A 45,729-nucleotide genomic window follows, 5' to 3' on the forward strand; every position below is an offset into this window, starting at 1 on the left:
TGGCGCGCACGATCCGCGCCTGCCCGTGCCACCGTGCGCGGTCTCGCATGTCCGGTATGTCGACGCTGCCATCGCACTTCACCCGCATTGCCGGTACACTCGTTCGCAATTTCCATCGTCCGTTCGCCGCCTGCCGGACGGCCCACTTCCCGGAGAATCATCATGCGAACCAGCGCCCGTAATCAGTTCGTCGGCCAGATCGGCACCGTCACGCCCGGCGCCGTCAACGATGAAATCACGCTGCGCACGCAGGACGGCCTCGACATCGTCGCCATCATCACGCACGGCAGCGCCGCGGCGCTCGGCCTCGCGGCCGGCACGAAGGCATTCGCGCTCGTCAAGGCATCGTCCGTGATCGTGATGGTCGACGTCGACAGCAGCAAGGTGTCGGCCCGCAATTGCGTGACGGGCACCGTGTCGTCGATCGCGAAGGGCGCGGTCAATTCGGAAGTCGTCATCAAGGCCGCGAGCGGCGCCGAGATCGTCGCGATCGTCACCAACGACAGCGTCGACCGTCTCGGTCTCGCGAGCGGCAAGGCCGCGTCCGCGATCTTCAAGGCATCGAGCGTAATCGTCGGCGTCGAGTGATCGGCCGGTCGATTGCAATGACATCCGGTCGTTCGGCGCGGTCGCATCAAGGTATCGAGCGTGACCGTCCGCGTCGAGTGATCGGCCAGTCGCCTGCAATGACACCCGGTCGTCCGGCGCGGCCGCATCAAGGCATCGAGCGTGATCGTCCGCGTCGAGTGATCGGCCGGTCGCCTGCAATGACACCCGATCGTTCGGCGCGCCCGCAAACAGCGCTCGGCGCTCGACTGGAATGCGGACGTACACGATGACGCCTGCGATCGAGCGCACGCAAGAACGCGTATCGCAAATGCTGCTATCGGCAGCGGCGGATGCCGCGTCCGCGGATGCGCGCCTGCTCGGCACACTCGTCGCGGCCCGTGCCTGCCGCGGCGAACTCGCACTGCTCGGCCTGCCTCCCGCCCGATTGCGCGCGCTCCTTGCCCGCCACTTTCCGCATCTGCGCTCCGTCGATGCGGGCACGCTCGTGCTACCTGCGGCGACCGCGCCGCCAGCATCTGCACACGCGCATTTCGTCGCGACGCTGCGCGCGCTGCTGATGCACGATGCGCATCCGGCCGTCGACCGCGACGATGCCGACTGCGTCGCCACGATCATCGCGCATGCGTGTCTACGCCCCGATCACCTGTGGCGCGATCTCGGCCTCGACGGACGCGACACGGTCACCGCGATGCTCGATCGCTATTTTCCCGCGCTCGCAGCGCGTAATGTCGCGCAGTTGCGCTGGAAGAAATTCCTCGCGCAGGAAGTGGCGATCTCGGGCGGCCTGCCGCCGGAGCCTGCGCCCGGATGTCCGGGTTGCGAGGATTTCGGGTTGTGCTTTCCGCCCGAACGATAATCCCGGCGGAGCCTGTACGGCTTGGCTGTACGTCGCATCTCACCGACCATCCGCGACATGCGGCGCGCCCTTTTCGCGGATTCGTCCGATTGCATTGCCCAACGGAGACCGCCTTGACCGACCTCGCGCGCCCGAATCTGCCGTCGCGCGATTTCGAAGTCACGTCACGTTTCTACGCGAAGCTCGGCTTCGTCGAAACGTGGCGCGATGACAGCTGGATGATCCTGCGACGACGCGACCTGCTGCTGGAGTTCTTCCCGCATCCGGCGCTCGACCCCGCCTCGAGCTGGTTCAGCTGCTGCTTCCGGCTCGCCGACGTCGGCACCTTTTTTGACGAGGTGCTCGCGGCCGGCATCCCCGAACAATCGACCGGCCGGCCGCGCGCACATCGACCAAAACGCGAAGCATGGGGCGGCCTCGCCGGCGCACTGATCGACCCGGACGGTTCGTTGATCCGGTTGATCCAGACGAATGACTGAACGCGTGACCGATCGCCGGCAACGATCGACGCCGGCGCGGCGACGGTCACGAAACGACATCCCATAAACGGTTACCCTGGGCAACGCAATGCGCACGGTGCATGGCACTCGCATTGCGCCGCGGGATCAGTGTCGATGACGGTGGTGAATATCGGGGAAATGCGCGTGACTGTGCGTGATCGGCAGATGCACGTGCGGATGCGTGTGCGGTTCATCGCCGTCGTACGGGAAGTCGTGCGTGTGCTGATGATGCGCGTCGTGCCGATGCCGGTGCGTATGCGCGAGCTGCTCGTGCGTGTGCTCGTGTTCGTGCCGTTCGCGTACATGGAGCCAGATACCGAGCGCCATCAGCGCGGCAGCGATCCAGAACGTGACGGAAGGCAGCGCCGGCCAGATCAGCAGCGACAGCACGACGCCGAACAACGGCGCCACCGAAAAATAGGCGCCCGTGCGCGCGCTGCCCAGATGACGCAGCGCGACGACGAACAACACGAGGCTGATGCCGTAGCCGCCGAGGCCCGTCAGCATCGCGGCGGCCGTGACGGGAACCGCGGGCATCGCCGCGCCGGTCGCGAGCGCGATGCCGATATTGACGGGCCCGGCGACCAGGCCTTTCACGCACGCGATCACCATCGCATCGTTCGCGGCGACCTTGCGGGTCAGGTTGTTGTCGATCGCCCAGCACAGGCATGCGCCCGCGATCAGCAGCGCGCCGGCCGGCACGCCCGCGTGCCCCGGCACCCACGACAGCAGCGTGCCGCCGGCGACGATCGCCACCATGCCGAGAAACACCTGGAGATCCACGTTCTCGCGGAACACGACCCACGCGATGACCGCGGTCAGCACGCCTTCGAGATTGAGCAGCAACGCGCTCGTCGCAGCGGGCGTGCTGGACAGGCCCAGCATCAGCAGCGCCGGTCCCGCGACGCCGCCGGCCGCGATCGCGCCCGCGAGCCACGGCAAGTCCGCGCGTTGCAGCGGTGCGGCGTCGTCGGCCACGGCGCCGCGGTTGCGCAAGCGGCGCAGCAGGATCCCGATTCCCAGGCCGATGCCGCTGCCGAAATAGAACAACCCGGCCACCATGAACGGGGACATCGCACCGACCAGGGCCTTGGCGAGCGGCGTCGCGGCGCCGAACAGCGCAGCGGCGGTAAGGGCGACCAGAATCGCGGACTGTCTCGGGTTCATGATGCTGATTTTTTCCGTGGGTGTTCGGACGATCGATCGGCGAGCTTCGCGCGATGGCATCGCCCGTATGGTTTGCCGCTGCGGTTCAATTTCGCGGAGTGTGCAGGTCGCGACGGCTTTCAACTGTCTGTTGCATCGTGGACTTCGGCAACGTGTGCCGCTGCGGCGATCCCGATTGGGAGATTATCGCGTGCGCGTGGCGGCTCGCCAACTGACAGCCCGCGCGTTTCTTCCGCAGTCCATCAAGATGGCCAGTGTCTCGATCGTCCACTCATCAGGACCGCCAATCATTCGATCGCCCGCGAGTGACTTCGTCGTGAACACTACGCCTGTTCGCTATCGCGTCGCCATGCTTGTGCGACACGACCGATGCGTTGCGCATGCCGCGTCCGCCGACGAGCTTTCATCATCGGGTCGACGGAGTGATTCGATGCTGAACGATCGATGGCCGAGCGGCGGTGCCGCCAGGTGAGGAAGGCCCGGCCCGCCCCGAGCGGAGCAGGCCGGTCTGTCAGGGTGATGCTGCATCCATGATGCAGGCCGTCGCCGCGCGGTCGCACGGCGACGCATCGCGCGTTACTCGCTCGCGGTCGTTTGCTGCTCGGCCTGCGGTACTGCGTCGGCCGATGCTTCCGCGGTCGCCGGCTGCGGCGCGGTGGCGTCTGCCTGCGCGTCGGTCTTCGGCTGCTGCGGTGCGCCCTTTGCCGCCTGGGCGCCGCCCTTGTTGCCCGGACGGCGCGACTTCAGCCGGCGCGCACGTGCCGCGTCGTCGTGCGTCACACGCCCGGCTTCATTACCTTGCAGATCGACCCGTACCGCGTCTTCGACGAGACACGACCAGTAACGATTGCCGCGGCACCACGTGGACATCGCGTCACGCAGTTCGGCTTCGCTGAGGCCGACGGCCTGCGCTTCGCGCGCGAGATCGTCCCAGATCCCGACCTTCAGCGGCACCTTCGGCGCCGGATTCTTCGGGAACGCGCGGGGAAACCGGCGCTGCAGCTTGCCGATCGCGACGATGACCGGATCGACCGGTGTCGACGGCTTCGCCGAAGCGGGCTTGGCGCCTGACGACGCTTTGGCCGCGGCACCCGATTTGGCCCCGCGAGCGGGCCGGTCGCCCGAGAGCCGGTCGCCCGACTTCGGCTTTGCGCCGGCGTCCGGTTGCGTAGCCGGTCGCTTCGCGTTGCGCTCCTGCTTGGCCTTGGCTGCGAGCTGCGCCCGCAATTCGGCAAGTTGTTCAAAACCCATAAATTCAATCCACCAGGAATATAAGGTGTGGTTCGTGCAGTCATTCCGCACATCGGCGTTTCGCCGCATCGCCTGCGGCTGGTCTGCCGCCGATGCGGAATATTGCGGGGCCGCATCGCTACCACCACTGTTTCGGGCACCCGGCCACGATGCCGGACAAAGGCAGGAGTGGAAGTATACCGGTACGCGCGGCTGTCGGCTGACTCACCGGTTCGGATTTGTCGGAACCGGAAGGCGGCTAATGCGTCCGCGCGGTCGTGTTGCGGATTATGGCGGCGTTTTGGGCCGGCATCGACCACCGCGTTACGTAGTGCCGGTGGCGCCGCTTTCGTGCTTCGGTGCCAGGGTCCGCTGCCCGGCGCGCGCCATCGCGATGAACTGCGCGCTTGCGCGGCCGCGCCGACGGACCGCGCGGCACTGCCTGTTCCATGGTACGAAATGACGAACGCAATATGGCGCGGGGACCATCGCCACTTGCGGATCCGTGTTCTGCGCCGGTGGCAGGCTTTCGTATTTGAAGCGTGCGGCGTGACGATGGATACCCGTCGCTGCCGCCGCCAGATTAGTTGCGTCCGCATCGATCTTCGATCGTACGACGACTCGCGAAAGTGCGTAGTATGGCCGGATCGGCGTCGGCAACATGCCGCTGTGCGCGGTTTCACGACGCGCCGGCCAGCCAGCGTGATCGCCGTCGAATGCATAAAGACCCCGGTTGCACCAACGGAGCGGAAACATGAATCCCCGACACGCCCTCGCGCACGACGGCATTACGCGCGAAGAGATCCATCATCGGCAGATCGACATGCGCGGCTACCGGCGCAGCGACGGCCTGTTCGAAGTCACGGCCTGCCTCGCCGACCGCAAGACGCGCGACTTCACACCACCGGGCGGCACGCGCACGATCGCGGCACTGGACCCGATTCACGACCTCGGCGTGACGCTGGTCTTCGACGCCGACATGATCGTGCGCGCGGTATCCACGTTCATCCGGTCGCATCCTTATGCGCAGTGTCCTGGCGGCGGCGACACGCTGCAGGCGCTCGTGGGACTGCGTATCGGCGCCGGCTGGAATAGCGAGGTCCGCAAGCGCCTGCCGTCCTGCGACACGTGCACGCATCTGAAGGAAATCCTGGCCCCGATCGCGACCGCGGCCTATCAGACGATGGTCGGCATTCGTCCGTCGTCGCTGAACGAGCGCGACGGCGACGGAAAACCGCGCAAGATCGACAGTTGCCACGCGTATGGCGCTTCGCGCGACCTCGTGAAAGCGCTGTGGCCGGAATACCATCGGCCGGCCGTGCCTGCAAAGGACGCGTAGGGTATCGGCATACGAGCGGCCGGCTTGCGCGGCGGCGGCTACGGTCGCGCGGCGGATGTCGGCGTCGCTGCGGCCCGGCTTGAACGCCCGGAATCAGAACACGCCGAGCGCAAGGCCCGCGGCAAGACCGGCGCCGATTTCCGCGCAGCGCGCGAGATCCTCGCTGTCGATCGTCTTTGGCGCGAGGATACGGTCCGGTGTCTGCGCATGCGTGCAGACGATCAGTCCCGGCGCCACGTTCCTGAGCCGCCATCCGGTCGCGATCCGGTCGATCTGGCGCAACGCGTTCTGCCCGTCGCTGCCCGCGCAGATCATCGCCGCATACGGCCTGCCGTTCACGCGATCGAGCGCCGCGTAGTAACAGCGATCGAAGAAATCCTTCATCAATCCCGACATCGCGGCGAGATTCTCCGGCGTCGCGAACAGATACGCGTCGGCGGCAAGCACGTCATCGGCGCTCGTTGCATCCGCACGCTGCAATCTGACGTCGACGCCGGGTTGCTCGCGGGCAGCATCCGCGGCTGCTTCGGCCATCTGCCGCGTACCGCCGGTCATCGTGTGATAGACGATCAACAGCGTCTTCATCGGTGTTCGCTCGCTTTCCGTTTCATGGTCGGCTGCCGCCCGCGCCCGTTCGGCGCGGACGCGCTATACCGACAATGTACGCGTGACGCGGATTCGCCGATCGTCGAATGGCGCTTTCTTCGATGTGACGGATGGAGCGCGGATATCGAATTGAATCGGCGCGGGCTCGCTCCGCTGCGCGCTCTGGCCCACGCACGATCAGTTGCGCTCCGTAACCGACGCACCCGCATCGTCGCGACGCGCGTAATACGCAAGAAACATGTCGGCGGCCGTTTCCGCGACCTTCTGCTGTTCCTGGGCGCCGAGCGGCGGCTGCCCCATCGTCACCTGCGGCCAGAACGCGAAGGCTTTCACCATCCCATGCAGTTGATGCGCTGCGAAAACGGGATCCGGGGCAGACAGCCGGCCAGCCGCTGCGGCCGCACGAATCCAGACCGTCACGTCTTCTTCGCGCTCGCCCATGCGCTCGACCATGTCGCGCGCGCGTTCCGGCGAATGGATGGCCGCGCCGATCGCGACGCGTGCGAGTGCAAGAAACGCTTCATCGTTCAGCAGCCGCAATTTGCGGCCTAGCAATGCCAGCAATTGATCGCGCAGCGGCACGTCGGCACGGTAGGCCGGTGCGCCGGCCGTGAGCGTCGCGTCCCACAGCTGATGCAGAATCGCCGCGAACAAGGCTTCCTTGCCCGGGAAGTGGTTATAGACCGTGCGTTTCGACACGTCCGCGCGCGCGGCGATGCGATCCATGCTGGTCGCGTCGTAGCCGGCTGCGAGAAATTCCTCGATCGCTGCCTCGATGATTGCTGCGCGCTTTCGATCGGTCAAACGCTGCGGAGTCGTGCTCGTCTTCATTCAAAAAATTTTACACCGCCGAGTTTACTTTTCCCAGGGATAAACTACACTGATCGGTGTACTTTTATTTCCGGATGATTCGACATGGGTTCGCCTCTCGTTTTTCTTCACCGCATGCTGGGGTTCGCTGCTGCCAGACGCGGTCGCGCGTTGTCTGCCGGCTCGCCGCAACACAACGGCGAACGCTTCAGCAACGTTGCACCGCGGCCGGCCGAAGGCCTCGGCAAAACGCTCGGCATTGCGTGGAACATACTCTTCAACAAGCCGCGCAATACGGTTCCGACGGGCCGGCTGCCCGTCGATTCGCTGACCCGCGAGCAACTCGACGAGGCGCCCGATCGCAGTCTTTACCGCCTTGGGCATTCGACGCTGCTGATGAAGCTGCGCGGCGAGTTCTGGCTAACCGATCCCGTATTTGCCGAACGCGCGTCGCCGTTCCGGCGCATTGGCCCCAAACGCTTCCATGCTCCGCCGATTTCGCTCGAGAATCTGCCGCCGTTGCGCGCGGTGATCCTGTCGCACGATCATTACGATCACCTCGATCGCGACACGCTGGTCGCATTGGCCGCCACCACGAGCCTGTTCATCACGCCGCTCGGTGTCGGCGACCGCCTGATCGAATGGGGCATCGACGCGAAAAAGGTTCGCCAGCTCGACTGGTGGCAGAGCATCGACGTCGACGGGCTCGCGCTGACCGCAACTCCCGCGCAGCATTTCTCGGGGCGCAGCTTGTTTGACGGCAACAGCACGTTATGGGCATCGTGGGTGATCGCCGATGACGCGCTGCGCGTTTTCTTCAGCGGCGACACGGGCTACTTCGACGGCTTCCGGACAATCGGCGAGCGTCTTGGGCCGTTCGACGTGACGCTGATCGAGACCGGCGCATACGACCCGCAATGGCCGTACGTGCACATGCAGCCGGACGAAACGGTGCAGGCACATATCGACCTTCGCGGCCGCACACTGATACCGATTCACAACGGCACGTTCGATCTCGCGATGCATCGTTGGCAAGAACCGTTCGAGCGCGTCACCGCGTTGGCAATGGCACGCGGCGTCGGATTGTCGACGCCCAGAATGGGAGAGCGGCTCGATTTGAATGCGCCGCACCGAGGTGAGCGGTGGTGGCGAGCAGTGGATGAGCAGGCAAAGGCGCCGGGGGCGCAGACGCGACGGTGGCGGCCGTGTGCGACTCAAGCCAACCGGTAACCCGCGCTATGTTCGGTTTGCAAGCGCCGCGATTTCCGAGCGGGAGGACGCGGCGCTGCTGATTTGGTTTTTCGTCGCGATGCGTTGCCGCGCGGCGGATACGCTGGTTGGTGATCAGCTGAAACTCCGTCGCCGCTGGACATTAGGCGTTAACAGCGGCAGTGCGCTTCATTCTCTCCTACTCGGATTCCGCAAATTCCCGATTTCTCAGTGAGACGCTGAGCCAGGATTTCAGCAGCGGTCCCTCTGGATCCGCCGCGGAATCATCTTCGTTTAATACCGCCGGAAGTACCCTTCCATCTCGGCAAAACGCGGTTCTCCCGTTCGAGGCCCCGTTGGGGCTTATCTTGCTGCCCGGGTGTTGCGCTCGTTGTCACGTGACAACTGCGATCGACGGGGCAACTATTGAGGACTGGTCGGTTAAGTTAGCGCATTGCTACGCCGGCCACTGTCGATTTGGGCGCGACAGTATCAAATACTACGAAATACGTTTATATCGATACGGATTGACGGCGGCAAGCATTGTCCCGATGCGATTGCGCGTGGAAAGTCCATGCGCCCCTATTTTCTCGGATCGCGACGTCGATTTTGCGTGAAACAACATGAAGAAAACCGCGCAACCCTTTGCCGCACAAGGGTTTACGGAGAAGCTCGGTTTTTCTGGATTGTTTCACGACCCTTCGTATTCACGGCGCTTTGAGGTGAGCCACGATGCGACGCGCCACCAGATGTCGCCGCTTGGGCCGAGTTACATCGCGGAATGCCGTCGCGGAAGACTGTTGAGCGACTGCCGTGCCGGGAACGCGCTCACAATCTTGCCCTTCCCTTCCCACTGACATTAGCGTACGGCACCCAACCGCCACATTTTATTGGGGTCGCATCACTGTTTCTGACGGATTTCCCCGTATGCCGCCTCGCTTAGAGAAGCGCATACCCCTGCGGAACGAATGGGGTCGTACGCGCGCACTCGCATCCGAAAGCCGCATTATCCAATGGGGCCGCGTCTGCCCCTCAATTTCCAATCCGCATACCCTATGTAGCCGGTCACTCCGGCCTGAACCTGAGCGGTTGTCACGTGACAACCGTTCGAGCTGCGGAAGCAACCGCCAATGCAACGCGTTCGAGCGTTTTGGACGTGTGCCTTCGGCCCCCCCTGTAGTAGCCAGGCTACGGAGAAGACGATTCAGCAGCGGTTCTGCGACAGGTTGTTACGTGACAACTGACCGGTCTCCGTCGCGCGAACGCGACTATGTCGCTACGTGACTTCGAGAAATAGTGTGCGTTGTCCGCCCCGATCGTGACCATGACGTGGAGGCGACTATGAACGCGCGGCGCGACCTTTAGAGGCAAGCGGTCTGTTGTGTGCCAGAGACAGTCGCGACCATTCGCGCGGAGCGCGCCTCATCCCGAGCACGAGCACGAGCACCAGCACCAGCACCAGCACCAGCGTACCGTCATACAAGCACGAGGTTACTGTACCCGCGACTCCAGCGATGAGGATATAAAAATCCCTGCAATCCGGGGTCCCGTCGAATCGGAGTGGTTTCGCAGTGCGCACGGCCGTACCTCGCCCGAGTCACTCCAATTTGTCACGTGACAACAGCGCATGCGATCGTCGTCCGACTCCCAGGTCGCGATCAAGTCATCAGGAATTTCGAGCGCAGTAAGAAACCATATTTGGCAGAAACGCTGTACGCGTCAGTTGGCGACACGGTATCGGCCCTCAATGCAAAACCGCCCCGCGAACACGATTTTTGCCGTTCGATTTTATTTCTCGTTCTGTTTCAGGGCCGGGATTACCTGCCCGCCATTTGGCCGACTTGTCACGTGACAACAAGATCGAGCAAAAGATCGACAGCTTCATAACACTTTTCTGGACTTTCTCGCAATAACTACTTATATTACGCAAAACTCCTTGGAGAAATTAATGGCTTTCAAGATCGCCGTCAGCAATCAAAAAGGTGGTACTGGAAAGACGACCATCTCCGTCAATATCGCCGCGGCCTTTGAGGCGGGCGGCAACAAGGTCGCGTTGATCGATGCCGACCCTCAAGGCACTTCAGTGAGATGGGTCACGAGCGGCGAAAATACGCTCCCGATGACGGTGCTGTCGCTCGCCCCCGCAGGGCGCGGTATCGGCGGCGAAATCAAGAAACAGGATGCGAATTTCGATGTGATCGTCGTCGACTGCCCGGGCAACCTCGAAGACCCGCGCATCGCGTCCGTGCTCGAAGTCGCCGATTTCTGCCTCGTGCCGCTGTCGCCGTCTCCGGCCGATCTGTACAGCACCGTCGCGATGATTCGCATGATCGAATCGATGCGCGCAGTCCGTAACCCTAATTTGTCTTCCGCGCTGATGCTGAATAGCGTCAATGGAAAAACTAAAATGCGAGAAGAAATTTTAAAAATTTTAAAGGCTGAAGAAATAGGGGAGCATCTGCTGGACAGCCAGATCGCGCAGCGCGAGGTCTATCGACAGACCTTCGCCCTCGGCACCACGATCCATCATCACAACCGGTACCTGAAGGGGCTGAAGGAAGCCCGTGCGGAAATCGAGAGACTGGTTACCGAAATGGCCCAATACATCGCGTCGACGCGCGCCACCGGAGCAGCCGCACATGGCTAAGGACACATCGAAAGAGAAGAAGCCCACCGGCAACCTCCATCTCGCTGCCGGCCTGCTGCGCGGGCTCGCGCAGGAAAACGCGGCGCTGGAAACACGCTTGCCCGACCCGACGCCGGTGTCGAACCCGGCGGTCGACGCCGCAGCGCCCATTGCCACTGCCGCGCCTGCGGACGCGCCCGATCTCGGCGCACCGCAAAAGGTCGCGGTGAAGGACTGCATCCCGAACCCGTTCAACCCGCGCGTGTTCTACTCGGAATCGAGCCTGCACGAGCTCGCGCTGACGTTGAAGCGGGAAGGGCAGATCGAGCCGATCAAGGTTACGCGGCTCCCGGAATTCCCCGGCAAGCTCGTGGTGATCGACGGGCAGCGCCGCTTGCGCGCGACGAGCATCAACGGCGACGAGACGATCAACGCGACGTTCCGCACGGACCATACGCCCGAGCAACTCTATACGATCGCGTATCGTGCGAACCACGACCACGAACGCCAGACCATCTTCGACGATGCCGTCGCATGGAAGCGCCTGCTCGACGAAAAGGTGTTTCCGGATCAGAACACGCTCGCGGAAAAGATCGGCAAGGACAAGGCATCGATCAGCAAGACGCTGTCGCTGAACGCGTTGCCGAACACGCTGCTCGAACGGATGGCCGGCGCGAACGACGTGGTCGGCCTGCAGGCGGCGTACTTCCTGAAGCTGATCTTCGAGCGCCTGGGCGAACCGGCTGCCGACCGTCTGCTCACGGCAGTGATCGACCGGAAAAAGTCGGTGCGCGACCTCGAAAATTTCCTGCGCGCGCAGAGCGACGGCAACAAGAAGTCGGGGCGCACGCGTTACAGCGTCCGCCACGATTTTGCGCTGGAATCGCGCGCGATCGGTCAACTGAAGACCTATCCGGACGGGCGTCTGGATCTGCAACTGAAGGGGGTCGACGCCTCGCAGCAGGAAGCGCTCGCCGACCGGCTCAAGACGGTGATCGACGCGTACGTCGCGGAACTGGCGGCCTGCGCGCAAAAGTAGCGGCCGAAGCAAAGGCCTCGCACCGGCATGGCACCGGGACAGCCGGAAGAATCCCGGTGCACGGTTCATGCGAAGCTGCGAGGCCTTCGTTCAGTTCTTCAGTTCGTCGCGAGACTGCTTTTCAGCAGGAATTCCAGCAAGTCGTCCGAAGTCGGCTCGCCCCAGGTGTCGAGCGCCAGCCACCGGAAGAAACTGGTTTGCGCGAGCTTGCTCGCCTTCTTCTTCGGCGACAGCGTCAGATCCTTCGATCCCGCCACCGTCTCGTTGTAGCGCTCGATCAGCTTGGTCTGATCGTCGATCTCGAGCTCGCGGAAATACGCACCGGCTTCGTCGACCTTCGCGGCCAGGTATTTGTCGCGAATCTGTTCCTGCTTGCTCTGCGCAGATTCTTTCGCCGGCGCAGCCGTTTCGGTCCCCTGCCCATCGGCCAGCGTGTAGCCGTGCGTGAGCGCCTTGCGGAAATACGCGGCCACGTTGTCGACGGGTGCCGCGTTCTTCTTCGTAGTCCGATTGAGCGTATAGGCGATCGCGGCCTTGATCCGCTGGACACCATACTGCGTGATCAAACGGCGCGCTTCCGAACGCGGGATCCCGAACTTGGCGACCTCGTCGATCAGCGCCTCGTTCTTGACGTCCCCTTCCTCGACGGTATCGGCGCTCTGCTTGCGCGTCACCTTGAACTGGACGGCCTCGACGCTGCGACCTGACTTGTGTTCGATCAGCTCGAGCGTATGGTCGGAAACTTCGTTCACCTCCTGAATGCACGGCACCAGGACCTTGCTCTTGAAGAGCTTGTATTCCTTGTACGACTGCGATGCCTTGTCCTGGCCGAGAATCAGATCCCGGAATTTCGGCAGCGGAATCTTCGCGGTGATGCCGATCCCCTCGTAGCGCACCGTGTTTTCCCACAAGGCCAGCGAGTGCGAACGGCGAAACTCGCGCGCAATCCGCATATCGATCAACGCATAGATCTCCGGATTGAGCAGCTCGCTGCGAATCTGGTCGGAGAAGCTGTACTTCAGCACCGATTGCTCGAGCTCGGCGCCCGCGAGCAGGCCGGACGCCTTCCACACCGTCGAGCGGTCGGCGGCCAGGTAGTCCCAGTTGACGACGGTACTGATCAGCGAGTTGACCGTGTCTTTCACGTACTTGGTGTTGTTGCTGTTCAACCCGCTCTCGTGCGACAGCGCAGCGATCGAGATCGAGAAGCTCGTGCGGCCGGGTTCGAACGCTTCCTGACGAAGGGCGTTCTTGATCAGCGAGCTGAACATCTTGCGCTGCTGCAGGCCGATCTTTCCGGACTTCGGAGCGATATGAATTGCCTGGACCGCCTTGCGCAGCAGATCGGGAGGCTCGGGCGTCTGAAATAGCGAAACCTGCTTGTCGGAGCCTTTGATTGCGGGCTTGCGCGGCATCGTGTTGTCCGGTGAAGGTGACCTTATTGATGGCGGACTTTATACCTTTTCGGGCCGCTGAGCAACGTGTGTTTCTCCAGCATTACTTTCACTGTCTTCGATAAAGCCTTGTAATGAAACGGAAATTGGCCGTTTCATCGGCACGATGACATCCCATATCCATATACCTTTCCGCCAAAAACGCTCCCAAATCCTGCTACCTGTGCGATGCAGCTGCGGAATCCGGCACGAGACTTGCCTAGTTTTAGGTACCCGTCCATGGGACAGAATTCGGTGGAACAGGATCTGCCCGCCCCGTTCTTGGTGCCGTGCAACACGATCCGCATTGCTCCCATAACGCGGTACCTTTGACGCTTCCCATGGACGGGTACCTGTGGAAATTCGCGGGCCGCCTGATTTGTCGACATGTCGGACCCGGCCGGCGAAATTGCTCCCATGGATGACTACCTACAGATCTCCCCATAGAAGGTAACCTTTCACCCACAACGATCCTGTTTGTGGGATACCTCGTCCCCCAAGCCCGGCAAAGTCAGACCGGCCGCGCAGGTAGAGCCCCATAAACGGCTACCTTAAAATCCGCCCCATAAAAGGTAACCTCACACAAACCGCGAGGCGGCAAAGCGGTAAAAGACCCAGCGACGAAGCCCCATAACCGGCTACCCATACAGTGCCCCACAAACGGCTACCTGAAGCGTTTTTGACCCGGATTCCCATAACAGGCTACGCGTGCCCCATATCCACAACCCCTGTTTCCCACAACGCGGTACCCGATTCCCCAAATCCACAGACCTGAAGCCCCATACTCGTCCGCCTGTGCTCCCATAAATGGGTACCGAACACCCGTCAAACCCTTGCCAGACAAGGCTGTGAGCCTGCTAAAAGTAGTTAAAGAAGTAAACGTGGTTTACCAAAGATGTAAACACACGTGTGCCTGTGCAGAAAAGCAACCCCCATAAACCGCTACCCAAGCCATCCTCCTGCGAGTCGCATGCGCAATCGTCCAGGCTTCAGCCCTATAGGTGACCGCGCATGTGAGCTGCAGCGGTGGGCGCTTCAAGCGTGGCAAGGCTTTCCAGAGGAGGTAAGTACCCACTCACAACACGTCAAACGTAGAAACTTATGGGAAGAAATCGGCGTTTTGGATTGTTAGGTTCCCGGCTATGGGAACGGAAAACAGGCAAAGCAGCCGGCATCGGTCGACGCGACCCGCGCAAAACGATCTCCGGAGGCGACGTTCGATCGCCGCCGGTTTCTGCCACGACAGCAAGAAATCTCCGGAATCAAACCGCAAGCGGATTTTTTCGTGCCCGCTGCCGGTTTTCCCGAGAGAAGTCTTCGACTACCGTGACAGAGCCCTCCCGGCATTTCCCGATCCGTATGCTGTGCCGGCACGAGACTGGCCGACAGCGACCTGCTCCGTTCGCCCACACATTCTTCTACCTTTGGAATTGCCGCAACTGCGTTGCGATCTGTCGGCTGTGCCAGCGACGACGGATCCGCGGCGGCTGAATCGCGCCACTTTCGGCATCGCCGCGAACGTAAGCCGGGTGTCGTAGCGAGACTCACCCTCATCGGATGCTTGCTCAAGTCCCGAACATTCTCACCGTTGACCGTCAACGCATCCTGTAAAAGCTCACCGACGAAGGGTGCCGCAGCGGTGGCAGGTCATCGCGGGTTCTGCGCGCCGGACGCGGAAAACCGCGAGCCGGGCGCGCAGCGGCGAACGAATCGACGCGTCTGCCGCACTGCAAGACGCCGCACGACGCCGAATGGCGCCGCGCGACGCGCGCTCGCCATACACGGCATCGGGAATCCTCGAGCGCATCCGTGAACGCATGCCGCTCGAAGCCTTCACCATTCCGCAAAGTCGTCTCTGCACGTAAACGTCCCATCCCACAACCGGTGACGAAAGACACCGGACAGGTAACCGTTCGTGCAGCGACCGGTTACCCGATCATTCACGCATGAGGTTGCGACGAACGCGCCGCACCTGGCACGGAAGCAATCGTGGTCGTTTATGGGAGACGCCGCGGTTCCAGTGGACGCAATACACAGCGTCGCACACAGGTCCGCGCTTCCACCGGTGCGCCGGCTCGCCGAACGACGATCACGTTGCGCGAGCGCCGATTCCGGGACGAAACCATTAGCGCGATGCCGGCACACGAAGCACAGAAACGAACTTCGTCTTCATGGACGACTCGCGTCGGACCGATGGAACGATCCGGTTCGTCACACGGTTGCCGCGATCGACATGTCGGACCGCCGCAGGCGCGATGCATCGACGCGTTATCGTGCAAGAGACGAGGCTCATGCGCGTGCGGCGGACGACGACGCGTGGCGATTCGCATATGCGTATTCCCATGAATCTTTGCACGATGGCGCCACATTTTTCGTAACGCGGTTATGATGCAAAGGCCCTGATCGCGACATGAAGACCGATCGGGAGCAGGGGCGGTATCTCGATGTACTTTCATTCCGTGATCAATCAGAAAAGAGAGTTCAGCGATGCGAATCCAGATCAGAAAACTCACGCTGGCTGCTACGGCAGCCGCTTTCCTCTTCGGCTCGGCAGCTCCGGTGTTTGCGCAGACCGACGCCAGCGCACCGGCTGCCCAGGACGCGAAAGCCGCGAAGCGTGAGGCACGCAAGGCAGCACGGGCAAAACGCAAAGCCGAACACAAGGCAGCGCGCGCGAAGAACACCGCCGAACTGAAGAAGCTCGAAGACGCTGGTTACAAGCCGGCGGCCAACGATCCGAACTATCCGCAGAACCTGCAGAACGCTCAGAAGAAGGCGGGTGAAGCCGCTGGCGCAAGCCAGTAAGCGTCCCGTCGTACGGCAAACCCCGGCCTCGCGCCGGGGTTTGTCGTTTGTGCCGTGAAAACACGATGCGTGTGCGCGTCTGATGCAGCGCCACATTCGCATTATTTGATTCGGAATCCTCTGTTCGGTGACGAGGTGCCGGTCTCTGCGACGATTGCCGATTATCTGATCGTCATGCGTTCGCTCGCGCCGTTGGCGCGGCACGTGCGACATGCGCTGAAACCTGTCCATGCTGCATGAGCAAACACAGCGCACGGCATATCCCGGTCTTCTCATGTATTTATACGGAATGCGAACGATATCGGTGAAATGCCTGCGTCGACAATCGATGAGCATGCGAACCGTGGCGCGAACGAGGCCGGGCACACACTCAAGCGACGTTCCCGCCGTCGCCGGCATGGTCAACGCCGCGCGTTCGCGGCCACTGCATTCCCCGTCGCTTTCAGCCAGTCCTTGAATGCCCGCACGGCTTCATCCTGCGCACGCGCGGCTGCCACATAAGTGAAATAGCGCCACGGCGGCAGCGCCGGTTCGCTGAACGGCTGCACCAGGCGGCCCTCGGCGATGTCGTCCGCGACGAGCGCGATCGGCCCCATCGCGACGCCGAGGCCATCGAGCGCGCCTTGCAGCGTCAGGTAGAAGTGCTCGAGCGTGAGCGAGTTTCGCGGCACCAGGTTCGCGTGCCCGGCCGCCGCAAGCCATTCGGGCCACATGCCGGGATAGGTCGCCGCATGCAGCAGCGTGAAGTCGGCAAGGTCGGCCGGCGTGCGCAACGGCCGGCCCTCGAGGAGTTTCGGCGCGCATACGGGCAACCGCACTTCGGACAGGAATTCCTCGGCAACATATCCGTCGATGGCTTGCGGGCCGCCACGCACGATCAGGTCGACCTTGTCGCGCAACTTCTCGATCGGCTCGTTCGACGTCGACAGCCGGACCTCGATCGCGGGATGGGCGACCTGGAACGACGACAGCTTCGGCACGAGCCAGCGCAGCGAAAACGTCGCGGGTGCGCTCACGCGCAGCACGCGCTGCTGCCCCTGACCGAAATGCTGCACGGTGGCGAGCGCGATACGGTCGAACGATGCGCCGACCTCGGCGAGGTACGCGCGGCCGGCATCGGTCAGCTCGACGCGCCGGTTGTGCCGTTCGAACAGCGGCCGGTCAAGCCACGTCTCGAGTTGCTGCACATGCCGGCTGATCGCGCCATGCGTGACGCACAGCTCGTCGGCGGCGAGCGTGAAGCTGCCGAGCCGGGCGGCCGCTTCGAACGCGCGCAGCGAGTTCAACGGGGGAAGTCGTCGGGCCATTCGTTATTCGCGTGAATTTTACTCACGTGATTGCTCAGATTTAATCGTTTGATCGGGCGATCCTGCTCAGCCAATATGGCACACAAACGGCCATCGCGGCCGATATATCTGTCTGAAATTCTCACACGGAGTATGGAGCATGTCGAACGTGGTCGTAGTGGGCGCGCAATGGGGCGACGAAGGCAAGGGGCGCGTCGTGGACTGGCTGGCGGCGCAGGCCGATCTCGTCGCGCGCTACAACGGCGGCCACAACGCGGGCCATACGCTGGTGGTCGGCAACAAGACGTACAAGCTCGCGCTGCTGCCGAGCGGCATCGTGCGCGGCAAACGCGGCGTGATCGGCAACGGCGTGGCGCTCGATCCCGAGGCGCTGCTGGCCGAGATCGGCCGGATGGCGGACCTCGGGCTGTCGGTCACGCCCGACAATCTGTCGATTGCGGAGAATGCGACGCTCGTGCTGCCGATTCACCGTGCGATCGACGAGGCGCAGGAGCGTCTGCGTCGCGAACCCATCGGCACCACGCTGCGCGGGATCGGGCCGGCCTATGAGGACAAGGTCGGTCGCCGCGGGCTGCGCGTCGCCGATTTGGCCGAACCGGGCCGGCTCGCCGACAAGCTCGACGTGCTGGTCGATCACCACAATGCGTGGTTTCTCGGCCTGGGGCTCGAGCCGTGCGCGCGCGACGCGATGCTCGCGATGCTCGTCGACATCGCGCCGCAGATTCTGCCGTTCGTGCGTCCCGTGTGGGCCGACCTGAACGACGCGACCGACCGCGGCGAGCGGATCCTGTTCGAGGGCTCGCAGGCCGTGATGCTCGACATCGACTGGGGCACTTATCCGTTCGTGACGTCGTCGGGCACCGTTGCATCGGCCGCCGCCGCCGGCACGGGCCTGGGTGCCGCGAAGCTCGGTCACGTGCTGGGCGTGACGAAGGCGTATGCGACGCGCGTCGGCGGCGGCCCGTTCCTCACCGAGCTGACCGACGCCACGGGCGAAACGCTGCGCGCGCGCGGGCAGGAGTTCGGCGTCAACACGGGGCGGCCGCGCCGCTGCGGATGGCTCGATGCCGCGCAGTTGCGGCAGGCCGTGCGAATCTCGGGCATCGATTCGCTCGCACTCACCAAGCTCGACGTGCTCGACGGCTTCACGTCGATCGAGCTGTGCGTCGGCTACGAACTCGACGGCGCCCGCGTCGACCATTTGCCCGCGAGCGTCGATGCGCAGGCACGTGCGAAGCCGGTCTACGAGCGATTCCCCGGGTGGGATGGCACGGTGAAGGGCGTGCGCGACCGTGCGGCGCTGCCGCGCGCCGCGCAGGATTTCATCGCGCGGGTCGAGGCGGTCGCCGGCGTGCCCGTATCGATGATCACGACCGGCGCCGAGCGCGACGACACGATCGTGCTGAGCAACCCGTTCGGCGCGGCCTGAACGCGCCGCTGCGCGCGCCATGCCGGCTCGGCGGGCCGCCGCGATGCGGGCTGGACCGGTCGGCTGACGGTCGCCGCGGGACATCGGTTGGCGCGCACGACGACGGTGCGCCGCCCGCGCACACGGCAAACTGGACACGCCTGCACCGCTGCGGTACTGTTCCGCACAATTCGCGCCAGACCGGCTAGTGCCGGGGCGGGCGCCGCTGCGAAGCGATTTCAATCCCGGGGACATGTCGATGGACACGTTACAGATGATGCGCATTTTCGTCCGGGTGGCGGAGGAGGGCAGCTTCACGAGCGCGGCCCAGCGCCTGGACATCACCACCGCCTACGCATCGCGTTCGGTCGCGCAACTCGAAACCCACCTGCGCACGCGCCTGCTCAACCGGAGCACGCGCCGCATTGCATTGACCGATGCCGGGCAGCGCTATCTCGACCGGTGCCAGCGCATTCTCGGCTATATCGACGAAGCGGAAGCCGAGGCCGCCGACGCGCAGGCGAAGCCGTCGGGCCGCCTGCATGTGCATGCGACGACGAGTTTCGGGCAGGCCTACCTGGTGCCCGCGGTCGTGCGATACCGGCAGCGTTACCCGTCGGTGGCGGTCGAGCTCACGCTGTCGCAGCACGTGCCGGACATCATCGACGAAGGCTACGACGTGTCGCTGCAACTGAGCACGACGGAGCTGCCCGATTCCGGACTGGTATCGCAGCGTCTCGGTGACGTGCACAGCGTGCTGTGCGCGTCGCCCGCCTATCTGAACGAGCGCGGCACGCCACGCACCGTGCGCGATCTCGAAGCGCATTCGTGCCTGCAGATCGTCACGCCGATATTTCCGCGCGACCGCTGGCATCTCGACGGTCCCAACGGTCGCGAGACATTCGAACTGCCGCTGCCCGATTTTCAGGTCAACATCGCCGATGCACTCGGCGCCGCGCTGCGCGCCGGCCTCGGAATCGGCTCGTTGCCGATGTCGAGCGCGGTGCCCGCACTCGCGAGCGGTGCACTGGTTCGCGTATTGCCCGAGTATCGTTTGCAGAAGCTGACGGTCTACACGCTGTACGCGTCGCGCCAGTATCTCGATGCGAAGATCCGTACGTTCGTCGATTTCCTGCGGGAATGCGTGCCCGAAATGCTGTCCGCCGATGAAGCCGCGCTGCGCGGTTCCTGCACGTCCTGAGCGAAGACGGGCGCGTGTGCCGGGCCGAATGGCGCGACGCACGTCCTGTCGTTGACGAACCGGCGTGGCCGCGTGCCGAATGCTTCGTATTGCGAAGTTGATGGGGGGCCGCGTCGACGCGACGTCTCCGATCGTTTGCATCGCCCGATGCATGCGTTATGAAAACCCCTGCTTTCGATATCGGACATCGTTGGTTCGGTGCGAAGCGTCGACGCCCTAGAATCGGTTCGACACGCGCCACCGTGCTCGTCGGCGCGCTTCCCATCGAATACAGGACACCATGTCAGACCGACTATCCCGATCCCGCCGCCGGCTTCTTCAGGCCGGTCTGGCGCTCGCGGCGGGCGCTGCCCAGCCGCGCTTCGCGCTTGCCGATACGGCAGGTGCGCGCACGCTGCGCATCGGCTACCAGAAGGGGCCGCTCAGCCTGCTGAAAGCGAGAGGCACGCTGCAGACGAGGCTCGCGACCCTGGGCGTGAACGTCACGTGGACGGAGTTCCCGTCGGGGCCGCCGCAGCTCGAGGCGCTCAACGCCGGGTCGATCGACTTCGGCGATGTCGGCGAGGCACCGCCGATCTTCGCGCTGGCGGCAGGCGCGCCGCTCGTCTATTACGCGCAGACGCCGGCCGGACCCGCGACCGAGGCGGTGGTCGTCGCGAAGGATTCGCCGGTCAAGACGTTCGCGGATCTGCGCGGCAAGCGCATCGCATTGGTGAAGGGATCGAACACGCACTTCCTGCTGGTGCGTTTGCTGCAGGCGGCGAAGCTCGACTATGCGGACGTCAGGCCGGTCTGGCTGGCGCCGTCCGACGCGCGTGCGGCATTCGAGAATCGCTCGGTCGATGCATGGATCATCTGGGATCCGTATCTTGCGGTCGTCCAGCAGACCTTGGGCGCTCGCATCGTCGCGGACGGCACCGGGCTCGTCGAGAATCGCAGCTACTACTTCGCATCGCGCACCTATGCGCAGCACAATGCCGACGTGCTGGGCGCGACCGTGTCCGAACTGGCGACGATCCAGCGATGGCTCGACGCGAACCGCGCGCAAGGCGCGGCCGAGTTCTCGAAGCTGTGGGGCATTCCGGAGCCGGCCGTGGCGCTCGCATTCCGTCGTGCGCGCTTCGGTGTCGAACCCGTGACGCGCGAGACGCTCGCGTACCAGCAGCGCATCGCCGACGTGTTCTATCGGGCCGGCATCCTGCCCAAACGCGTCGACGTCAGCCAGGCAGCGCCGCCGGCGCTCGCGTAGCGGACCATTCGCTACCGGTAAACGACAAAACGCCACGGATGCATGTCCGTGGCGTTTCGATTGCCGTGCGACATCGCACGGCAACCGTGATTGCGCGGCGGTGTTACTGCTGCTTGTTCCAGAGCGTACGCCCGAAGAACGTGAGCGTGCGATCCCACGCGATCTGCGACCACACCGGATCGAACTGCGTGCCGGCGATGCGGCCCGCGCCGACAGCCGTTTCGTTCGCGAACGCATGATGCGCGAGATAGCGGTGGAACTCGATGCCGACCTTCGCGTCGGTCAGCTTCTTCTCCAGCGCATCGACCTGATCGATCGCGAAGAACGCATCCTGCGTACCCCAGTGCCCCATCAGCGGCACCTTGATCTTCGACGGATCGAGGTAGTCGAGCGGAGGGAAGCCGTACCACGTGACGCCGGCATCCGCGTCGGCGAACTGCAGCGACAGCAGCGTGAGTGCGCCGCCCATGCAGAAGCCGGTGACCGCGACGCGCGATGCGCGTGTCTTCAGATATTGCACGGCGCCGGGAATGTCCTGCGATGCGGCATCGCCGAAATCGAGGCCGGTCATCAGATGGTGTGCCTCTTCCTCCTCGACCGTCGACTTGCCGCGATACAGATCGGGCACGAGCGCGAAGTAGCCGCAGCGCGCGAGGCGATCGGCGACGCCGCGAATCTGGTCATTCAGGCCCCACCATTCCTGGATGACGACGACCGCGGGCGCGCCTTCGGTCTTTTCTGGCGTCGCGAGGTAGCCCTGCAGTTCCTGCCCGTCGGGGCGGCGAAACGTGATCATGGAACCGGATGTTTGAGACATGAAACCGCTCCTTTTCGAAAAATGCGATGAGTGCGGCATCGGGTCGGCCAGCGAGTGCGGTATGCCCGGTGACTCGAGGTTTCTCTCGCGTTCGCTTCGGCCGGCGCCGACCACGCGGCCATTCTATGCGCAAACGCCGGCGCGCTGCGCGAACGGCGCCGGGCCGCGCCGATCGCGTGTTGCACGACCGTGCGCCGCGCATCGTTCGGCGCGCATGTCACCGGCGCCGCAAACGAAACACCCCGCCCCGATGACCGGGAGCGGGGTGTTTCGTCGGCGACAGCGGGCGTATCGAGGTACGCGCCGTGGGGCGTCGTCTTACTGGCCGAAATAGACCGAGTCGCGTGCGTTCTGCTTGACCGCGATCGCGCGGCCGCCACGCACGCCGGCGGCGGCCTGGACGCCGTAACCCGTTGCGTCGTTGTTCGTGACGCGCGCCTGCGCGGTCTGCAGTGCATTCGGGTAGTGCGCGTCCGACACTTCCGGCTTGTAACCGGCCTGTTCCAGCTGAACGAGTTCTGCGCGGACCTGGGCACGCGTGAGCTGGCCCGACGGGTTCGACTGGGCGAATGCGCCGGCGGATGCGGTGAGCGCGGTGGCAGCGGCGACTGCGTAGATGAACGACTTCATGGTGACCTCCGGTTTTCGTAGACTTCGCGCTTCGCTTGTCGCGTCGAGCGGTTGATTGCATCGTAGCGATCGCGATACCGGCCGGAAATACGCGTTCCGACGAATAATTGTTGCAACTGAGTAAACGATTCGAGCCGAAGCGCCATTTCGTCCGATGATTCCAGGTGCGGCGGGCGGGTGTCGCGGATACCGCCGATTCGCGCGGCATACCGGCGCCGATTCGACGATCGGGAGTTGACGATCAATCGCGCGAGAAAAGTGCGCGAGAGAAGTGCGCGCGTATCCGGCGCATGCCGATTCGAATCGCGGCAGAACCCGATTGAATCGAATAACGAAGCATTTTGGGGCGAACTTGAAACGCGCTCGCTCCATGGCTTTTGAACTTCATGGCGACCGTCTCGTCCACGCATCGACGGGAATTTTTGCGCCGCGTCGCCGCGCGCATCGCATCACTCGCCGACGACTGCCTGCCGTTTCCGGTATTCGGCTGGCGTGATCCCGACATGTCTCGCAAACGACCTTCTGAGCGTATCGACGTTCGCGAAGCCGCATTTCGCGGCGACCTGCTTCGGCGTGTGATGTCCGCTTTCGAGCAGCTGCCGGGCCGCCGAGATGCGTGTCGCCTCGACCCATGCGGCCGGCGTCATGCCGACCTCCGCACGGAAGAGTCGCGCGAAGTGGCGTGGGCTCATGCCCGCGTGCTTCGCCAGTCCCGCTACCGAGTGCTCGAGTTCGGGATGGTTCGCGACCCAGCGCTGGACTTCCTGCAGCACCGAGCGCCCGGCCGGCCGTGCTTCGCCGCTGCGGCTGAACTGGAGCTGTCCGCCCGGACGCTTGAAGAACATGACGAGCTGCGCGGCGACGCGCCGCGCGATTTCGCGGCCGAGATCTTCCTCGACCAGCGCGAGCGCGAGATCGAGGCCGGCCGTAACACCGGCCCCGGTGCGCAGCTTGCCGTCGCGCACGTACAGCGCGTCGGCCTCGACCGTGAGCGACGGATACGCTTGGGCGAGTGTGTCGGCGGCGGCCCAGTGCGTGGTCAGGCGTCGTCCTTTCAGCAGGCCGGTCGCCGCGAGGATGAATGCGCCGGTGCAGATCGAGCCATACCGCTTGCTTTGCACGGCCGCCGATCGCAGCCATGCGAGAACGTCGGTTCGCAGTGCGATCCGGCTCGCACCCGGCGCACCGGCGACGAGCAGCGTATCGATGCGTTCGGGTATGTCGGGCGCGATCCAGTCGGCCAGCAACTGCGCACCGGACGATGTGCGGATCGGGCCCGACTCGCTCGCAATGATTCGCAACGTATAGAACGGCTTCCCGCATTCGGCGTTCGCCTGTGCGAATACGTCGAGCGGCGCGGAGACGTCGAGCAGTTGTACGCCCGGCACCGCAAAAATTCCCACGACCTTCGGCATGTTCGGTTGCGTGTTGTGACGCTGTGTCCAGTATGACCGGTAGCAGTATAGGCGCGCAGCGGGATGAGGCGAGCGGCCAGCGGCGCATTTCGCGCGTGTGTTCGTAGTGTCTGCGTCGATGGCTGTCGATCGCGCGAAATGGCAGGATTTGTCGTAATACGTCGATTGATGACATATCCCGGGCTTCGGAGAATGGATGCTGTCTTCAATGGAGGTCGATCATGACTGTGAACGTTGCCGGCATCACCCTTCCCGACAGCCAGATGGCTCGCGAGATTACCGAACTCGTGCGGGATACCGAGTCCGAACTGCTGTTTCATCACTCGAGCCGCGTCTACTACTTCGCCGCGCTGGCCGGCCAGCGCCGCGGGCTCGTCTACGATCCCGAGCTGCTTTATTGCGGCTGCATGTTCCACGACATGGGGCTCACGCATCGGCACAGCAGCACGTGCGAGCGATTCGAAGTGGACGGCGCGAACGCTGCCCGCGATTTCCTGAAGAGCAAGGGGATTTCGCAACAGGACATCGACATCGTATGGACCGCTATCGCGCTGCACACGACGCCCGGGATTCCGCAGCACATGCATCCGGTCGTGGCGCTCGTGACGGCCGGCGTCGAGATGGACGTGCTGGGCCTCGCGTATCCCGAATACAGCGACGTCGAGCGCGAGGCCATCGTCCGCGCGCATCCGCGCACGCCGCATTTCAAGGAGGACATCATCCAGGCCTTCTACGACGGTATCCGGCACAAGCCGGACACGACGTTCGGCAACGTGAAGGCCGATGTGCTGGCCGACAAGGATCCGCATTTCCGTGCGGGCAATTTCTGCAGCGTGATTCGCTCATCGGCGTGGGGTGGTTGACCGGTGCCGGCTGGAGGACGGCGGTTCGGAACGGCCGGTGCGATACGCGTCGTGCTCCGGGCCACGGCCTGGATGCGCGCCGGTTTCGGCAAGGATCGTTTGCAGGAACAGTGGGTTGTTACGTGACAATCGTGTGACGTGAACCGCTGACTTTATATACTGAGCGCCCGCCCGGGCGCCTCCGAGGCGAATCTGCGATTCGCGGCCGCCGGAGAACGCGTCTGGGCACGGCGCGACGTACCGCGAACGGCTTTCGCGGCGTCGGCGACGGAGCCTCCTTGGGGGCTCGGCGACCCGAATCCGCATGCTTGCGGCAAAACGCCTATAATGAATGGGCAAATTGCCGGAGAAGAGTCATGAGCACGATCGCATTCCATCCTTCGGGCGTCGCGCATCCGCGCCAGGCCGAATTCACGATCCTCGAGCAGCTGCTCGCGATCCGGGTGCGCTCGGGTGCCGATCTCGCCGAGCTGGCGAGTGCGCGTGTCGACGTCGCGGTGATCGACCGGCTGTCGGAGCGCGGACTCAAGTCGGACGAGCTCGCCTTCATCATCCCGCGCCGCACGTTGAGTCATCGCCGTCAGGCGCACGAGCGCCTGTCGCCGGAGGAATCCGACAAGGCGATCCGGCTCGCACGCATCGTTGCGCAAGCGACGGCCACGTTCGGCGACCAGGACAAGGCGATGGCATGGCTGCGCAACGGGCTCCAGCGTTTCGGCGGGCGCACGTCGCTCGACATGTCGAGCACGGAGCACGGCGCGCGACTGGTCGAAGAGGCGCTCACGCAGATCGACGAGGGGTACTTCGCTTGACGACGCTGTGGCGGATCAGCAATTACGCGGACCTGAAAGGCGTTGGCGGATTGCGGGCCGGCGGGCGCTGGCATTTTGCCGGGCAGCCGGTCGTCTATCTCGCCGAGCATCCGGCGCTCGCACTGCTCGAAACGCTGGTGCATTTCGAAATCGCCACCGTCGCGCAATTGCCTACCGGATACCAGTTGCTTCGTATCGAAGTGCCCGAATCGGTGGACGTTGCCGAGATCGCGGAAGGCGATGCGCCGGCCGACTGGCGCGATGACGTCGACTGGACCCGCAGCGCCGGCACGGAATGGTTGCACACGCAACCAAGTGCATTGTTGCGCGTGCCGAGCGTCGTCGTGCCGCACGCACACAACTTCCTGTTGAATCCGCTGCATCCCGCGGCGGCCGAAATCCGGATTGCGGAAGTCATGCAATCGCCGTACGACAGCCGGATTCTGCGGCTGGTCCACTCGGACAAGGGAGCGTAACGCCGGTTGTGCGGCGTCGCATGCGCGATGCCGCTCAGCGTTCGCGTGCGGCGCGCTCTGCCGCTGCATCGGGTGCCAGCGTCTGTCGGATGCGCGTGACCGTTCGTGAACTGGCGAGGCCAAGCATCGCGCTGACGTCGGCATGCGGACGGCCGTCGAGCAACTGGCGGCGCGCATACGTATTGCGCAGCACGCGCGGGCTCAGGTCGGTCGCGTGAAAGCCGATCGAGGTCAGCGCGTCGCGCACGACGAGTAGCAGGAACATGTCGTTCATTGCGCCGCCGCGCGGTGCGGGAAACAGCAGCGGCGATGTTCGCGCATCGGCCGAAATCGACCGCCATGCGGCGAGCGGCGCCCACGCAAACGACGCGAGTGCAATCGTTCGCGCCGGCCGTGCGCGATGGCGCGGCACGACGAGCGCCGGCGGCCGGGCGTCGAGATCGAGCGCATCGCGGGTCACGGCGCGAATCTCGGCCGACGTGATGCCGCTCGCGAGCAGCAGCGCGACGATCGCGCGGTTCCGGCAGGCGACCGCCGTATCGTCCGGGCGTGGCTGAACGTGGCGCTGCAGCGCGGCGTCGGCATCGGCCGACAGGTAGCACGGTTCCGGTTCGCCATCGGGCCATGCGAGATCGCGCGTCGTTCGGCCGGCGGGGTGGCGCGTTCGCACGCCCGTTTCCACGAGATGCCGGGATAGCCGCTCGATCAGCTTCGCATAGCGCACGCGCGTCGACGTGCCCGGCGCGCAGCTCCGTTCGAGCTCGGTCAGAAACGTTGCGACGTGATCGGGACCGAACGTCGCCAGCGATACGCGCTGCGCGACCAGATGGCGCAGGAACCGTTCGAACATCGCCACGTGCTGCACGACCGATCGCGGCGCGAACGGCCGGCGGCCGGCACCGGTCGCGGCCGTTTCCTGCCATGCGCGAAACGCGCCGACGGGGTCTTGAGTCCAGCGATTCATGTCCATGCAGGATTTATATCCGCAACGTGGCAGCGCCGGCAATCCTGTGCGACCGGCATCCATAGGTCGCGCGACTCACGGGCTGGCCGCGTCGATTGTCAAACAGTGTGAGTCAATCGTCAGCATTTGCAACGGAAGTAACAGTCCCCGCAATTCGACGGTTTTGAGCGCGGACGCCGCTACATTAGCTCCACCTGCCGCACGTCGCGGTGAGGCATGCGACAAGCCGCACGAAGCGGCCCGCAGCAACAACGTCTTTGGGGAGAATGACCATGAACAAGATTCGCACGATTCTGCTTGGCGCCGCGCTGACGGCAATCGCATCGGCTGCTTTCGCACAAACGGCCCAGACGGGCGCAGAGGGTTCCGCCGGCGTCGGCGCACAGGTCCAGACGCCGCTGCTCGGCGGCGGCGTGGGCGTGCAGGCCGGTGCGGGCGCGAATGCAGCGGGCTCGGGTTCGGGCGCGGGCAACCTCGTTGGCGGTGCACTGCACGGCGTCGGCAAGACGGTCGGCGGTGTCGGCGCGGCAGCCGGCAATGCGGTCGGCGGCGCGACGCAAGCAGTCGGCTCGGCTGCCGGCTCGGCGAAGGATGCGGCTGCATCGGCCGCGCATGCGACGAAGGCACACGTGAAGCACGTAGCGAGCTCGGCGAAGAGCCATGCGCAAGGCGCGGTGTCGACGGCGGGCGATGTCGCCGGCAGCGCGAAGGCGAAGGCCGGCGAAGCGCTCGAAGGCGCGACGAACGCGGTGCAGGGCGGCGCGTCGGTCGGCGTGAAGGGCTCGGCGTCGGCACAAGGCGGCGCGCTGTAAGCGATACGCTTACCACGAAGGCCCGGCCCGCTTCGATGCGGGCCGGGCTTTTTCGTTGATGGGACAGGCGCCCCGCGCCGGCGCTCGCCGCATCTCAACTGCGTGTGGCCCGCGACTTATTCTTCTTCAAAACGAATGAACTGCGCGGACGACCACACCTTGCTGTCGTTACGCTGGCGCCCGAAGAAATAGACCGGACGGAATCCGAACGATGCGTTGCGCGGCGCGACGTCGATGCTGCCGGCCAGGTCGACGGGCAGTGCGTGGTCCGTCAGGCGCTCGACCGCGACGAACAGCTCCGTGCCGCCGAGTGCATGCGTTGCCGTCCCGCGCGCGAGCAGCTCCGCGCCGCTGATTTCGAAGCGGAACGCGGGCGCGTGCACGAACGGGTTGCGCTGCAGCGGATCGCCGACCTTCGCGAAGCTGTCGATCGTGCCTTCGACCACGATCGTCGCCGCGGCGAGATTGCCGATGTCGAGCTCGATGCTGTCGGCGTCGCCGTAGGTGTCGCTGCGGAATTCGACGTCGGTCGCGCCGCTACGCCATGCCGATTCCTCGACATGCTCGAACCCGTTCGATCCGAAACGGTGGATCGTGCCGTTGACGATCCTGATCCGGCCGCGCCATGCGGCCCAGCGATAGCGATCGCGAATGCGTGCGCCGCCCCAGCGCACCCGCACCAGGCGTTCCGCGTAGCCGAGTTCCGCATGCAGGTTGCGTTCCCATAGCAGACCGTCGTGATCGTACGCGGCCACGTATTCCCAGCCCGACTGGCCGAGTAGCCGGTAGTCGAGCCGCGCCGGCCCCCGGTGCGCGAACGCGTCGCCTTGCCAGCGATCGCCGCAGCGCACCAGCAGCGCACTGTGCTCGCCGGTGGTCGCCCATGTGCGGCGCGCGCGCAGCGCTTCGCCGACGTGCTTGCGATCGAGCGCGGGCGACAGTACGCCCGTCAGCCCGCCATGTACGCCGAACACTTGCACGCCCGGTGCGCCGCCGCCCGGCCGGCCACGATGTTCGTCGCCGCTGGCCGCGACGCCGAGCTGGTAGCCGCGTTCGATCACGTCTTGGTACAGCCAGCCGAAGTGGCCCCACGACGACGCAATCTCGACGAGCCGTTCAAGTTCCGGATGGTGCCAGTCGGGAATGTAGCGGCGGCCGCCGACATGCGGCATCACGAGATGCTGCGCGGCATCGTCCGCATACGCGTCCCACAGTTCCTCGACGGGCCAGCGGCCGAGCTCCACCGCATGACCCTTCATGTCCTCGTTCCAGACCAGCGTACGGTTGTGCTCGCCGCGCGCGTTGTACGGAAAATCCGGTCGCACGTCGCCGAGGAACACCACGTTGTGGTCGCCGCCTGCGGTCGAGCTGCCGCACCATTCCTGCACCGGATACACGACGAAGCGGCCCGGTTCGTTGAAGCGCTCGACCGCGTCGACGCCGAGCTGCCAGTTCTCGTCGGTGATCTGGAAGTCGTTCGCGGTATAGCCGAGCACGTCGATGCCGCCGATGTCGCGTGCGTAGCGCGCGTTGTACTCGGGGCTGTTGGTGCCGACCGTGTCATGGGCATGCACATGAAGATCCGCGTACAGCGCGCGCGGCGCGGGCAGCGACGCGTCGACCGTCAGCCATGCTTCGGCTGCGCGCACGTCCGCGCGCGCGGGCACGTCGGCCACGATGCGCAGCGTACCTGCGTCGACCGGCAGATCGTCCACCGCGCAGCTCGCAAACCCCGCATCGGGCAGCGCGTGTTCGCGCCGATAGACGATCTCGCCACGCGCGTCATGGGCGACGACCCGGGCATGACCGCCGACATCGCGGCACGCGTTGCCCCAACGGTCCTGCAGCGACAGCCGGAATGGCGCGCGCGTGCCGGGCCGCACGAAGCGCGGGCCGTTCAGCAGCACGTCGGACGGCGCACCGGCACGGATGTCGATCGATACGTCGCCGGGCACCGCGACGAAGCGCGACGTGCCGAGCGGATCGACGTAGAGGCGGAAGCGGAAGTTGTCTTCGGCGAAGGTCTGCACGCGCGTGCCGGGGCCGCGGCGGCGGTCGCCGAGGCGGATCACGATCCGGTCGCCGGCGTTCACGTAACCGTCGACGACGTCGACGATCACGGCCTTCTGGAACGGCCGCTCGTGCCCCTTCTGGTCGAAGCGCACGTTCAGCGCCTGCACGGTGGCCGGGCTCTGGCCCGGCACGAGCGTCGCCGCGTGGTACTCCGCGCTGATGTAGTTCGCGGCGCTCGGGTCGCTCGTCTGGAACAGCGCCCAGTCCGAATAGAACTTGAAGGTCGCCTTCAGCCAGCCGCCGTCGGCGATGCCGGACGAGCCGACCTCGTAGTCGAGCACGATCTCGCTCCATTCTCCGGCTTCGAGGCGCGTGACGTTGCAGCGCACGCGTCCGGCGAACGGCAGGCGCTTGTGGCGTTCGTACAGCCCGGCGGGCGCGACGTGCGGACCCAGGCGCTCGCGCAGCGCGGCGGCGCGCGCATCGACGGTATCGATGGCGTCGTTGGATTCGTTCATGGCGGAATGCAAAATGAGGTCGATGGAAGGCGGCGCGCGTCAATGCGCGAACGGCCAGGGCGCGCTCGCATCCCAGACGGGAATGCCCATGTACGCGTACCACGGTGCGATCACGCAGAGGCCGTAGACGATCGCGATCAGTACCGACACCGCGCCGACCTTTGCATAGTCGGCCGTCGAGAACGCGCCGCTGCTGTACGCGATGACACCGGCCGTGATCTGCGTCGGCAACAGATACGCGAAGCTGTCGGTATCGCTGACGAGCATCGTGAATGCGACCGGATGCAGCCCGAGACGCGGTGCGAGCGCGAGCGCGATCGGCGCGATCATCGTGACGGCCGCGACGTTGGACAGCATGCCGATGCGGATCACGTGCGTGCCGAGCATCACGATCGCGATCGCGAGCCACCAGCCGTGACCGCGCGCGGCGACGTAGATGTGATCGGCGGCCCAGCTTGCGAGCCCCGACGCGCTGATCGCCGACGACAGCGACAGCGCACCGGCGAGCAGGAACAGCGTGCCCCAGATCGTGCGCTGTTCGACTTCGGCCCAGCCGAAGCGCAGCACGCCGGGCGCGAACAACAGCGCCAGCGCGAGCAGCGCGACGATTTCCGACGGCAGGCGATGCAGCGGCTCGGTGGCCCAGAGCACGGCGACGGCGGCGAACAGCACGAGGACGGCCCAGTCATTGCGCGCCGCGCGCGGCTGCGCAGCGCGCATCGCCGCGATCGCGCCGGGGCCGCCGGGAATCGCGACGGCGCGCGAGCGGAAATGGAATTGCACCCACGCTTGCGTGATCGCGAACATCCCGAGGTACGGCCACTGCAGCTTCAGCCACGTCAGGTACGAGATCCGGATGCCGAGCTGCTTCTCCAGCAAGCCCGACACGACCATGTTCGGCAGATGGGCCGTCAGGATGCACATGCCGCCGATCATCGCGCCGTACACGAGCGTCTGGATCACGATCGCCTTGCGTGCCGCACGTTCGCGCGGCGATTCGCCGAACAGCCGGACGATGCCGTTCGTCACCGGCAGCAGCGTCGCGGCACGTGCATTCGCAGCCGGCACGACGAGCGCCATCACGCAGTTCACCGCGAACATCGCCCAGATCACGCCATTGGCCGTGCGCACCTTCAGCCGGTCGAGCAGCAGCAGCGCGATCCGGCGGTCGAGCCCGCATGCCTGCATGATCGCGGAGAACAGGAACGCGGCGAGACACAGGAACACGACCGGCGCGGCGAAGCCGCTGGCCGCCTTCGGAAACGACGGGCTCGCGTGCGACAGCACGAGCAGCATCGGCAGCAGGATGCCGCTCACGCCGACGGGAATCGCATCGGTGATCCATACGGTCGCGACCCACGCGACGACGGCGAGCGTCGCCTTCCCTTCGGCCGACAGATGCGCGGGCGCCGGCAGCCACCACGCGATGGCGAAGAATGCCAGCCACGCGGCGGCGAAGCCGATCGCGGCGCGCCACTGTGCGTGGCGTGTTCGACCCGTTGCGTGCGGATCGGTGCGCGGCGCGGTGGCCGGTTCGACCCGTGCCGGCCGGCTGGCCTGCGCGCCGTCGAGCGGCGGCGTGCCGATTGCGTTTTCAGTCACTGGTATGCTCCCCGGGGCGTCGCGACCGCGAAGCGCGGCCCCGACCATCTGTCGAGATGTGATAATACGTATTAATACAAGTTGGACGTTCCAATTGCTTTTCATATCGATATCGGGAAACGCGCATAGCGCGAATCCAGCACGACGAGGAAGGACCGATGACGCTGGTGCGTGACGACACGACATCGCTTTACGAGCAGCTTGCGACGACGCTGCGCGACGAGATCGAACGCGGCGTGTACGAGCCGAGCGGCAAGCTGCCGTCGGAGGCGCAGTTGAGCGAGCGTTTTCAGGTGAGTCGCGTGACGGTCAGGCTCGCGCTCGATCGGCTGAGCGACGCGCGCGTCGTCGAGCGCAAGCAGGGCAAAGGGACCTTCGCCGCGAAGCAGCGGCTGCGGCATCGGCTCGACGTGCTGCGCGGGCTTCACGATTCGATCGCCGCGCAGGGCGCACGGGCGCGGATGGCGTTGCTGCGCATGGAGGCGTGCGATGTACCGCCGGGTTTGCGGCACGCGTTCCCCGCCGACGTCACGCGCTGCATCTATCTCGAGCGGCTGCACTGCGTCGACGACGAGCCGATCGCACTCGCACAGACGTGCCTGCTGCCCGACGCCGCAACCGTCTCCTTCGAGCAGGCCGAGCGCATGTCGACCTACGAGGTGCTGGAAGGTCTGCTCGGCTGGCGGATCACGGATGCCGACATGTCGGTGACGGCCGTGGGTTCGCCGCCGGATGTTGCTGAGCGGCTTCGGATCGGTGTGGAGGCGCCGCTGCTGGTGTTGCGGCGTGCGTCGCGCCTCGCGGACGGCCGCACGTGCGAATCGACGGTGTTCCATATTCGCCCGGAACGGTTCGATCTCGTGGTGCGCAGCGGCGTCGACGCGAAGTTCGTCGGGCGAGGCCGGTGAAGGCTGGTCCGCGGCACATCGCGTCCGTGCCGCGCAGACCAGACTCGCGGGCCGTGCGCGGACAACACGTCGCGACATACCGAAGGTGGCGAGCGCTAGCGCATCCGCTTCGAAGCCGGGTTCATGCCCGGCGTGCGCGCCGCATCGACCGACGCCGCGCTGACCGGCGGAACGCGCGCGGCCCACGGTGCGGCGCGCTCGAGCTGCGCGGCGAGCGAAAACAGCAGCGACTCCGCACCGAACGCCCCGGCGAAATGGCTGCCGATCGGCAGGCCTTGCTCGTCCCAGTAAAGCGGTACCGACATCGCGGGCTGGCCGGTCGCGTTGAACCATGCGGTGAACGGGGAAAACCGGTGCGACCGGTCGATCACTTCGCTCAGCGATTGCGTGTCGTCCGTGATGGCCAGCTCGGCCGGCGCAAGCGGCGGCATCGCGAGCGTCGGCGTCAGCAGCACGTCGTAGCGCTCCATCAGGCGGCCGAACGTGCGGCCCAGCGCATGGATCCAGTCGACGGCGCCCGCGTATTCCGCGCCGCTGACGTTACCCTTCTCGCGCAGGATGATGCGCGTACGGGCCTCGATCTCATCGTTGCGCACCGGACGGCCGCGCTGGGTGCCGATCGTGTCGACCAGCGCGCGCGTCTGCGCGCCGATGATCGTGAATACTCGGCCATAGAACGCTTCCGAATCGACGGGGCTTTGCAGCGGTTCGACGTGATGGCCGAGCGAGCGCAGCAACGCGACGGTATGGTCGAGTGCGGCCCGGCATGACGGGTGAAGCGGCCACGGCGGCGCCTGCTCGATCGCCGCGATCTTCAGCGGACGTGGATCGCGCTGCGTGGCCGCGACGAACGTGCCGGCCTCGCACGGCGCCGCATACGGCGCGCCGATATCGGCGCCGGCGGTCAGGTCGAGCAGTGCGGCGCTGTCGCGCACCGAGCGCGTGATCGCGTGGTTGATCCCCATGCCGGCCCACCCTTCGCCGATCATCGGTCCGTTCGGCGTGCGGCCGCGCGTCGGCTTCAGCCCGAACACCCCGCAGCAGGACGCCGGCACGCGCAGCGAGCCGCCGCCGTCGTTGCCGTGCGCGAACGGCAGCACGCGGGCAGCGACGAGCGCCGCCGCGGCGCCGCTCGACCCGCCTGCGCTCACGTGCGAGTTCCACGGATTGCGGGTGATGCCGAAGCGCGTGGACGACGTGCAATACGACGTGCCCAGCTCCGGCGACAACGACGTTCCCGCGATCGGTATGCCGGCACGCCGCAGACGCGCGACCAGTTCGCCGTCGAAATCGGGCCGGTAGTCGCCGAACAGGAACGAGCCGTTCGCCATGCGCGCGCCGCGCACCGGCATGAACAGGTCCTTGATCAGCGTCGGGACGCCGGCGAGTACGCTTTCGCGGCCGGTCACGGCAGCTGCCGCGTGTGTCGCCGTGTCGTCGAGCCGTTCGGCGACGGCGTTCAGCACCGGGTCGATCGCATCGAGATTCGCGCGCACGGCATCGAGCAGTTCGGTTGCGGTCAATTCTTTCGCGCGGACCAGCGCCGCGAGTGCGATGCCGTCGTGCGTGGCGATGAGTGTCTGGAAGTCTTTCATGGGTCCGTGGTTCGAGATCGGGGAAGGTGGATTGATCATTCGTCGTCGCGCCAGCGAGATGCCGGCAGCAGCCAGAGCAGCGCGATGACGGCCGTGCCAGCCGCGATCGCGAACACGGCGGGGCGTAGCCCGCCGAACGCGCGTGCACATCCGAACACGACGAGCGGGCTCACGAACTGGCCGAGATAGAGCGCGGCAGTGAATCCGCCGAGGCCGCGCCCGCGCATCGCGAGCGACAGCTTGCGCATCAGCGGCAGGATGGCGTTGGGAACCAGCATCCCGCCGCCGAACCCGTGAGTCGCGACCGCCACGACGATGGCCGGTACGGTATGCGCGCGGGCCAGCAGGGCCAGGCCCGTCGCGAGCAGCGCGAGAAGCACGACGTTGACGAAGCGGCGGCCAAGCGCGTGTCGCAACCATGGCCATGCGATGGACCCGGCCAGCGTCGACAGCAGACCGATACCTGCGACCGCGCCGATTACCGTCGACGAATGCTGGCCGATGTCGATCATCAGTTGCGGCATCTGCACCGGCACCACGAACGAGCTGATCATCCCGACGCAGATCAGCACGTAACCGGTCGCGAGCGTCGACACGAGTTGCCGGCTGGACGGCGGCGAATCGCCGTCGCGCGGTTCGGCGGGCTCGCCGCCGCGCAGCGGTTCCCACAGCACGGTCGCGATCGCCGGCACGAGCAGGATCGGCAGCAGATACAGATAGAACGGATAGCGCCATGCGTGCTCGCCGGCGGCGCCGCCGAGCACGAAGAACACCGTGCCGACGATGCCGATCGTGATGACCTGCCGGTTCACGTAGCGCACGCGTTGTTCGCCGCGCCAGTAGTCGCCGATCAGCGTCGTGCAGCACGTCATCACGCACGCCTCCGCGGCACCGAGTGCGAATCGGCACGCGAGGATCGCGCCGAGATCGTCGAGCCACGCGGGCGCGGCACCGACCAGCCCGTACACGAGCGTCGCGAGCAGCAGCAGCATCTTGCGTCCGACGCGATCGGCCAGCCACCCGGCGAGCGGCGCACATAGCGCGATCGCGAGCGCCGGGCCCGTCGCGACGAGCGGCACGAGCGCGCCGAGCCGCGGATCGGCCGGCACGAATTCCGCCGCGAGCTTCGGCAGGATCGGCGCGATCATCACGGCGCCCATGACGGTGAGGCTGCTGCCGAGCAGCAGCACGGCACCCTGGCTCGCGCCGGCCTGCCGGACGGCACGCGCATAGGGCGCGGCACGCGTTGAAGAAGACGAATTCATCGACGGCTCCTGAAACGGAACATCAGAACGACAGCGCCGCACGCAGCGCGACCTGGTACCCCTGCGCGCGGTTATGCGCGCCGAACTCCTTGTATGCGTGCAGCCATATCGCGGGCTTGCCCGGTTCGACGTAGCTGATCGCCGGGCCGAGCGCATTCACGCGCGCACGGTTGCCGTCGACGTTCGGGCCGTGGTCGTTGCTCAGCTGCCGCTCGAGGTAGCCACCGAGGCCTGCCGTGAACGGGCCGATGTGCTGGCCGAGCGCGAATTCCTGGCGAAAGCCGGTGCCGCTGCGATAGTTCGTCGCGCGGTTCGTCGTGTTCTGATCGATCTCGATGCTGGTCGAGATCTCGAAGCCGCTATCGGAGATATACGTCGCGCCGATGATCGGCGACAGGGTCCAGTGGTTGACGCCGGGATTGAAGAGTCGCGTGCTGCGATAGGCACCGGTCGGCGCCTGCACCTGCAGCGCGACGTTGACGAACAGATGCGGCAGCGTCCATGCGAGGATCAGCGGCTGGAAGTCCGCATCGCCGATATTGGCCGGATTGGCCGACATCGCGAGCGTGCCGGCCGGCGTCGGCACGTTCACGTGCCCGTTCATGTTCAGGAACGGCACGATTGCGCCGAACCCGACGTTTGCGCCGAACAGCCTTGCGTTAGTCATCCTGATGTATGCGAGGCTCCACGACGCGACGCTCAGCGAGAAGTCGGCGTTGCCGCCGTTGCGGATCGTATGCGTCGAGTAGTACGCAAAGCGTGTGGCAAGCGTGCCGTTCGGCGTGGGCGGCGGCGTGATGCCCGCGCCGAAATCGAACACGCCGAACGGCGTGATCGGGCCGTCGTTTTCGAGTGCGTGCGCGGTGCCGCACGCGAGCGTGGCGGCCAAAGCGCCGAGTGCGACGCTGCTCGCATGCGTGCGGCAGCGCCGCACACCGTGCGGACATCTGAGGATTTCCATCGTGCCGTTCCCCGTACAGTTGAAAAGTGTACGGAGTCTAGGAACGTCAAAATCCGGCGCGTTATCCGCTTTTGGTAATTATCTCGGCGGGCGTTTGAGCGTGTCGGAAGGCAGTTCGCCGAACAATTCCCGGTAGTGCGCGGCGAAGCGGCTCAGGTGCCAGAAGCCCCAGCGGCATGCGACGTCGCTGACCGACGCACTTTCGGGAGAATGCTCGCGCAGTTCGCGGCGCACGGCGTTGAGCCGCAGCACGCGCAGGTACCACGCCGGGTGTGTGCCCAGGAGTTCCTCGAAGCAATATTGCAATTTGCGCCGGCTTGCGCCCACTGCGCGGCACACGTCGAGCACCGTCAGCGGAACGTCGGGCCGCGACTCGACCAGCTCGCGCACGCGCTCGACCATGCGGCGGCGCGCGGACGGATCGAGCCGCGCAGGGCGGCCGCCGGCTTCCAGTGCGTCGACGAGCTCGACCAGAATGGCATCGCGCAGCGTCTTGCGCGCTTGCGGCTGCGTGAAGGGCCGCGCCGACGTGTCGGCCGCGTCGAAGCCGCCCACCAGCAGGAACGTCAACGCGTCGTAGCGGGCGGCCGGCACCCGCACGATGGTGGTTTCGCTCGACAGCGTTGCATCGCCGTCGCGATGTTCATCGGCGAGCCATGCCAGCTGCTTGCGCAGCGTGTCGGTCGACACCGTCAGCAGCACGACGTCCTGATGGTCCGGCGTACGCAGTTCGGGCAGCGACGTACCGCCCGAGACGAGCAAGGCCTTGTCGCGCAGCGGCGTGCCGCCGCAGTAGCCGTCGCCGGCGGTCTCCAGCGGAATGCTGAACGACGTGCTGCCCGCGCACTGGTCGCCGCGCTTGAGCAGCGCGCGGTTCACGCGTTCACGCAGCAGCTGCATGCCGTCGAAGCGGATTTCGTGCAGCGTTCCCTGGAACGGCCCGGGCGACAGCTGATCGAGCCGGATCGACCAGCCGTGCGTGCATTCCGCATGGCTGTCGACGTCATTGCACGCGAAGCGGCGGATGAACGGCGTCGCGTCGGCCATCGATGTCGCGGACGGCAAGGGGGTGGGCTGCATGGCAGATCGGGCGATGGACGATGAGGTTTGCCGACAATGCGCACACAACCGGCGATTGGCAATGCGTTTTTACCCCGGGGACGCGCACTCGTTTCTAGCGGAGGCGTATGCGCCATCGAGCACGAATGCAACGCGTCGACGTCGAATCGCGCGATCCGTGCCGGGCATCGATACTTTGCACACGGACCCCTCCCTCCGCCGTTGCCTGCCCGCCATGCTTAAATAGCGGGGCGTCCGGTCTCCGCACCGGCATTGCGGCGGTACGACCGGCTTGCATGGGTGCCGTACCGGCGACGCTGCGCCGTCGGCGGTCGGGATCGCACCCGGCAACCGCGCGCGTCGTTCCACAGTGCACAATGCCGGTCGGCATCGCCCCTTCGTCATGAATCAGAGGAACCTTCGTGAAGTTCATCCACGCGGCAGACATTCACCTTGACAGCCCGTTGCACGGCCTGAGCGCGTATCCCGACGCGCCGGCCGCGCAGTTGCGCAACGCGTCGCGCGAGGCGCTGCGGCAACTCGTGGATCGTGCGATCGAAGAGGATGTCGCGTTCCTCGTGATCGCCGGCGACCTGTACGACGGCGACTGGAAGGACCACAACACGGGCATCTTCTTCGGCCAGCAGATGGGCCGCCTGCGCAAGGCCGGCATTCGCGCGTTCGTGCTCGGCGGCAATCACGATGCCGAAAGCGAGATGACGAAGAAGCTGACGTTGCCCGACAACGTGACCGTGTTCGGTCACCGCAAGCCGGAGACGTTCACGCTGCCGGAATTCGACGTCGCGCTGCACGGGCAGAGCTTCAAGGACAAGGCCGTCGTCGACAATCTCGCGATCGCCTATCCGGATCCCGTGCCGGGCCATTACAACATCGGCGTGCTGCACACCGCGCTCGAAGGCTATGCGGCGCATGCGAACTATGCGCCGTGCTCGCTGGCGGAACTGCATGCGAAAGGCTACGACTACTGGGCGCTCGGCCACGTGCACGAATTCCAGCAATGGTCGGGGCCGTCGACCGTCGTGTTCCCCGGTAACCTGCAGGGCCGCCATATCCGCGAGACGGGCCGCCGCGGCGCGGTGCTCGTGACGGTCGAGCAGGGCCGCACGCACGTCGAGCGTCTGTACCTCGACGTGCTGCGCTGGGAAGCCGTGTCGGTCGATGCGTCCGACTGCTTCAGCGTCGCCGATCTGTCGAGAAAGATCGCCCAGTCGCTCGAGACGTTGCTGAGCGTGGACGGCCACGTGCCGCGCGCGGTGCGCGTGACGGTCACCGGGCGGACACCTGCGCACGGCCTCTTTTTCGGCCGCGCGCCGCAGTTGCGCGCGGAAGTGCTGAACCAGATCGGCATCATCGGCAACGAACGGCTGTGGCTGGAGAAGGTGCGGCTCGCGACGTCCGCGCCGGAGCAGCCGCAGGGCGAGAGCGAGCAGCTCGAGGCGCTGGAGGATCTGAAGCAGATCCTGGCCGACGCCGCGCACGATCCGGACTTCCTCGCGCTGCTCGAACGCGACCTGAAGCCATTCGTCGGCAAGGTGCGCAGCGACGTGAAGGAGGAGGTGCCGCTGCTGACGATGGCGCGCGCGGGCGAATTCACGGCGCTGGTCGAGCAGGTCGGTCCCGCGCTGCTCGCGCGGCTGGCGAGGGGGGAGTAAGCGATGCGCATCAGCCAGCTCGATCTGATCAAGTACGGCAAGTTCACCGACGAAACGCTGCGCTTTCCGTCGGCGAGCGAGGATTTCCACGTGATCGTGGGGCCGAACGAGGCCGGCAAGTCGACGATCCGCACGGCCGTGTCGGAACTGCTGTTCGGGATGAAGCTGCAGACGCCGCTCGATTTCCTGCATGCGACGCCCGAACTGCGGATCGGCGGCGTGCTGGAGGGCAGCACCGGCGCGCTGGCGTTTCATCGCGCGCGCGGGCGCAGCCCGCTGCGCACGCCGGCCGATGACAAGCTGCCGGACGACTATCTCGACGCGATCCTCGACGGTGCGACGCGCGAGTTCTTCGAGCAGATGTTCGGGCTCGACCACAGGCGCCTCGTCGACGGCGGCCGAAGCATTCTCGACGCGTCCGACAAGCTCGGCCAGGTGCTGTTCGAATCGGCGGCGGGCGTCGGCACGCTGGGGCCGGTGCGCGAGGAGCTCGACGCGCGCGCGGCGGAGCTGTGGGCGCCGCGCCGCAGCGGCAGTGCGTTCGCGCAGGCCGAGACGTCGTTCAACGAAGCCGTCGGCGAACTGAAGGCGGTCCAGGTGCGCACGCGCGACTGGGTCGACCGCAAGGAAGCGCGCGACGCGATCGAACACGAGATCGAGCAGGCGCGCGCGGAGCAGCGTCGCCTCGAAGCATTGCGCTCGAAGCTCGAACGCGTGCGACGACTGGCGCCGTACCTGAAGGAGCTGACGATCAAGGAAGCGGCGCTCGCCGAGCTGGGCGCCGTCGTCGAGTTGCCGCCCACTGCGTACGCGGATCTGCTGAAAGCGCAAGGCGATCTCGCGGCCGAACGGAAGGTGCTCGAAGAGCGGCGGGCGGACCTGCTCGCGAAACGGCAGGCGCGCGATGCGATCGAGCCGGATGCCGATGCGCTGGCGCTCGAAGGCGACATCGAAGCGCTCGACCGGTTGCGCGGCGCATGCATGAATCACGCACAGGATCTGCTGTTGCTGGGTGCGGAAGTCGAGCGGCATCTGTCGGCCGCCGGCGCCGCCGCCGCGCAGCTCGGCTGGCCGAGCGACGAGGCGTCGCTGCGCGCGGTGCTGCCGAGTGCGCTGTCGCTGAAGACCGTCGCGAACCTGCTGCGCGATCACGGCGCGCTGCATCAGGCACTGGCCGGCGCGCGCGAAGCGCTCGACGAGCGCACGCAGGAGCTTGCGCAGGTGCACGATCAACTGGCGCGCCTGTCGACGGTGGAGGTGCCCGAAGTGCTGCGTGCGGCGCTTGCCGATGCGCAGGGTTATCGCGGCAGCGGCCAGCGCGAGCAGGCGCTCGAACGCGACATCGCCGCCGCCGAGCGCACGCTCGCCGACGCGCTCGACGCGCTCGGCCAGTGGCGCAAGCCGGTCGACGCATTGCGGCTGCTCGACGTGCCGTCCGCGGCGCGCCTCGGCGCGCTGCTCGCCGAAGCAAGCGAACACGCGAGCGCGGCGGTCGCTGCCCGCGACGCGCGCGACGGCGCGCGGGAAGAACTCGCGCGGCTCGAACTGCAGGAGAAGCATTTCGCGGAGACCCACAAGGTCGTCACGACCGCCGAGGTACTGGCGGCGCGCGCGCGTCGCGACGGCGCGTGGGGCGACGTCCGCAGCGGCGCGGTCGATCTTGCGACCGGCGCGCCGGCCGTCGACGATGCGATTCGCCTCGCAGACGAACTCGTCGATGCGCAGCTCGGTGCCACGCAGGCGGCGGCGACGCTGCAATCGCTGCGCCAGCAGGTCGAGTCCGCACGCGCGGTGGTGATGCGCCGGCAGGCCGCCGTGGACGAGCGCGAACGCGAGCTGGCTGCGCATCGCGACGCATGGGACGGACTGGCGGCGACGGCAGGCGTGCCCGGCATGCCGCTCGCGGCCATGGGCGACTGGCTCGCGAAGCGCGACACGGTGTTCGCCGCGCAGGCCGAGCTCGACCGCCTTCGCCGCGAATTCGCGACGATCCGCGATGCGCGCGCCGGTGCGGAAGCCAGGTTGCGTGCGGTGCTGCAGCTGGTATCGCGCGGCAGCGATGCCGACGGCTTGGCCGCACTCGTCGCGATTGCGGAGACCTTCGTGCAGTCGGCGGAGAAGGCGCTCGCGCAGAAGGACAGCCTCGAGGATCGCGCGCGCGAAGCCGAGCGCGGTTGTGCAACGGCTCGTTCGCGGGCCGGCCAGGCCCAGACCGCGTACGACGCGTGGCACGCGCAATGGCGCGACGCGCTCGCCGACGCGAAGCTGTCCGCGAACGCGGTGACGCTGGCCGCGGCCGAAGGCGCGCTCGCACTGGCGAATACGGTGACGGCCGAACTGGCCGACGCCGATGCGCCGCGCAACCGGATGGCCGCGATCCGTGCGGAGCTCGCTGCGCTCGAGGCCGGCGCACGGCGGCTGGCCGAAGCGCTGGAGCCCGCATGGCTGTCGGGCGGCGACTGGCTCGACGTGGCGCGCCGGTTGACGATGCGCGTGGCGGCTGCGCGGGAAACCGCGCGGGCGATCGCACGCGCGGACGACGCGGTGCGGCAAGCGGACGGCAAGGTCGCCGATGCGGCCGCCGCCGTGGCCGGCGCGGACGCGCGCATTCAACCGTTGCTGCAACTGGCCGGGGTCGCGTCGATCGACGCGGCACTGCCGCTGGCCGAGCGATCGGATCGGCAGCGCCAGCTGCGGCAGGCCGTCGATGCGGCGAAGGAGGCGCTCGTGCGCGACGGCGACGGGTTGTCGCAGGCGGCCGTCGAAGCCGAGGTCGCGGAACAGGACATCGCCGATGTGCCCGCGCATCTCGAAGCCGTGAAGCAGGCGCTCGGCGACGTCGGCAAGCGCGTGAACGAACTCGTGCAGCAGCAGGTCGTGGCGCAGCAGGCATTCGGCGCGATCGACGGCCAGGCGAATGCGGCGGTGGCCGAGGCGAAGCGGCAGGAAGCGCTGGCGGCGATGGGCGACGCGGCCGAGCAGTATCTGGAAGTGGCGACCGCGAGCCGTCTGCTGAAGTGGGCGACCGATCGCTATCGCGACCAGAAGCAGGGGCCGATGCTGCGCCGGGCCGGCGAGATTTTCGCAGGGCTCACGCTCGGCGAATTCGCGCGGCTGACCGTCGATACCGAACGGACGCCGCCCGCGCTGTACGCGCGCCGCACGAAGGGCACGTCGGTCGAGGTCGCCGGCCTGAGCGAGGGGACGCGCGACCAGCTGTTCCTCGCGCTGCGGATCGCGGCGCTCGAACTGCAACTCGCCGGCAGGACCGGGCTGCCGTTCGTTGCCGACGATCTGTTCATCAACTTCGACGATGCGCGGGCGAAGGCGGGGCTCGACGCGCTGCGCGACCTGTCGACGCGGACCCAGGTGCTGTTCCTGACCCACCACGATCACCTGCTGCCGCTCGTGCGCGACGTGTTCGGCGCGCAGGTGAACGTGGTCGCGCTGCGGCGCGAGGCCGCCGCCGCATGATGGCGGACGGCCCGATGTCCCAATACGTGGGAATGGTCATCGCGTACAGGTAGTATGTGCGGTTCCGAAACGCACGCGACCGGTTCTGCCGGTCGCGGCTCCGGCCACACGAGGGATCGACAATGAACAAGCTGGTAGCTGCCATCGCGTTCGCGGCGGACAAGCATCGCAATCAGCGGCGCAAGGACGACGAGGCGTCGCCGTACATCAACCATCCGATCGCGCTGGCCGACGTGCTGGCCAACGAAGCCGGCATCGAGGACGAGCGCGTGATCGTCGCGGCGGTGCTGCACGACACGATCGAGGATACGGAGACGACCGAACAGGAACTGCTGCGGCTGTTCGGCAAGGACGTCGCCGACATCGTGATGGAGGTCACCGACGACAAGTCGTTGCCGAAGGACGAACGCAAGCGTCTGCAGGTCGAGCATGCGGCGAACATCAGCCGGCGCGCGAAGCTCGTGAAGCTGGCCGACAAGATCTGCAACCTGCGCGACATCGCGCGGCATCCGCCCGCGGACTGGCCGCTCGAACGCAAGCAGGCGTACTTCGACTGGGCGAAGTCGGTCGTCGACCGGATGCGCGGCGTGCATCCTGGGCTGGAGGCGATCTTCGATGCCGCGTACGACGCGCGGCCGGCGAACTGACGCGACCATGCGGGCGGCCCGATCCCGATCCGTTGCGCGGTCGTTGCCTGCGGTTGCGGGCGTCGACGTCGGCGGCGACAAGAAGCTGTGCGATCTCGTGATCCTGCGCGGCTCGACAATCATTTGTCGCGAGGCGCGGATCGCGCCGGAAGCGCTGCCTGCGCTGTGTATCGAGCATGACGTGATGGCCGTCGGCGTCGACGCGCCGAGCCTGTGGTGGACGGGAACCGGACGCCGCGCTGCCGAGCAGGCGCTCGCGCGCGAGCGGATCTCGTGTTTTCCGACGCCGTCGCGCGAGCAGGCCGTTGCGAGCACGTCGGGCTTCTTCGACTGGATGTTCATGGGCGAGCGTGTCTACCGCGCGCTGGCGGATGCCTATCCGCTGCTGACCGACGCGCGGTATGGCGGCGGACGCGTGTGCTTCGAGACGTATCCGTATGCGATCACCTGCGCGCTGCTCGGCAAGACGATCGCATCGGCGAAGCTGAAGCGTAATCAGCGGCGGCAATTGCTGACGCAGCTCGGGATTGACGTGTCGACGTTGCGATCGGTCGACGCGCGGGACGCCACGCTATGTGCGTTGACCGCGCAATACGTGATCGACGGAAACGCGCACGCGTACGGCGACGCTCAGGGCGGATATATCCGTGTGCCGATCGTCGGCGAGCCGATCGTGCTCGATATGCGCTAGCCGCGGCGCGCGGCTGAGGTGAGCTTTTGCGGGAGGCGTGCTGGACTGTCGGTTTGGACGGGTGTGGTGCGGTGACGGTCGCCCGAAGAGTGGTGGCCGGCGGCGCGCGACATATGCAGAAGATGCACCGTACGCGCGCCGGTGGTAACGCTCAGTCTTCGAGAATGGACTTCGGCACGCTGGGCAGATCGCAAGCGTCCGCCTGCTCGTAATAGGTTTGCGCATCGTCGATCATCACGACCGCGACGTCGATGAGTTCGTCGAGCCGTTGCAGCAGCGATTCGCGCCACTCGACGTCCTCGTCGCGCTCGGGCGTCTTGTCGAGCTGCTCGATGATCGAGTCGGCCGTCTGCAGGAACGGGATCGCCTGCTGATAGTTCTCGATCGACACCATCGCGGCATTGCGCGCGCCGACGAGACGTTCGCGATGCTCGTCCGCGAGTTCGGATTCGCCGCTGATGCGCGGCAGGACATCCGAGATCCGTTGCAGAAGCGGCGGAACGTTCTCTTCGAGCATGACGGCGCGCTCGCGCAGCGCGGCGTATTCGTCGCGAAGATCGGCGTCGCCGGATTGGGTGGTGCTGTCCATCGTCGTTATGAGTGCGTTGTTCGATCGCGGCATGATACTCGACCGCGCGATGGGCTTTGCTTGTTCCGCAGCGTTGGCTCTGATGTGAATCGAGGACGGGGCGAGATCGAACATGGGACGCGGCGTACCTTCCATATATAGGGAGAAGGAAGAAAGAATGTTCTCGATCCGTCGCCGGCGCGTCACGGCGCTGCATGTCGAGCGCTATGAGTAAAGCCCCCGTGCGCGGTAGCGCACGGGGGCTTTTTCAAAATATTTTCACGAAGGGGTTGCGCGGAGTGGGGTGGGTGCTTAGAATCACGCCTCTTTCGCGCTGACGGAAACGCGGCGCGGAGGAAGAAGGGAAGCGGTGCTGACGAGGCGGCTGTAGAAGCCTTGGCGCACACGAAGCTGAACCTCTCGCCGTCGCAACGAAGCAGTTCAGAAAGTTGTTGACGAGCGAAGAAAGGCGGTTCATAATCTCACTTCTCTGCTGCTGAAAACGCAGCGCTGCTGAGAAACTTCAGGTCTCTCGCAGAAATGCTCTTTAAAAATTAACAGCCGATAAGTGTGGGCGCTTGATGGTAGCGAGCTGATCTTCGGATCAGATG

Annotated in this window: 41 protein-coding genes; 21 read left to right on the forward strand and 20 right to left on the reverse strand. The window is 65.7% G+C overall.

What is annotated here, in order from left to right; translation table 11 throughout:
• From Q3A80_RS29845 to Q3A80_RS29860, 4 genes are all read left to right on the forward strand, one after another.
• A partial coding sequence (locus tag Q3A80_RS29845) for a hypothetical protein (protein WP_446332382.1) occupies window positions 1–182 on the forward strand: 182 nt, incomplete at its 5' end.
• A complete protein-coding gene (locus tag Q3A80_RS29850) occupies window positions 163–588 on the forward strand; it encodes a TOBE domain-containing protein (RefSeq protein WP_446332383.1) in 426 nt (141 codons plus the stop codon). The genes Q3A80_RS29845 and Q3A80_RS29850, both read left to right, overlap by 20 nt.
• 247 nt (window positions 589–835) lie before the next feature.
• Entirely contained in the window at window positions 836–1,426 is a 591-nt protein-coding gene (locus Q3A80_RS29855) for a nitrogen fixation protein NifQ (RefSeq protein WP_446332384.1), read from the forward strand.
• 113 nt (window positions 1,427–1,539) lie between these two features.
• Complete coding sequence (locus Q3A80_RS29860; RefSeq protein WP_446332385.1) at window positions 1,540–1,905, forward strand: bleomycin resistance protein; 366 nt, start codon at window positions 1,540–1,542, stop codon at window positions 1,903–1,905.
• Window positions 1,906–2,031: 126 nt separating this feature from the next.
• Here the strand turns inward: Q3A80_RS29860 and Q3A80_RS29865 are convergent, their stop codons facing one another.
• The 3 genes from Q3A80_RS29865 to Q3A80_RS29875 all read right to left on the reverse strand — a co-directional run bounded on the left by Q3A80_RS29865 (window position 2,032) and on the right by Q3A80_RS29875 (window position 5,079).
• A complete protein-coding gene (locus tag Q3A80_RS29865; protein ID WP_446332386.1) occupies window positions 2,032–3,093 on the reverse strand; it encodes a DMT family transporter in 1,062 nt (353 codons plus the stop codon).
• A gap of 576 nt (window positions 3,094–3,669) precedes the next feature.
• Complete coding sequence (locus Q3A80_RS29870) at window positions 3,670–4,344, reverse strand: ProQ/FinO family protein (RefSeq protein ID WP_446332419.1); 675 nt, start codon at window positions 4,342–4,344, stop codon at window positions 3,670–3,672.
• A 303-nt stretch (window positions 4,345–4,647) separates the two neighbouring features.
• Window positions 4,648–5,079 (reverse strand): hypothetical protein, encoded by a 432-nt coding sequence (locus tag Q3A80_RS29875; RefSeq protein ID WP_446332387.1) that lies wholly within the window; start codon window positions 5,077–5,079, stop codon window positions 4,648–4,650.
• Between Q3A80_RS29875 and Q3A80_RS29880 the strand changes: the two genes are divergently transcribed.
• Window positions 5,078–5,662 (forward strand): DUF2889 domain-containing protein, encoded by a 585-nt coding sequence (locus Q3A80_RS29880; protein WP_446332388.1) that lies wholly within the window; start codon window positions 5,078–5,080, stop codon window positions 5,660–5,662. The two genes, Q3A80_RS29875 and Q3A80_RS29880, sit on opposite strands and share 2 nt — an antisense overlap.
• A gap of 93 nt (window positions 5,663–5,755) precedes the next feature.
• On the opposite strand, the gene Q3A80_RS29885 is transcribed toward Q3A80_RS29880, so the two are convergent.
• Window positions 5,756–6,247 (reverse strand): flavodoxin family protein, encoded by a 492-nt coding sequence (locus Q3A80_RS29885; protein ID WP_446332389.1) that lies wholly within the window; start codon window positions 6,245–6,247, stop codon window positions 5,756–5,758.
• 198 nt (window positions 6,248–6,445) lie between these two features.
• Window positions 6,446–7,099 (reverse strand): TetR/AcrR family transcriptional regulator, encoded by a 654-nt coding sequence (locus tag Q3A80_RS29890; protein ID WP_446332390.1) that lies wholly within the window; start codon window positions 7,097–7,099, stop codon window positions 6,446–6,448.
• A gap of 84 nt (window positions 7,100–7,183) precedes the next feature.
• Between Q3A80_RS29890 and Q3A80_RS29895 the strand changes: the two genes are divergently transcribed.
• Complete coding sequence (locus tag Q3A80_RS29895; protein WP_446332391.1) at window positions 7,184–8,308, forward strand: MBL fold metallo-hydrolase; 1,125 nt, start codon at window positions 7,184–7,186, stop codon at window positions 8,306–8,308.
• 1,723 nt (window positions 8,309–10,031) lie between these two features.
• On the opposite strand, the gene Q3A80_RS29900 is transcribed toward Q3A80_RS29895, so the two are convergent.
• The gene (locus tag Q3A80_RS29900) at window positions 10,032–10,172 is read right to left on the reverse strand and encodes a hypothetical protein (RefSeq protein ID WP_446332392.1); all 141 of its coding nucleotides are present in this window, start codon (window positions 10,170–10,172) and stop codon (window positions 10,032–10,034) included.
• A 63-nt stretch (window positions 10,173–10,235) separates the two neighbouring features.
• Here Q3A80_RS29900 and Q3A80_RS29905 point away from each other — a divergent pair, with 63 nt between their 5' ends.
• Both Q3A80_RS29905 and Q3A80_RS29910 read left to right on the forward strand, forming a co-directional pair.
• Window positions 10,236–10,934 (forward strand): AAA family ATPase, encoded by a 699-nt coding sequence (locus tag Q3A80_RS29905; protein WP_446332393.1) that lies wholly within the window; start codon window positions 10,236–10,238, stop codon window positions 10,932–10,934.
• Window positions 10,927–11,952, forward strand: coding sequence for a ParB/RepB/Spo0J family partition protein (locus Q3A80_RS29910; RefSeq protein ID WP_446332394.1), 1,026 nt, complete (start codon window positions 10,927–10,929; stop codon window positions 11,950–11,952). Before Q3A80_RS29905 ends, Q3A80_RS29910 begins: the two co-directional genes overlap by 8 nt.
• 98 nt (window positions 11,953–12,050) lie before the next feature.
• Here Q3A80_RS29910 and Q3A80_RS29915 read toward each other — a convergent pair whose 3' ends face one another.
• On the reverse strand, window positions 12,051–13,367 hold the full coding sequence (locus tag Q3A80_RS29915) for a RepB family plasmid replication initiator protein (RefSeq protein WP_446332395.1): 1,317 nt from the start codon (window positions 13,365–13,367) through the stop codon (window positions 12,051–12,053).
• A gap of 2,505 nt (window positions 13,368–15,872) precedes the next feature.
• Here Q3A80_RS29915 and Q3A80_RS29920 point away from each other — a divergent pair.
• Window positions 15,873–16,190, forward strand: a complete 318-nt coding sequence (locus Q3A80_RS29920) for a hypothetical protein (RefSeq protein WP_057928737.1) — start codon at window positions 15,873–15,875, stop codon at window positions 16,188–16,190.
• A 401-nt stretch (window positions 16,191–16,591) separates the two neighbouring features.
• Here the strand turns inward: Q3A80_RS29920 and gcvA are convergent, their stop codons facing one another.
• Window positions 16,592–17,497 (reverse strand): transcriptional regulator GcvA, encoded by a 906-nt coding sequence (gcvA, locus tag Q3A80_RS29925; protein WP_446332396.1) that lies wholly within the window; start codon window positions 17,495–17,497, stop codon window positions 16,592–16,594.
• A 139-nt stretch (window positions 17,498–17,636) separates the two neighbouring features.
• On the opposite strand from gcvA, the gene Q3A80_RS29930 reads away from it, so the two are divergent.
• From Q3A80_RS29930 to Q3A80_RS29940, 3 genes are all read left to right on the forward strand, one after another.
• Entirely contained in the window at window positions 17,637–18,926 is a 1,290-nt protein-coding gene (locus Q3A80_RS29930; RefSeq protein ID WP_446332397.1) for an adenylosuccinate synthase, read from the forward strand.
• A gap of 238 nt (window positions 18,927–19,164) precedes the next feature.
• Window positions 19,165–20,106, forward strand: a complete 942-nt coding sequence (locus Q3A80_RS29935) for a LysR family transcriptional regulator (RefSeq protein WP_446332398.1) — start codon at window positions 19,165–19,167, stop codon at window positions 20,104–20,106.
• Window positions 20,107–20,386: 280 nt separating this feature from the next.
• The gene (locus Q3A80_RS29940) at window positions 20,387–21,355 is read left to right on the forward strand and encodes an aliphatic sulfonate ABC transporter substrate-binding protein (protein ID WP_446332399.1); all 969 of its coding nucleotides are present in this window, start codon (window positions 20,387–20,389) and stop codon (window positions 21,353–21,355) included.
• A gap of 103 nt (window positions 21,356–21,458) precedes the next feature.
• On the opposite strand, the gene Q3A80_RS29945 is transcribed toward Q3A80_RS29940, so the two are convergent.
• From Q3A80_RS29945 to Q3A80_RS29960, 4 genes are all read right to left on the reverse strand, one after another.
• Window positions 21,459–22,172, reverse strand: coding sequence for a dienelactone hydrolase family protein (locus tag Q3A80_RS29945; protein ID WP_446332400.1), 714 nt, complete (start codon window positions 22,170–22,172; stop codon window positions 21,459–21,461).
• A gap of 318 nt (window positions 22,173–22,490) precedes the next feature.
• Window positions 22,491–22,802 carry a DUF4148 domain-containing protein gene (locus Q3A80_RS29950; protein ID WP_446332401.1) on the reverse strand — a complete coding sequence of 104 codons (312 nt, stop codon included), beginning with the start codon at window positions 22,800–22,802 and terminating at the stop codon, window positions 22,491–22,493.
• A 241-nt stretch (window positions 22,803–23,043) separates the two neighbouring features.
• Window positions 23,044–23,190 carry a hypothetical protein gene (locus Q3A80_RS29955; RefSeq protein WP_446332402.1) on the reverse strand — a complete coding sequence of 49 codons (147 nt, stop codon included), beginning with the start codon at window positions 23,188–23,190 and terminating at the stop codon, window positions 23,044–23,046.
• 61 nt (window positions 23,191–23,251) lie between these two features.
• Entirely contained in the window at window positions 23,252–24,217 is a 966-nt protein-coding gene (locus tag Q3A80_RS29960; RefSeq protein WP_446332403.1) for a GlxA family transcriptional regulator, read from the reverse strand.
• 221 nt (window positions 24,218–24,438) lie between these two features.
• Here Q3A80_RS29960 and Q3A80_RS29965 point away from each other — a divergent pair, with 221 nt between their 5' ends.
• The 3 genes from Q3A80_RS29965 (at window position 24,439) to Q3A80_RS29975 (ending at window position 26,368) form a co-directional block, all read left to right on the forward strand.
• The gene (locus tag Q3A80_RS29965; RefSeq protein ID WP_446332404.1) at window positions 24,439–25,080 is read left to right on the forward strand and encodes an HD domain-containing protein; all 642 of its coding nucleotides are present in this window, start codon (window positions 24,439–24,441) and stop codon (window positions 25,078–25,080) included.
• Between the two features lie 356 nt (window positions 25,081–25,436).
• On the forward strand, window positions 25,437–25,892 hold the full coding sequence (parS, locus tag Q3A80_RS29970; protein WP_006753033.1) for a type II RES/Xre toxin-antitoxin system antitoxin: 456 nt from the start codon (window positions 25,437–25,439) through the stop codon (window positions 25,890–25,892).
• Window positions 25,889–26,368 carry an RES family NAD+ phosphorylase gene (locus Q3A80_RS29975; protein ID WP_446332405.1) on the forward strand — a complete coding sequence of 160 codons (480 nt, stop codon included), beginning with the start codon at window positions 25,889–25,891 and terminating at the stop codon, window positions 26,366–26,368. The genes parS and Q3A80_RS29975 overlap by 4 nt, the downstream gene beginning before the upstream one ends.
• 34 nt (window positions 26,369–26,402) lie before the next feature.
• Here the strand turns inward: Q3A80_RS29975 and Q3A80_RS29980 are convergent, their stop codons facing one another.
• A complete protein-coding gene (locus Q3A80_RS29980; RefSeq protein WP_446332406.1) occupies window positions 26,403–27,338 on the reverse strand; it encodes a tyrosine-type recombinase/integrase in 936 nt (311 codons plus the stop codon).
• Window positions 27,339–27,604: 266 nt separating this feature from the next.
• Between Q3A80_RS29980 and Q3A80_RS29985 the strand changes: the two genes are divergently transcribed.
• A complete protein-coding gene (locus Q3A80_RS29985) occupies window positions 27,605–28,144 on the forward strand; it encodes a hypothetical protein (protein WP_446332407.1) in 540 nt (179 codons plus the stop codon).
• 116 nt (window positions 28,145–28,260) lie between these two features.
• Here the strand turns inward: Q3A80_RS29985 and Q3A80_RS29990 are convergent, their stop codons facing one another.
• Entirely contained in the window at window positions 28,261–30,675 is a 2,415-nt protein-coding gene (locus Q3A80_RS29990; protein WP_446332408.1) for a hypothetical protein, read from the reverse strand.
• Window positions 30,676–30,714: 39 nt separating this feature from the next.
• The gene (locus tag Q3A80_RS29995) at window positions 30,715–32,277 is read right to left on the reverse strand and encodes an SLC13 family permease (RefSeq protein ID WP_446332409.1); all 1,563 of its coding nucleotides are present in this window, start codon (window positions 32,275–32,277) and stop codon (window positions 30,715–30,717) included.
• Between the two features lie 158 nt (window positions 32,278–32,435).
• On the opposite strand from Q3A80_RS29995, the gene Q3A80_RS30000 reads away from it, so the two are divergent.
• A complete protein-coding gene (locus tag Q3A80_RS30000) occupies window positions 32,436–33,185 on the forward strand; it encodes a GntR family transcriptional regulator (protein ID WP_446332410.1) in 750 nt (249 codons plus the stop codon).
• Between the two features lie 95 nt (window positions 33,186–33,280).
• On the opposite strand, the gene Q3A80_RS30005 is transcribed toward Q3A80_RS30000, so the two are convergent.
• The 4 genes from Q3A80_RS30005 to Q3A80_RS30020 form a co-directional block, all read right to left on the reverse strand.
• A complete protein-coding gene (locus Q3A80_RS30005) occupies window positions 33,281–34,780 on the reverse strand; it encodes an amidase (protein ID WP_446332411.1) in 1,500 nt (499 codons plus the stop codon).
• 35 nt (window positions 34,781–34,815) lie between these two features.
• Window positions 34,816–36,045, reverse strand: coding sequence for an MFS transporter (locus Q3A80_RS30010; protein WP_446332412.1), 1,230 nt, complete (start codon window positions 36,043–36,045; stop codon window positions 34,816–34,818).
• A 22-nt stretch (window positions 36,046–36,067) separates the two neighbouring features.
• Window positions 36,068–37,006, reverse strand: a complete 939-nt coding sequence (locus Q3A80_RS30015; protein WP_446332413.1) for a SphA family protein — start codon at window positions 37,004–37,006, stop codon at window positions 36,068–36,070.
• Window positions 37,007–37,084: 78 nt separating this feature from the next.
• Window positions 37,085–38,086: a helix-turn-helix domain-containing protein gene (locus Q3A80_RS30020; RefSeq protein ID WP_446332414.1), complete on the reverse strand. Its 1,002-nt coding sequence runs from the start codon at window positions 38,084–38,086 to the stop codon at window positions 37,085–37,087.
• Between the two features lie 401 nt (window positions 38,087–38,487).
• On the opposite strand from Q3A80_RS30020, the gene Q3A80_RS30025 reads away from it, so the two are divergent.
• From Q3A80_RS30025 to Q3A80_RS30040, 4 genes are all read left to right on the forward strand, one after another.
• A complete protein-coding gene (locus Q3A80_RS30025) occupies window positions 38,488–39,738 on the forward strand; it encodes a metallophosphoesterase family protein (RefSeq protein WP_446332415.1) in 1,251 nt (416 codons plus the stop codon).
• 3 nt (window positions 39,739–39,741) lie between these two features.
• Window positions 39,742–43,212, forward strand: a complete 3,471-nt coding sequence (locus tag Q3A80_RS30030) for an AAA family ATPase (RefSeq protein WP_446332416.1) — start codon at window positions 39,742–39,744, stop codon at window positions 43,210–43,212.
• Window positions 43,213–43,334: 122 nt separating this feature from the next.
• Window positions 43,335–43,859 (forward strand): HD domain-containing protein, encoded by a 525-nt coding sequence (locus tag Q3A80_RS30035; protein WP_446332417.1) that lies wholly within the window; start codon window positions 43,335–43,337, stop codon window positions 43,857–43,859.
• Window positions 43,860–43,866: 7 nt separating this feature from the next.
• Window positions 43,867–44,550: a DUF429 domain-containing protein gene (locus Q3A80_RS30040; protein WP_446332418.1), complete on the forward strand. Its 684-nt coding sequence runs from the start codon at window positions 43,867–43,869 to the stop codon at window positions 44,548–44,550.
• Window positions 44,551–44,701: 151 nt separating this feature from the next.
• Here the strand turns inward: Q3A80_RS30040 and Q3A80_RS30045 are convergent, their stop codons facing one another.
• Window positions 44,702–45,172, reverse strand: coding sequence for an ATPase (locus Q3A80_RS30045; RefSeq protein ID WP_446332420.1), 471 nt, complete (start codon window positions 45,170–45,172; stop codon window positions 44,702–44,704).
• Window positions 45,173–45,729: the final 557 nt, after the last annotated feature.

Source organism: Burkholderia sp. SR8 (assembly GCF_052851275.1).

Coding starts and splice junctions, on each gene's coding strand:
- Q3A80_RS29850 (WP_446332383.1), top strand. CDS start 163: ATGCGAACCAGCGCCCGTAATCAGTTCGTCGGCCAGATCGGCACCGTC.
- Q3A80_RS29855 (WP_446332384.1), top strand. CDS start 836: ATGACGCCTGCGATCGAGCGCACGCAAGAACGCGTATCGCAAATGCTG.
- Q3A80_RS29865 (WP_446332386.1), bottom strand. CDS start 3,093: ATGAACCCGAGACAGTCCGCGATTCTGGTCGCCCTTACCGCCGCTGCG.
- Q3A80_RS29870 (WP_446332419.1), bottom strand. CDS start 4,344: ATGGGTTTTGAACAACTTGCCGAATTGCGGGCGCAGCTCGCAGCCAAG.
- Q3A80_RS29880 (WP_446332388.1), top strand. CDS start 5,078: ATGAATCCCCGACACGCCCTCGCGCACGACGGCATTACGCGCGAAGAG.
- Q3A80_RS29875 (WP_446332387.1), bottom strand. CDS start 5,079: ATGTTTCCGCTCCGTTGGTGCAACCGGGGTCTTTATGCATTCGACGGC.
- Q3A80_RS29885 (WP_446332389.1), bottom strand. CDS start 6,247: ATGAAGACGCTGTTGATCGTCTATCACACGATGACCGGCGGTACGCGG.
- Q3A80_RS29890 (WP_446332390.1), bottom strand. CDS start 7,099: ATGAAGACGAGCACGACTCCGCAGCGTTTGACCGATCGAAAGCGCGCA.
- Q3A80_RS29895 (WP_446332391.1), top strand. CDS start 7,184: ATGGGTTCGCCTCTCGTTTTTCTTCACCGCATGCTGGGGTTCGCTGCT.
- Q3A80_RS29900 (WP_446332392.1), bottom strand. CDS start 10,172: ATGAAGCTGTCGATCTTTTGCTCGATCTTGTTGTCACGTGACAAGTCG.
- Q3A80_RS29905 (WP_446332393.1), top strand. CDS start 10,236: ATGGCTTTCAAGATCGCCGTCAGCAATCAAAAAGGTGGTACTGGAAAG.
- Q3A80_RS29910 (WP_446332394.1), top strand. CDS start 10,927: ATGGCTAAGGACACATCGAAAGAGAAGAAGCCCACCGGCAACCTCCAT.
- Q3A80_RS29915 (WP_446332395.1), bottom strand. CDS start 13,367: ATGCCGCGCAAGCCCGCAATCAAAGGCTCCGACAAGCAGGTTTCGCTA.
- Q3A80_RS29920 (WP_057928737.1), top strand. CDS start 15,873: ATGCGAATCCAGATCAGAAAACTCACGCTGGCTGCTACGGCAGCCGCT.
- gcvA (WP_446332396.1), bottom strand. CDS start 17,497: ATGGCCCGACGACTTCCCCCGTTGAACTCGCTGCGCGCGTTCGAAGCG.
- Q3A80_RS29930 (WP_446332397.1), top strand. CDS start 17,637: ATGTCGAACGTGGTCGTAGTGGGCGCGCAATGGGGCGACGAAGGCAAG.
- Q3A80_RS29935 (WP_446332398.1), top strand. CDS start 19,165: ATGGACACGTTACAGATGATGCGCATTTTCGTCCGGGTGGCGGAGGAG.
- Q3A80_RS29940 (WP_446332399.1), top strand. CDS start 20,387: ATGTCAGACCGACTATCCCGATCCCGCCGCCGGCTTCTTCAGGCCGGT.
- Q3A80_RS29945 (WP_446332400.1), bottom strand. CDS start 22,172: ATGTCTCAAACATCCGGTTCCATGATCACGTTTCGCCGCCCCGACGGG.
- Q3A80_RS29950 (WP_446332401.1), bottom strand. CDS start 22,802: ATGAAGTCGTTCATCTACGCAGTCGCCGCTGCCACCGCGCTCACCGCA.
- Q3A80_RS29955 (WP_446332402.1), bottom strand. CDS start 23,190: ATGAAGTTCAAAAGCCATGGAGCGAGCGCGTTTCAAGTTCGCCCCAAA.
- Q3A80_RS29960 (WP_446332403.1), bottom strand. CDS start 24,217: ATGCCGAAGGTCGTGGGAATTTTTGCGGTGCCGGGCGTACAACTGCTC.
- Q3A80_RS29965 (WP_446332404.1), top strand. CDS start 24,439: ATGACTGTGAACGTTGCCGGCATCACCCTTCCCGACAGCCAGATGGCT.
- parS (WP_006753033.1), top strand. CDS start 25,437: ATGAGCACGATCGCATTCCATCCTTCGGGCGTCGCGCATCCGCGCCAG.
- Q3A80_RS29980 (WP_446332406.1), bottom strand. CDS start 27,338: ATGGACATGAATCGCTGGACTCAAGACCCCGTCGGCGCGTTTCGCGCA.
- Q3A80_RS29985 (WP_446332407.1), top strand. CDS start 27,605: ATGAACAAGATTCGCACGATTCTGCTTGGCGCCGCGCTGACGGCAATC.
- Q3A80_RS29990 (WP_446332408.1), bottom strand. CDS start 30,675: ATGAACGAATCCAACGACGCCATCGATACCGTCGATGCGCGCGCCGCC.
- Q3A80_RS30000 (WP_446332410.1), top strand. CDS start 32,436: ATGACGCTGGTGCGTGACGACACGACATCGCTTTACGAGCAGCTTGCG.
- Q3A80_RS30005 (WP_446332411.1), bottom strand. CDS start 34,780: ATGAAAGACTTCCAGACACTCATCGCCACGCACGACGGCATCGCACTC.
- Q3A80_RS30010 (WP_446332412.1), bottom strand. CDS start 36,045: ATGAATTCGTCTTCTTCAACGCGTGCCGCGCCCTATGCGCGTGCCGTC.
- Q3A80_RS30015 (WP_446332413.1), bottom strand. CDS start 37,006: ATGGAAATCCTCAGATGTCCGCACGGTGTGCGGCGCTGCCGCACGCAT.
- Q3A80_RS30020 (WP_446332414.1), bottom strand. CDS start 38,086: ATGCAGCCCACCCCCTTGCCGTCCGCGACATCGATGGCCGACGCGACG.
- Q3A80_RS30030 (WP_446332416.1), top strand. CDS start 39,742: ATGCGCATCAGCCAGCTCGATCTGATCAAGTACGGCAAGTTCACCGAC.
- Q3A80_RS30035 (WP_446332417.1), top strand. CDS start 43,335: ATGAACAAGCTGGTAGCTGCCATCGCGTTCGCGGCGGACAAGCATCGC.
- Q3A80_RS30040 (WP_446332418.1), top strand. CDS start 43,867: ATGCGGGCGGCCCGATCCCGATCCGTTGCGCGGTCGTTGCCTGCGGTT.
- Q3A80_RS30045 (WP_446332420.1), bottom strand. CDS start 45,172: ATGCCGCGATCGAACAACGCACTCATAACGACGATGGACAGCACCACC.